This window comes from Lentzea xinjiangensis (genome assembly GCF_900110955.1).
GTDB lineage: Bacteria > Actinomycetota > Actinomycetes > Mycobacteriales > Pseudonocardiaceae > Lentzea > Lentzea xinjiangensis.
The window spans coordinates 287,039-342,944 of the sequence record NZ_FOFR01000004.1; the positions used below are offsets into that span (position 1 = coordinate 287,039).

Consider the following 55,906-nt stretch of genomic DNA (forward strand, 5'->3'; position numbering starts at 1 on the left):
CCGCTCGACGTCGACCGCCAGCGCCTTCAACGGCGACACGTAGAGCACCCGGCACCGGTGCTTCGGCTCCGGCGGCACGGGGGAGGACGCGAGCCGGTCCAGCGCCCACAGGAAGGCGGCCAGCGTCTTGCCCGAGCCCGTCGGGGCGATGACCAGCGCGTGCTCGCCCGCGGCCGCGGCCGCCCACGCACCCGTCTGAGCCGGGGTCGGCGCGGCGAAGGCCCCGGCGAACCACTGCCTGGTCGCCGGTGAGAATGCCTCCATCACGTCCATGGGGACCATCATGGCGCCGGGGTCCGACAATTTCCGATTACGCAGGTCCGAGCACCTGCCGGAGGCCGCTGTGGCACGATCGTCCCGTACGTCTGCGAGGGGAGCACGGTGCGCGTCCTGTCCGTCGACCTGGGCACCGCCAACACTGTTGCGGTGCTGTCCGGCCATGGTGTGGTGGACGTGGACGGCGGGCCGACCATGCCCTCGTCCGTCTACCTCGAAGAGGACGGCACCCTGCGCGTCGGCCGGGAGGCGGAGCGGCGCTCCCGGCAGGACCCGTCGCGCTACGAGGCGAACCCCAAGCGCCTCATCGACAAGGCGACGCTCAAGCTCGGCGAGCAGAACCTGCCGGTCACCGACGCGCTCGCGGCCATCTACGCGCGCGTGCTCGAAGCGGTGACGCCGTTGCTGATGGGCGCGCAGCTCGACGAGATCCGCCTCACCCACCCGGCCGAGTGGGGACCGAGCAGGCGCAACAGGCTGCTGTCCTCCGCCCGGCTCGCGGGCATGACCGGCGAGCTCGTCCCCGTGCCGGAGGCCGTCGCGGTGGCCGCGCTCGGCGGCGGCCGCCCGCTCGCGGTCTACGACTTCGGCGCCGACACGTTCGACGTCTCCGTGCTCGACGCCGAGCACCGCATCCTCGCCGACGGCAGCCTGGGCGACGTCGGCGGTCTCGACGTGGACCAGGCGCTGCTCGAGCACATCGGCCGCGCGGTCTCGCACAAGGACCCGGCCGGCTGGCAGCGGCTGCTGCGCCCGACCACGGTGGACGACCACCGCGCCCGCCTCGGCCTGCGCGAGGAGCTGCGCCTCGCCAAGGAGGACCTCTCCGAGCTGCCCCAGGTCGAGGTGCTGATGCCGGAGCCGTTCGAGAAGGTCGTCGTCACGCGCGCCGAGCTCGAGGCGCTGATCCGGCCGAGCCTGATCCGCAGCACCGAGCTGCTCGTCTCCACCGTGCACAAGGCGGGCGTCACGCCCGAGCACGTCTACCTCGTCGGCGGCTCCTGCCGGATGCCGCTGGTCGCGCAGATCATCGCCGAGAAGGTCGGTATCGTCCCGACCAACCCCGACCACCCGGAGACGATCGTCGCGTCCGGCGCGCAGGTCGTCGACAAGTCGGCGATCACGCTCAAGCGCGAGGACGACAAGCCCCGCTACGTCGAGCCGCCCACGGTGGTGACCGCGCCGGTCAGCCCCGCCGTGACGGGCCCGCACCCGGTGAACCCGAACGTCAGCGGCCCGAACCCGGTGATCAGCGGGCCCAACCCGGTGATCAGCGGCTCGTACCCGAACCCCGCCGTGAGCGGCGCCTACTCGGCCAGCGGCAGCTACCCGGTGACCGGGCCGTACGCGGTGAACCCGGCGGTCAGCGGCAACTACCCGATGAACTTCCCGCAGCAGCCGCCGAAGAAGGACAACAAGAAGCTCCTGCTCGGCATCGGCGGCGCGGTCGTGGCGGTCGCGGCCGTCCTCGGCGCGGTGTTCGCGTTCTCCGGCCCCGACCTGCCCAGCGCGGACGAGTGCAAGGACGACACGTCCCAGGACGGCCAGGGCTTCACCAGGTGCCTGCGCCAGCTCGCGGGCACCGTGCCGGACGGGGGCGGCTGCGAGAAGGCCGACTCCGCGCAGATCACCGGCATGGAGGAGATCGAGGGCACGGTCGTGAGCTGCACGATCCGCGACGGCTACGCGGTCCAGTACATCCTCACCGACAGCGTCACCGGCGCCGAGAACAACGCCGACGCCATCGCGAAGTCCTTCCAGACCGACCGCGTCGAGGCCGACTGGACCGGCAACGGCCTGGAGGGCAACTACCGCGCGGCCACCTCCAGCGGCACCGGCGTGCTCGTGTTCACCGCCAAGGGCCGCCCCATGTTCGGCATCCTCACCAAGAACGCCGAGGAGAACGCCGACGAGCTCAAGCCGGACGAAATGGCCGACTTCTTCGAGAAGTCCGTTCAACCGGGTGAGTAACCGCCCCTGATGGACCTGTCGGCGCGGCTTCGCGCCGTGCCACCATCGCGATCATGGTGACCGTCGCGCCGCAGGTCGAACGCGTGCAGCGCAAGGTCGTTCGCGTGCTGACCGGCACCCAGGTCCTCGGGTCCGCGTCGGTGACGATCGGCCTCGCGTTCAGCACGCTGATCGCCGCGTCGCTGTCCGGCTCCGACGCCGTCGGAGGGCTCGCGCAGACCGCCGCCGTCGCCGGTGCCGCGGTGCTCGCCCTGCCCGGCGCCCGTCTCGCGCAGCGGCACGGGCGCCGTCCCGCGCTCGTCCTCGGCTACGGCACGGGCGCTCTCGGCGCGCTGGTCGCCGCCGTCGCCGTGGGCCTCGGTTCGTGGCAGGTGATGCTGGTGGGCCTCCTCCTGTTCGGAGGGGCTTCCAGCGCGAACTACGCGGCTCGCTATGCCGCAACGGACCTGGCGCACCCACACCGCCGTGCGCGGGAACTCTCCCGTGTGGTGTGGGCGGCCATGATCGGCGCGATCATCGGCCCGAACCTCGCCGATCCCGCCGGACGGGTGGCCGCGTGGCTCGGCCTGCCGGTCGGCGTGGGGCCCTTCCTGCTGGCGGCACTGGTGCTCGGTGCCGCCGTGCTGGTGATCCAGCTCGGGCTGCGGCCGGACCCGCTGGCGGTCGTGAGGAGCACCCGGCCGGTCGACCCCCCGCACTGCTCCGGCGGCTCCGGCAGCCCCGGTGGCCTGCGCGTCTGGGGAACGCTCGGGCCGATGGCACGACTTGCACTCGTTGGGGTGATGTTGTGCCACACCGCGATGGTCGGCCTGATGTCGATGACGCCGGTGCACATGAACCACGCCGGGTCGTCGTTGCGCGTGGTCGGCGTCGTGATCAGCCTGCACGTCGCCGCCATGTACGCCGCGAGCCCCCTGTTCGGGTGGATGGCGGACCGGCTGGGGCGCGTGCCGGTGCTCGCGATCGGCGCGTCGCTGGTGGTGGCGGCGGCCGGGGTCGCGGGGATGGCGCCGTCGCACGACGCCCCGCAGCTCGCCGCGGGCCTGGCGCTGCTCGGGTTCGGCTGGTCCGCCGGGCTGGTGTCGGGGTCCGCGCTGCTGACGGAGTCGGTGCGGGTGGAGGACCGCCCGGCCGCACAAGGCCTGTCGGACCTGGTGATGAACGTCGGTGCCGCCATCGGTGGCGCCGTGTCCGGGATCGTCGTGACGGCGTGGTCGTACGCGGCGCTCGGCCTGATCGTGGGCTTCACCGCGCTGCCGCTGCTGGTGGTGTGCCTCCTCGCTTCGCTGCGCAGGCCCGTTCGTTAGGGTCCTCCGGTGCGCATCACCGTGTTCCGCAAGCTCATGGCGGGGGAGTTCGGCCAGGTCAGGGCCGAGATGATCGCCCGCGACCACGTCCTGTCGTCGCTGGGGGGACGCACCGCCGACGAGGCGCTGGAGGCCGGGATCGGTGCCAAGGAGGTCTGGCTCGCGGTCTGCGACGCGTTCGAAGTCCCCGAGAACCGGCGCTGAGCCGCGGCCCGGAGTGTCACGTGTGCTCGAACACGTGTTCGGCTACAGTGGCTCCGACCCCCGGCTTCGCAGAATTGTCAGACCCCGCCAGTAGCGTCAGGTCCAACATGACGAAGCAACGGCAGACGACAAAAGGTGGACCCAAGATGGCACCCGCAGCACCCGACCGGGACAAAGCGCTCGAGCTGGCCCTGGCGCAGATCGACAAGCAGTTCGGCAAGGGCTCCGTGATGCGCCTCGGCGAGGAGGGCCGCGCCCCGATCGAGGTCATCCCGACCGGCGCGATCGCGCTGGACGTGGCGCTCGGCATCGGTGGTCTGCCGAGGGGACGGGTCGTCGAGATCTACGGTCCGGAGTCCTCCGGTAAGACGACCGTGGCGCTGCACGCCGTCGCGAACGCCCAGAAGGCCGGCGGCATCGCGGCGTTCATCGACGCCGAGCACGCGCTCGACCCCGAGTACGCGAAGAAGCTGGGCGTCGACACCGACGCGCTGCTGGTGTCGCAGCCCGACACCGGTGAGCAGGCGCTCGAGATCGCGGACATGCTGGTCCGCTCCGGCGCGCTCGACATCCTGGTCATCGACTCGGTCGCCGCCCTCGTGCCGCGCGCCGAGATCGAGGGCGAGATGGGCGACAACCACGTGGGTCTGCAGGCCCGCCTGATGAGCCAGGCGCTGCGCAAGATCACCGGTGCGCTCAGCTCGTCCGGCACGACCGCGATCTTCATCAACCAGCTGCGCGAGAAGATCGGCGTGATGTTCGGCTCCCCGGAGACCACGACCGGTGGTAAGGCGCTGAAGTTCTACGCCTCCGTGCGCTTGGACGTGCGCCGCATCGAGACCCTGAAGGACGGCGGCGAGCCCGTCGGCAACCGCACCAGGGTCAAGGTCGTGAAGAACAAGGTCGCGCCGCCGTTCAAGCAGGCCGAGTTCGACATCCTCTACGGCAAGGGCGTCAGCCGCGAGGGCTCGCTCATCGACATGGGCGTCGACCAGGGCATCCTGCGCAAGTCCGGCGCCTGGTACACCTACGAGGGCGACCAGCTGGGCCAGGGCAAGGAGAACGCCCGCAAGTTCCTGCTGGACAACCCGGACATCGCGAACGAGATCGAGAAGCGCATCAAGGACAAGCTCGGCATCGGCGCCACCCTCGACGCCGACGAGTCGGCTCCCGCCGCGCCTGTCGAGTTCTAGAGGTAACGAGTGGACGAGGTTGAGGAGCAGCGCAAAGCGAGGGACATCTGCTACGCGCTGCTCACCGCCCGAGCCCGCTCCCGGCAAGAGCTGCACGACGCGCTGCTGCGCAAGGGAATCAGCGCCGGCGTCGCCGAGGTGGTCCTCGGCAAGTTCGACCGCGCCGGCCTGATCGACGACACCGAGTTCGCCGAGATGTGGGTGCGTTCCCGCCACACCCACAACGGCCTGGGTCGCCGAGCCCTGGCCATGGAGCTGCGCCGCAAAGGCGTGGCCGACGAGGTGGTCGCCGAAGCCGTGGCCGCCGTCGACAGCGAAGCCGAGGAAGACCGGGCCCGCGAACTGGTCCGCAAACGCCTGCGCACCCTCTCCGGAGTGGACGAGACGACGAAGATCCGCCGCCTCGTGGGCGCGCTGGCCCGCAAGGGATACGCGGAAGGCCTCGCGTACCGCGTGGTGCGCGACGAGCTGCGCAACGCGGGCGACGAGGCCGCGGCCCTGGACGAGCCCTGGTAGCCGAGCCGTTCCACCGGGGTTTGACCACCCCGGTGGCCACCAAGGGCGCTTGACCGGCAGGCCACGCGAGCCACGTCGCAGGCACCGACGCGAGCGCGTCGCAGCCAGGCCATGCGAGCGCGTCGCAGGCAGGCCATGCGAACGCGTCACAGGCAGCTACGCGCGCTGTAGGCACGAACCTCGTCGCGTGCCCGGCCGTGCCAAAACGCCGACAGTGGCTCGCTCTCATTCGGGCGGTGCCCCGGATCCGGCCCGTCTCCGCCGGGCCCCGCCTTTCGGGCACGGCTCCCGTCCTCCGCGCTAACCCGAGTTCCCCGGCCGACTTCCGCCTGGCCGGCTTCCACGGGGCCGACCTCCGGCGTTCGATGGCCGGTCTCGTGGCGTGACCGGTCAGCCGCAAGTGACGCGCGCACCATTCCCGCCGCACTGTCCGTTGCCCGACTCGGCTGACAGCGTTGAGCCGCGCCTCGTCCTCCGCTCAGCCCGGATCCCGATACGCGGCCCGCGCTACCTGCGCCGCGCCGGCTCGCGCCCCCGGCGCAGCTTCCGCACGACCGCTTCCCAATCCTGCCGCCGACTCCACGGCTCTGCTCCACCGCACCCGGCCGACGTCCCGGCCGGTCCCCCAGGGGCAGAATTCGGTGCCCCGTAACCGACCTCACGGCTTGACCGGTTGGCCGCGAGTAGCCTGAACCAGGTGAGCACCACTCCCGACGCGCCGTCCACCGCGACCCCCACGGTCTCGGAACTGCTCTGCTTCGACCTCTACACGACGTCGCGAGCGGTCACCGGCTTCTACCGCCCGATCCTGGACAAGGCGGGGATCACCTACCCGCAGTTCCTGGTGATGCTGCTGCTGTGGGAGCGGGACTCCAGGCCGATCCGGGAGCTGGTCAACGAGCTGGACCTCGAGTACAGCACCCTGTCGCCGCTGATCAAGCGGCTGGAGAAGAGCGGGCTGCTGGTGCGCGTCACGCACCCCGATGACGAGCGCTCGGTCCTCGTGCAGCTCACCGACAAGGGCCGTGACCTGCAGTGGATCGGCGCCGAGATGACCAACCGGCTCGGTCAGGCGCTCGGCATGACCGACGACGAGATCAACGTTCTCCGCAAGGCGCTGCACCGCGTGAAGCACGGCGCCGAGCGCTAGTGACCTGAAACACATCGCGTACGAGGTGCCTCGTCGGGTAACTTACATCGTGCACGACCTAATCGAGCACGATGAAGCACCGGATCGGTGCCTGGCGAGAGTGAGAGAACGATGCGAGTTCGCAAGGTGTTCACGGTTCTTGGAGCGCTGCTGACGATGGCTGCCGTTGTTCCGTCCAGCGCCGGTGCCGGGGAGGACGCCGAGAAGACCGGGGCCAAGAAGCCGACGGTCGTGCTCGTGCACGGCGCGTTCGCGGACGGGTCGAGCTGGAACGGTGTCGTGGAACGCCTGCAGCGCAAGGGCTTCCCGGTCGTCGCGGTGGCGAACCCGCTGCGCTCCCTCACCGGTGACGCGAACTACCTGCGCAAGGTGCTCGCCACGATCGACGGGCCGGTCGTCATCGCCGGCCACTCCTACGGCGGCATGGTCCAGTCGCAGGCGGCGCTCGGCAACCCGAACGTGAAGTCGCTCGTCTACGTCGCGGCGTTCGCGCCGGAGAACGGTGAGAGCGCGCTCGAACTGTCCAACAAGTTCCCCGGCAGCACGCTCGGCGACACGCTGTCGACCGTCGACATCGGTGACGGCAGCAAGGACCTCGTGATCCAGCAGGACAAGTACTGGCAGCAGTTCGCGGCCGACGTGTCCCGCAGGGACGCGACGATCGCGGCGGCGACGCAGCGGCCGGTCAACGACACCGCGCTGACCGAGAAGGCCGGGGATCCCGCGTGGCGCACGATCCCGTCGTACTTCGTGGTCGCCGGCAAGGACAAGAACATCCCGATCGCCTCGCAGAAGTGGATGGCCGAGCGCGCCAACGCGCGTGCGCTCGTCGAGGTCCGCGGCGCTTCGCACTCGGTGGCGGTGTCCCAGCCGGAGATCGTGGCCGACCTGATCGTGCGCGCCGCGCGCTGACGGGGGAATCGGGGGAGCGGAAAGCCGGGACGCGGGCGTCCCGGCTTTCGCCCTGTCATATCAGGGTTTCGCGACCTTGCAGTCCGGCAGCGACAGGTCCAGCGTCGTGCCGGGCCCGAAGCAGGGGACGAGGCCGGACGTCTGCTGGCCGTAGCTGATGCCCTTGCGGACGGTGACCTTGCCGGCGGCGTCGACCTCGCACGGGTTGTTCATCGTGCAGCGGCCGCCGCTGTCGTTGCCGGTGTTGTTGACGCCGACGACCTTGCCGCTCGCGTTGTCGATGATCGGCGAACCCGAGGTGCCGCCGATGGTGTTGCACGACGGCGTGTACCGCATCGAGTCGTGCCAGGTCCACTCGGCTTCCTTGAGCCGGTGCACCAGGTCGTCGATCTGGCAGGAGTAGATCCGCTTCCAGTAGCCCGAGGCGATGCGGATCTCCGTCTTGGCCGCGGGGGGCGTGGCCGACAGTTCCAGCGCACGGCTTCCGTAGCGCTGCTGGATCTCGTCGTAGGTCTTGTTGACCCGGTAGAGCGCGACGTCGGTGCCGGTCATCGTCGCGTAGACCAACCTGGTGCCCCGCAGGGTCGTGATCTTCTCGCCGGAGCCGTCGAGCAGGCCGAAGCCGCGCGACGCCGCCTCGTCGACGATCACCTCGCCGGGCTTCATCAGCTCGACGCAGTGCCCGTTCGTGAGCACGAGCGCCTCGTCCGCGGGCGCCGAGCCGGGAAGGCGGACCAGCGAGCCGGAGCAGTTGTCGAGCGAGACGATGCCGGTGAAGTCGACGGCGGCCTGGGCGGGTGCCGTCGTCACGGCGAAAGCGGCGATCGCCGCGAGGAGGGTTCCGACGAGTCGTCGTGCCATGTGCGGATCGTAAGTACCCCGCTCCACTCGGCTGTGGACGGACGCGCCACAACCGACCCGATCGGGTGAGGATTCTGCGCCGAGCTAACGGGTGGAGCGAACCGGTCGACGTCGTGGTCACACATCGCAACCGCCTGGAGCCGCAATGACCTACCCGACGCCGCCCGCCTACGCCCCGCCTCCGGCCGCACCGCAGAAGCCCGCGAGGTTCGGCGCGCTCGCGTGGGCCGCGTTGATCCTCGGGATCGTCGGTGTGGTCAGCTCGCCGATCATCATCCTGAACAACCTCACCGCGATCGCGGCGGTCGTCGGGCTCGTGCTCGGGGTCATCGCGTTGTTCGGCACGCGCAAGGCCTTGGCGGTCATCGGCGTCGTCCTCTGCGTCGCGGCGATCGCCTTCACGGTGATCGCGCAGCAGTCCGCGGTGGAGGAGCTCGACAAGATCCTCGACGGCACCACCGGCGAGAGCGGGACCGGCGTCGCGAGCGGGACCCCGCCGAAGCAGGACGCGCTCGTCACGCCGCCGACGTGGGGCAAGCGGCACACGTGGGAGAACGGCCTCTCGGTCGACGTCGCGGCGCCGGTCGCCTGCAAGCCGGGCCAGTACTCGTCGCCCCCGAACATCGTCCGCGCGGTGAAGTTCAAGGTCACCATCACCAACGGGACCACCGCCGCGTTCGAGACCGCGCTGATGTCGATGGGGGACGACGTGCAGTTCAACGGGCAGAAGGCCGAGCGGGTGTTCGACACCGGCGGCGAATGCGGTGGCGGGTTCGACACGGCGACCGTGTTGCCCGGCAAGACCTACACCTACGAGGTGGCGTACTCGGTCGGCGCGCAGCCCGGTGAGATGCAGCTCGTGTTCGAGCCGACCTTCAACGCCGACAAGGCGGCGTTCGTCGGCCGCGCGTAAACCGTTCGCGGTCGCACGCCTGGACGGGTTACAAATCCGGGCATGTTGCGCAAGTACCCGCGAACGCCCCACCTGGAGGGCTCGCGCCGGCAACCGGGCGACGAGGACCTCGACCAGGTGCCGTTCCGCGCGATCGCGGGACGGCACCTCGTCGTCGAGGAGAAGCTCGACGGTGCCAACGCGGGCATCAGCTTCGACTCCGCCGGTGCGCTGAAGTTGCAGTCGCGCGGCCATTTCCTGTCCGGTGGACCTCGTGAGCGGCAGTTCGCGCCGTTGAAGGCGTGGGCCGCGACGCACCAGGGCGTGCTCTGGGAGAGGCTCGGCGCGCGGTACGTGCTCTACGGCGAGTGGTTGTACGCCAAGCACACGGTGTTCTACGACGCGCTGCCGCACCACTTCTGCGAGTTCGACGTGCTCGACCGCGAGACCGATGAGTTCCTGTCCACACCGGAACGCCGGCGGCTGCTCGCGCACACGCCGGTGGTGTCCGTGCCGGTGTTGCACGAAGGACCGTTGCGCACGGTGAAGGACCTGATCGCGCTGATCGGCCCGTCCACGTGCCGCACGCCAAGGTGGCGCGATGCGCTGGTGGAGGCGGCGCGTGCCGCGGGTCAGGACCCGGATGTCGTTGCCGCGGAGACGGATTCGGACGACGACATGGAAGGCCTCTACATCAAAGTGGAGGAGGACGGTCGCACCATCGAGCGGTACAAGTGGGTGCGACCGACGTTCCTCACGGCCGTGCTCGACTCGGGAAGCCACTGGCAGGACCGACCGATCCTGCCGAACCGGGTGGTGTCACGTGTTTGAGTCCCTCTGCCCTTCCGGTCCTCAGTGGACTGTCGACTGGGACGCCGTCCGCGCGGCGTTCGAGTGGGTCCGCGCGATGGAGGGTGTGCCACAGGATCCGGTGCACCACGCCGAGGGCGATGTCTCCGTGCACACGCGCATGGCGTGCGAAGCGCTTGTCTCGCTGCCGGAGTGGCGGGCTCGCCAGGAGGCCGACCGGGTGCGGCTGTTCGCGACGGTGCTGCTGCACGACGTCGCGAAGCCCTTCCGCACGCAGGTCGACGGCGACCGCGTCACCGCGCACGGCCACTCGCGCGCGGGAGACCTGCTCGCGCGCAAAGTGCTGTGGGAGATGGGCCGCCCGATCGCGTGGCGCGAGCACGTCGCCGCGCTGGTGCGGCACCACCAGGTGCCGTTCTGGGCGCTGGAACGACCGGACCTCGACCGCATCGCCTTCCGGGTGAGCCTGCTCGCGCGCAACGACGACCTCGCGACCCTCGCCCGCGCCGACATCCTCGGCCGGATCTGCGACGACGCCGAGCCGGTGCTGGAGAACATCGCGCTGTTCGAGGAGTACTGCCGCGAACGCGACTGCCTCGACCGGCCGCGCGAGTTCCCGTCCGACCACGCCCGCTTCCAGTACTTCCGCACCCCCGGCCGCGATCCCGGCTACGCGGCCTACGACGACACGCGCGTCGAGGTGACGGTGCTGTCCGGCCTGCCCGGCGTCGGCAAGGACCACTGGATCGCGACCCACCGGCCCGGCTGGCCGGTGGTGAGCCTCGACTCGGTGCGCTCCCGGCTCGGCATCGCCCCCGGTGGCGACCAGCGCGCCGTGGCGGCCGCGGCGTTCGAGCAGGCGCGGACGTTGCTCAGGGCGGGGGAGAGGTTCGTCTGGAACGCGACCAACATCTCCCGGCAACTGCGTGACCGCTGCATCGGGCTCGCCGCGGACTACCGCGCTCGCATCACCCTGGTCGGCCTCGAAGCACCGAAGAACGTGATCCGCGCGCGCAACCGCGCCCGTCCGGAACCGGTGCCGGCCGCGGTCATCGACCGGCTCGTCGACAAGTGGGAGGCGGTCGATCCCACCGAGGCGCATGTCGTCGAGCGCGTCGACACAGCCTGACCGGCCTCGGCACCCGCTGGCCAAGTTCGCGGGCGACGAGGTCCACGACGAGGGCGACCAGGTGCAGGGCTGGACCGAGCAGGGGAGAACCGCGTCGCGCGGACGGCGGCGCAGGGCCTGACGAGCCGGCAGATCGCCGAGACCCTGCACCTCACCCGCCGCACGGTGGAACTGCACCTGTCAGGCGCCTACCGCAAGCTCGGCATCACCGGACGGGCAGAGCTCGTCGCAGCCCTGTGGTCGTGACGGCTGAGCCGGGACGACGTGGTCACCCGAGCCGCGCGGCCTCACGGGCGAGCGTCTCGACGCGGTTCCAGTCGCCGGCCTGGAGCGCGTCCTTGGGAGCCAGCCACGAACCGCCGACGCAGCCGACGTTCGGCAGCGCGAGGTAGCTCGGCGCGGTCTGCGGCGTGATGCCGCCGGTCGGGCAGAACCGGATGTGCGGGATCGGGCCGCCGATCGACTTCAGGTAGTCGACCCCGCCCGCCGCCTCCGCGGGGAAGAACTTGAGCGCGGTCAGCCCGCGCTCGGCCAGCCGCATCACCTCGGACACCGTCGCCGCTCCCGGCAGATACGGCAGCCCGGTCGCGTCGGCCGCGTCGAGCACCCGGTCGGTGGTGCCGGGCGTGACGAGGAACGCCGCCCCGGCCTTCGCCGCCTGCTCGGCGTGCTCCGGGGCCGTGACGGTGCCCGCGCCGATCACGATCTCCGGCACCTCGCGCGCCACGTTCTCGATCGCGGCGAGCGCGGCCGGGGTGCGCAGCGTGAGCTCGATGACGCGGACGCCACCGCGCAGTAGCGCCCTGGCGAGCGGCACCGCGTGGTCGGCGTCGTCGACCACGACGACGGGGATGACGGGCGAGAGCGCGAGCAGGTCGGCTCCGGTGGTCGCGCCGTTGGTCACGGTGTCACTCCTTGCGAGATCTGGTGATCGAAAACCGGTGTGCCGCGCACCGCCGACATGCCCGCCGTCCGCCTCGCCGACCCACCCCGGATGCAAAAAACGTTTGCGGACGTCCGCAAACCACTCATTGCAAAGGCGGTCGAGCGGTCCGGCAAGGCGGGCCAGCCGGGCGTCACCGGCCCTTTGCAATGGGTCTTTTGCGGACGAAGTCCAAAGAACCATTGCTAAGGGCCAGGTCAGCGGTGGTGCTACAACCAATGTATTGGTGGGTGGGCTAGTGGTGCGTGACCGGGGCGAAGTGGTCGGCGGTGATGGGGCCGAACACCGTCGCGCCGCGGTCGGCGGGCCCGACGGTGCGGCGCAGGGCGGCGAACAGCTCGCGGCCCGTGCCGACCCACTCGTGGGCGGTCGGCGGGAAGTCCACGAGCGGGCGCGCCGCCAGTTCCTCCGCAGGCACCCGGACCTCCAGCGTTCCGGCGGTGGCGTCCAGCCTGAGGACGTCGCCGTCGCGGACCCGGCCGAGCGGGCCGCCCACGGCGGCTTCCGGGGTCAGCTGGATGGCGGCGGGGATCTTGCCGGAGGCACCGGACATGCGGCCGTCGGTCACCAGGGCCACCTTGTGGCCCCGGTCCATCAGCACGCCGAGCGGCGGCGTCAGCTTGTGCAGCTCGGGCATGCCGTTGGCCTGGGGGCCCTGCTGGCGGACGACGACGACCACGTCGCGGTCGAGCTCGCCTGCCTGGAAGGCCTCCTGGAACGCCTCCTGCGTGGTGAACACGCGGGCGGGGGCCTCGACGACGTGGTTCTCCGGAGCCACCGCCGAGACCTTGATGACCGCGCGGCCGAGGTTGCCGGAGAGCATGCGCAGGCCGCCGTCGGAGGCGAACGGGTCCGACGCCGGGCGCAGGACCTCGAGGTCGAGCGAGTGGCCGGGGCCGTCCACCCAGACCAGCTCGCCGTCGGCCAGCACCGGCTCCTGGCGGTAGCGGTCCAGCCCGAACCCGGCGACCGTGGTGACGTCGCCGTGCAGCAGGCCCGCGTCCAGCAGGGTGCCGACGACGAACTGGACGCCGCCCGCCGCCTGGAAGTGGTTGATGTCGGCGCTGCCGTTCGGGTAGACCCGCGCGATCAGCGGCACGATCGCGGACAGGTCGGAGAAGTCGTCCCAGCTCAGCTCGATGCCCGCGGCGGCGGCGATGGCGACCAGGTGCATCGTGTGGTTCGTGGAGCCGCCGGTGGCCAGCAGCGCCACGACGCCGTTCACGACGGCCTTCTCGTCGACGATGTGCGCGATCGGGGTGTAGCCCTCGCCCTTGGCCATCTCCACGGCGCGGCGGCCGGCGTGCTCGGTCAGCGCGCGGCGCAGGCCCGTGCCCGGCGGCACGAACGAGGCGCCCGGCAGGTGCAGGCCCATGACCTCGACGACCATCTGGTTCGAGTTCGCGGTGCCGTAGAAGGTGCAGGTGCCCGGCGAGTGGTACGAGGCGGCCTCGGCGTCCAGCAGTTCGTCGCGGGTCGCCTTGCCCTCCGCGTAGAGCTGCCGGACGCGGGCCTTCTCCTTGTTCGACAGGCCCGACGACATCGGGCCCGCGGGCACCAGGATCGACGGCAGGTGGCCGAACGACAGCGCGCCGATCAGCAGGCCCGGCACGATCTTGTCGCACACGCCGAGCAGCACGGCCGCGTCGAACATCTCGTGCGACAGGGCCACGCCCGTCGACATGGCGATGACGTCGCGGCTGAACAGCGACAGCTCCATGCCCTCGCGGCCCTGGGTGATGCCGTCGCACATCGCGGGCACGCCGCCCGCGAACTGCGACACGCCGCCGGCGGCGCGGACCGAGTCCTTGATCCAGGCCGGGTACTCCTGCAACGGCTGGTGGGCCGACAGCATGTCGTTGTACGACGACACGATCGCGACGTTGGACTTGCGCAGCGCGCGCAGCGCCGCCTTGTCGCCGCCGGTGATCCCGGCGAAGCCGTGCGCCAGGTTGCTGCACGCGAAGCCGGACCTGGACGTGCCGTCCTGCGCGGCTGCGGCCACACGTTCGAGGTACACGCGGCGGGAATCGGCGCTTCGGGCGGCGATCCGGCGTGTCACCTCAGTCAGTACGGGATGCAGTTCGCTCATGGTGGGTCTCCGGGTCATCACGGGCCGTGGTGGGGCCCTTCCGAGACGACAACGGTGGCGTCCCACGGACGGGCGTGACGCCACACACAGTAAGTCATTGCAGGTCGCCGACACAAAAACGATTCAGTTGCTGGGACGACGCCAGTTTCGAATCTTGGCGTGTGGTGCTTGTCACATGGCTTGAGATTGGGCAGAGTGCGGGGCACGACCTTGGATCGGAGGTGTCCCATGAACTCCACGGAGATCGTCGAGCTGCGCCGGGTCATCGGGCAGATGCGGCACGCCGTCAGCGCGCTGCGTGCCCGGTACGGCGACGTGACGGCCGTTCAGCGCCTTGCCAACGACGTAGAACGCATGGACATCGATGCCACCGAGCTCGTCGACCTCGCCACCCCGAGGCAGCGGGAAGCGCCACGGGTGGAGCGCGAGGTCGTGGTCGTGCCCGACACGCCTTACGACGAGTCGTTGTGGAAGGACGCGGACGACGAAGGCCTCGGTGGGTACCGCCACCGGACCTGACCGGAGCTGATCACACGGCCCCCGCCTGGCGCGGGGGCCGTGCCCATTTCTCTTGGCCTGCGTTCCCCCACAACGACGTGGACCCCCAGAAAGGTGACTGATGGCGAGGGCAGAGATCGCCGCCAGGACGCTGCGGACGGACCGATGGTGGCTGCCGCCGCTGACGACGTTCGCCGGCCTGCTGCTCATCTCGATCTACGCGGCGTTCCGCACGTTCCAGGGGGACTACTACTGGGTCGACCAGTACCACTACCTCACACCGATGTACTCGCCGTGCCTCACGGAGGAGTGCGTCCCGGCGGCATCGCACTTCGGCCAGTGGTTCCCGGCGCTGCCCGGCTTCCTCACCCCGCCGGTGATCATCATCCCGTTCCTGCTCGGCTTCCGGATCACCTGCTACTACTACCGCAAGGCCTACTACCGGGCCGCCTGGGCGTCCCCGCCGGCGTGCGCGGTGGCCGAGCCGCACAACAAGTACACCGGCGAGACCCGGTTCCCGCTGATCGCGCAGAACCTGCACCGCTACTTCTTCTACGCGGCCTCGGTCCTGCTGCTGATCAACATCTACGACGCGGTCCTCGCGTTCGGCACCGGCCTGGGCCTGGGCAACATCATCCTGCTGGTGAACGTCGGCCTGCTCGGCGCCTACACGCTGTCGTGCCACTCGTGCCGCCACATCGCGGGCGGGCGGCTCAAGCACTTCTCCAAGCACCCGGTCCGGTACTGGGCGTGGACGCAGATCTCCAAGCTGAACAACCGCCACATGCAGCTCGCGTGGGCTTCGCTGATCTTCGTCTGCCTCACCGACCTGTACGTCGCGCTGGTCGCCTCGGGAACGATCTCCGACCTCCGCTTCATCGACTAAGGAGTGGTTTTGCCCGAGCTGGAAAGGCATTCGTTCGACGTTCTCGTGATCGGCGCCGGTGGGGCGGGGTTGCGTGCCGCGATCGAGGCCCGTGAGCACGGTCTGCGCACCGCCGTTCTCTGCAAGTCGTTGTTCGGCAAGGCCCACACCGTGATGGCCGAGGGCGGCATCGCCGCCGCGATGGGCAACGCGAACGAGAGCGACAACTGGCAGGTGCACTTCCGCGACACCATGCGCGGCGGCAAGTTCCTCAACAACTGGCGGATGGCCGAGCTGCACGCCCAGGAAGCGCCGCAACGGGTCTGGGAGCTGGAGACGTACGGCGCGCTGTTCGACCGCACCAAGGACGGCCGCATCTCGCAGCGCAACTTCGGCGGCCACGAGTACCCGCGCCTCGCCCACGTCGGCGACCGCACCGGCCTGGAACTGATCCGCACGCTGCAGCAGAAGATCGTGTCGTTGCAGCAGGACGACTTCAAGGAGCTCGGCGACTACGAGGCACGGCTGCGGGTGTTCCAGGAGTTCACCGTCACCGAGCTGGCCAAGGACGGGGACAGGATCGCCGGCGCGTTCGGCTACTGGCGCGAGTCCGGCCGGTTCGTGCTGTTCGAGGCGCCGGCGGTGATCCTCGCGACCGGCGGCATCGGCAAGTCGTTCAAGGTCACCTCGAACTCCTGGGAGTACACCGGCGACGGCCACGCCCTGGCCCTGCGCGCGGGCGCCTCGCTGATCAACATGGAGTTCATCCAGTTCCACCCCACCGGGATGGTCTGGCCGCCGTCGGTCAAGGGCATCCTCGTCACCGAGTCCGTGCGCGGCGACGGCGGCGTGCTGCGCAACTCCGACGGCAAGCGGTTCATGTTCGACTACATCCCCGAGGTGTTCAAGGACAAGTACGCCGACAACGAGGAAGAAGCCGACCGCTGGTACACCGACCAGGCCGGCAACCGGCGCCCGCCGGAGCTGCTGCCGCGCGACGAGGTTGCCCGTGCGATCAACTCCGAGGTCAAGGCCGGGCGCGGATCACCGCACGGCGGCGTCTTCCTCGACGTGTCCACGCGCCTGCCCGCCGAGGAGATCCGCCGCCGGCTGCCGTCCATGCACCACCAGTTCAAGGAACTGGCCGATGTGGACATCACCGCGCAGCCGATGGAGGTCGGACCGACCTGCCACTACGTGATGGGCGGCGTCGAGGTCGACCCCGACACCGGGTCCTCGTCCGTACCGGGGCTCTTCGCCGCGGGCGAGGTGTCCGGCGGCATGCACGGCTCGAACCGGCTGGGCGGCAACTCGCTGTCGGACCTGCTGGTGTTCGGCCGGCGCGCGGGCGCGGGCGCCGCGGAGTACGTGCGCGCCATGGGCGAACGCCCGGTGGTGCCGGAGGACACCGTCACCGAGGCGCGTGCCACGGCGCTCAGGCCGTTCCAGCGGGAGGGAGGCGAGAACCCGTACACGCTGCACATGGAGCTGCAGCAGGCGATGAACGACCTCGTCGGCATCATCCGCCGCGCCGGTGAGATGGAGGAGGCGTTGCGGCGGCTGGAGAAGCTCAAGCAGCGCGCCGGGTCGCTGACGGTCGAGGGGCACCAGCAGTTCAACCCCGGCTGGCACCTCGCCCTCGACCTGCGCAACATGCTGCTGGTGTCGGAGTGCGTGGCGAAGGCGGCGTTGCTGCGCACGGAGTCCCGCGGCGGCCACACCCGCGACGACCACCCGTCGATGGAGGCCGAGTGGCGGCGGAAGCTGCTGGTGTGCACCGTGGCCGGTGACGTCGTCTCCGTCGAGGAGAAACCGCAGATCCCGATCCGCCGCGACCTGCTGGACCTGTTCGACCGCACCGAGCTGGAGAAGTACCTCACCGCCGAGGAGTTGTCATGACCTACCAGGGCAGGTTCCGGGTGTGGCGCGGCGACGACGCCGGCGGCGCGCTGGAGGACTTCACCGTCGAGGTCAACGAGGGTGAGGTCGTGCTCGACATCATCCACCGGCTGCAGGCCACGCAGGCCCCCGACCTCGCGGTCCGGTGGAACTGCAAGGCGGGCAAGTGCGGCTCCTGCTCGGCCGAGATCAACGGACGGCCGCGCCTGCTGTGCATGACCAGGATGTCGATCTTCGAGGAGTCGGAGACGATCACGGTCACGCCGATGCGGACGTTCCCGATCATCCGCGACCTGGTGACCGACGTGTCCTTCAACTACACCAAGGCGCGCGAGGTCCCCTCGTTCGCGCCGCCGGCGGACCTCGCGCCGGGCGAGTACCGCATGCAGCAGGTCGACGTCGAGCGCTCGCAGGAGTTCCGCAAGTGCATCGAGTGCTTCCTGTGCCAGAACACCTGCCACGTGGTGCGCGACCACGAGGAGAACAAGGAGGCGTTCGCCGGGCCGCGGTTCCTCATGCGGGTCGCCGAGCTGGAGATGCACCCGCTCGACACCGCGGACCGCGTCGACCAGGCGCAGGACGAGCACGGCCTCGGCTACTGCAACATCACCAAGTGCTGCAGCGAGGTGTGCCCGGAGCACATCCACATCACCGACAACGCGCTCATCCCCATGAAGGAGCGCGTGGCCGACCGCAAGTACGACCCGATCGTCTGGCTCGGCAACAAGCTGTTCAAGCGTTCTTAGCGGCGGAAGAGGAACGGGGCGTGTCCGATGTGGACACGCCCCGTTCCGCGGACCGCCGGTCAGAGGGTGCTGCCGGAGCCCAGGACGGCCGAGGACTCGGCGAGCTGGACCTGGTTCGGCCGGTCCCCGTCGAGCTTGACGACCTTCTTGTTGCGCCGGTTGCGCTTCTCGAGGTAGTTCGCGAGCCACGTCAGCAGCAGGCACAGTCCGATGTAGATCGCGGCGACCACGATCATCACCGAGATCATCGGCCGGCCGAAGCTGACCGCGTCACCGCCGATGCGGGTGCCCCACCGCAGCAGCTCCTCGAACGTGATGAGGAAGCCGAGCGCGGTGTCCTTGAGCAGCACGACGAGCTGGCTGATGATGGTCGGCATCATCGCCCGCAACGCCTGCGGCAGCAGCACGAGCGTCATCACCTGCGTCTTGCGCATGCCCAGCGCGTACGCGGCCTCGCTCTGCCCCTTGGGCAGCGAGTTGATGCCCGCGCGGAAGATCTCCGCGAGCACCGAGCCGTTGTAGAGCATCAGGCTCAGCACGACCGCCGTGAACGCGCTCAGCTTCACCCCGGCCACCGGCAGGCCGTAGTAGAAGAAGAACATCATGATGACGAGCGGGATCGCGCGGAAGACCTCGACGACCACGGCCGCGGGAGCGCGCACCCACGCGTGGTCGGACAGCCGGGCCGCCGCGAAGATCGCGCCGAACACGAGCGCCAGCACCGCGCCCACGGCGAACGCGCTGAGCGTGTTGCCGATCGCCTCCACCAGGGAGATCTGGATCTGCTTGTAGTTGATCCAGTCGAGCCGGCGGGTGGAGAACTGGTCGGTCGCGATGAACCGCATGATCACGTACGCCACGGCGGCGAGCACGGCCGCGATGCCGATGACCGCCATGACCTTGTGACGCGCGCGTGCCTTCGGGCCCGGGACGTCGAACAGCACCATGCTCATCGGGCCACGCTCCACCGCTTCTCGAAGACCTGCTGGACGTACGTCAGCGGCATCACCAGGACCACGAAGCCGATCGCCACCCACAGGAGTCCGAGCAGGACGTTCTCACCCTGCTCCGACAGCGAGTCGCGGATCGTGCCCGCCTGGAACACCGCGAAGCCCGAGGCCACCGTCGTGTTCTTGAGCAACGCGATCATGGTGCTCGTCATCGGCGGCACCACCGAGCGCAACGCCTGCGGCAGCACGACGTTGCCCAGCATCTGCACGAACGTGAGGCCGAGCGCGCGCGACGCCTCGGCCTGGCCGACCGGCACCGTGTTGATGCCCGACCGCACGACCTCGCAGACGAACGCCGCCGTGTAGAGCGACAACGACACCACGGCCGCGGTGTAGGGCTCGATCTTCACGATCTCCAGCAACGGGTACGCGAAGAGGAAGAACACGAAGACCAGCGTCAACGGCGTGTTGCGCAGCACCGTCACGTACAGCGTGCCGATGCCGCGGAACACCGGCACCGGGCTGACGCGCAGTGCCGCGAGGAACGTGCCCAGCACCAGCGACAGGACCGCGGAGATCGCGAAGAGCTGCAGCGTCTGGGCGAATGCGCGCAGGAACAGATCTAGGTTGTTGGTGAGGACGCTCATCGGTTTCCTTGCCGTCGTCCGCCTTGAATGGAACGGCCGGTGGACCCACGTGGGATCCACCGGCCACGTGAGAAGACCGTCAGTACCGGTCGATCTTCGGCTTCTCCGCGGACGAGCCGGACTTGCCCAGCGTGCCGTCGTAGATCTTCTGCCAGGAGCCGTCGTCCAGCGAGGCCTGCAGGATGTCGTTCATCTTGGTGCGCAGGGCCGTGTCCTCCTTGGGCACGCCGATGCCGTACGGCTCGCTGGAGAACGTCTTGCCGACGACCTTCAGCTTGCCCTCCTCGGCGGCCGCGTAGCCCTTGAGGATCGCGTCGTCGGTGGTGACCGCGTCGACCTCACCGTCGAGCAGCTTGGTGACGCACTGCGAGTAGCCCTGGAACTCGAGGATGTTGCCGGGCTCGGTCAGGTTCTCGTCGCGGATGCGCTTGACCGGCGTCGAACCGGTCGCCGAGCAGACCTTCTTGCCCTTGAGGGTGTCCTTGCCGGTGATGTCGGTGTTGTCCTTCTTCACCAGCAGGTCCTGACCGGCGACGAAGTACGGGCCGGCGAAGCCGACCTTCTCCTTGCGGCCGGCGTTGATCGTGTAGGTGCCGACGTAGTAGTCGACGTCACCGTTGATCAGCGCCTGCTCGCGCGCGGCGGACTGGATCGTCTTGAACTGGATCTTCTCCGGGTCGAAGCCCAGCTTCGCGGAGATCAGGCGCGCGATGTCGATGTCGAAGCCGCTGTACTTGTTCGTCGTCGGGTCCTTGTAGCCCAGACCCGGCTGGTCCTCCTTGACGCCGACGACGAGCGAGCCGCGCGTCTTGGCCTTCTCGAACGTGGGCGAGCCGTCGACCTTGACGTCCTTGGCGACCTCGAACAGGCCGGCGGGCGCGCCCTGCTCGGTCGGGCTGCCCTCCTTGCCACACGCGGTCAGGGCCAGTGCGCCCGTCAGCAGCACCGCCGCAAGGGTGCGAACCCTCATCGTCCTTCTCCTGCCATTCGTTCGAAAGTGGGCTGACTACTAGTGCGTCAGGATCTTGCCAAGGAAGTCCTTCGCGCGGTTGGACTTCGGGGCCGAGAAGAACTCCTCCGGGGTGGAGTCCTCGACGACCTCGCCGTCGGACATGAAGATCACCCGGTCCGCGGCCTTGCGGGCGAAGCCCATCTCGTGCGTGACGACCAGCATGGTCATGCCGTCCTTCGCGAGGCCCGTCATGACGTCGAGGACCTCCTGCACCATCTCCGGGTCGAGCGCGGAGGTGGGCTCGTCGAACAGCATCACCTTGGGCTTCATCGCGAGCGCGCGGGCGATCGCCGCGCGCTGCTGCTGCCCACCCGAGAGCTGAGCCGGGAACTTGTCCGCCTGGTTGGCGATCCCGACGCGCTCCAGCAGCTCCATCGCGGTCTTGCGGGCCTCGGCCGCCGGCGTCTTGCGCACCTTCGTCGGAGCGAGCATCACGTTCTCGACGATGGTTTTGTGCGCGAAAAGGTTGAAGGACTGGAACACCATGCCGACATCGGCGCGCAGGCGTGCCAGCTCCTTTCCTTCCGCCGGAAGGGGCTGTCCGTCGACCTCGATGACTCCGGAATCAATCGGCTCGAGGCGGTTGATGGTCCGGCACAGGGTCGACTTACCGGAACCCGACGGCCCCAGCACGACCACGACCTGCCCCTTCGGCACCTCCAGCTGCACGTTCTTGAGCACGTGCAGCGGGCCGAAGAACTTGTCCACACCCGCCACACGAATCATCGGCGGGGCAGAGGCGGCAGTCATCCAGTCCTCCATTTTGGGGTCGTCGGCGTTGGCGGAAACCTAGGTGTCGGCCACCACACCAGTCCAGGACATTGAGCAAGACTTAGGGTCTCAACTCTGTCACAGGCAGACATCGGTTGCCCGGGAGGTAGCGAAAGTGCGCGTGCTGCTCGTCGAGGACGACGACAGGGTCGCGGAGGCCCTGGTCCCCGCCCTGACCAGACGGGGTTTCCACGTCGACCGGCAGGCCACCGGGCGCGGCACGCTCGACCGCCTCGCCGGCGTCGACGTGGTGCTGCTCGACCTGGGCCTGCCCGACATGGACGGGGTCACGCTGTGCCGGGCGATCAGGGCCGCCTCGGACGTCGCGATCATCGTGGTGTCGGCGCGGGGGGAGATCGACGACCGCATCCTCGGCCTGCACGCCGGTGCGGACGACTACCTGGTCAAACCCTACGACGTGGGTGAGCTCGTCGCCCGCGTGCACGCCGTCCGCCGTCGCCGCGGCTCCGACCCGGTCGGGGTGGGCTCGGTGTCGACGGAGGTGTTCGAGACCGGTGACGTGCGGGTCGACCTGGGCCGGCACGAGGTCACCGTGGCGGGGGAGCCGGTGGCTCTGTCGCGAAAGGAGTTCCAGGTGCTCGCGCTGGTGATGGCGGCGGGTGGCGCGGTGTGCACGCGGGAGCGGATCCTCGCGGAGGTGTGGGGGCGGACCTGGTCGGGCGCGAACCGGACGCTGGACGTGCACGTGGCGACGCTGCGCACGAAGCTCGGCCGGCCCTCGCTGCTGGAGACGGTGCGGGGCGTCGGTTACCGGCTCGGACAGGTGTGATCTCGAATGGGTGGTCTTCGGCTGGATGTCGTGGCTCGAAGGGGTGACGCGCGGTGAGGTCCCGGCTGCTGGGCGTGGTGCTCGCCCTGGTCGTGCTGGTGCTCGTCGGCCTCGGCGTGCCGCTGGGCCGCGGCGTCGCGACCGGTGAGCAGCAGGAGATGTTCCTCGACCGCCTCACCGACACCAGCCGGTTCGCCTCGCTGGCGGCCCGGCCGCTGATCGACGACAAGCCGGACCTGCTGCGCCCCGAGCTCGAGCGCTACGACCAGGTCTACGGCATCGGCGTGGCCGTGGTCGCCCGCGACGCCCCGACCGTGCCGCTGGTGGCGTCGCGCAGCGACCTCGCGCTCGGCGACAGCGCAGTGCAGGACCTGGTCGGCAAGGCGCTGGCCGGTCGCCTGCCGGTCGCACCGCCGCTGCTCATGCCCTGGGACGAAACCAGGCTGGTGCTCGCCGAACCCGTCCTGGTCGACGGCGAGGTGCGCGGCGCGGTGGTCACGTTCTCGCCCACGTCCAAGACCCGGTTCGAGGTCCTGGCGTGGTGGGGGCTGCTGCTCGCGGCGAGCCTGCTGGTGCTGGCCCTCGCGGTGCTGCTGGCGCTGCCGGTGGTGCGCTGGACGTTGCGCCCGGTGCAGGCGCTGGACGACGCCACGGGCAAGCTCCTCGGCGCCGTGGTGGCGGGCCGCCCGGTGCCGCCCGTGGGCGCGGAGAGCGGGCCGCCGGAGCTGCGGCAGCTCTCGCGGTCGTTCGACCAGATGGCCGCGAACGTGAGCGATGTCCTCGCCGCGCAACGGGCGTTCGTCGCGGACGCGTCACACCAGCTGCGCAACCCGTTGACGGCCCTGAAACTGCGTCTGTCCAACCTGGAGGGCCACGTCGACGCCGAGGCCGAGGTGCACCAGGTCGAGGCGCTCAGCGAGACAGACCGCCTCAACCGGATCCTCGACGAGCTGCTCGCCATGGCGCGCGCCGAGTCGAGCTCCGTCGACCCGGTACCCGTGGACGTCGACAGGTCCGTGGCGGCACGGCTGTCGGCGTGGCAGGCGGCCGCGGCGGCCAAGGAGGTGCACCTCGTGCTCGACGGGCAACGCGTCGGCATGGCGCTCGCCCCGCCGCGCGGCGTCGAGACGATCCTGGACGCGCTGCTCGACAACGCGGTCAAGTTCACCCCGGAGGGCACCCTGATCGTGGTCGACGTCCGCAAGGACGACGGCGTCGTCCGGCTCTCCGTCGCCGACCACGGGCCCGGTCTGCAACCCGACGAGCTCGAACGGGCGACCGACCGGTTCTGGCGCAGCCCGGCGCACCAGAACGTGCCCGGCTCCGGCCTCGGCCTGTCGATCGTGCGCCTCGTCGTCGAACGCGTCGGCGGCACCGTGCGGCTCGAGTCGCCGCCGGACGGCGGCCTGAAGGTCGTGGTCGAGCTGCCGGCGGCCTGACCCCGGGGATCAGACCTTGGCCTCCCGGTAGTAGCGCAGCGCGCCGTCGTGCAGCGGCACCGGTGAGGTCTCGATCGCGGACCGCTGCTCGATCGTGCGGGCCGCCGAATGCGCCTTCACCAGCTCCGGCTGGCCCTCGAAGAGCTGCCGCACCAGCGCCTCGGCCACGTCGTCGGGCATCTTCTCGTTGACGAGCAGGAAGTTGCGCACCACGAGCGTGATGACCGGCCCCACCGGCCCGGACTGGAGGTTGTAGGTGGACGCGGGCAGCGTCGCCGACCCGTAGACCGTGTGCTGCTGGCGGAAGGCCGACAGCACGTCCTGCAGGTCGAGCAGCCGCACGCCGAGCTCCTTGGTGAGCTGCGTGATGCGTGACGTCGGCAGCCCGCCCGACCAGAAGAACGCGTCGAGCCTGCCCTCCCGCATCGCCTGCGCGGAGTCGTCGAGGCCGAGGTTGACCTCCTGCGGCGTGACGCCGGCCGACTGCAGCAGCCGCCGCGCGATGATCTCGACCCCCGACTCCTTGCCGCCGACCGACACGCGCAGCCCGGACAGCTCGCGCAGCGTCGTCACGGGCAGATCGGCGCGCACGATCACCTGCAGGTAGTCGTCGTGCATCCGGGCCAGCGCCCGCAGCTTCCCCGCGCCGGGCACCCCCTCGACGGCGTCGGCCTGCGAGAAGCCGACCTGCGCCTGGTCGTTCACCAGCCGGACCAGGTTGTCCTTCGAGCCGGCCGTCGCCACGACCTGCGGCCGGGTGATGCCCAGGCGCCCGCTCCAGATGTCCGCGAGGCCCTTGCCGAGGGAGTAGTAGACGCCACCCTCGTTGCCCGTGGCCATGGTGATCTTGACGTCCTCGAGCGTGCTGCCACACCCGGTCAGGACCGTCGCGGCGGTCAGCAGGCTCACGGCGGCATGCACTCGTCCCAGCACCTGCGCATCGTGCCACGGGGGCGTTCTACGCTTGCACCCGACGAAAGGTTGGTTGCAGTGACCCGCAGTTACCAGATCCGCACGTTCGGTTGCCAGATGAACGTGCACGACTCCGAGCGGCTCGCCGGTCTACTGGAGGACGCTGGCTACGCGCGGGCCGCCGAGGACGAGCAGGCCGACGTCGTCGTCTTCAACACCTGTGCGGTCCGCGAGAACGCCGACAACAAGCTCTACGGCACGCTCGGCCACCTCGCCCCGCGGAAGGCGGCGAAGCCCGGCATGCAGATCGCCGTCGGCGGCTGCCTCGCGCAGAAGGACCGCAGCGAGATCGTCCGGCGGGCCCCGTGGGTGGACGTCGTGTTCGGCACGCACAACATCGGCTCGCTGCCGGTGCTGCTCGAACGCGCCCGCCACAACTCCGAGGCGCAGGTCGAGATCCTCGACGCGCTGGAGACGTTCCCGTCGTCGCTGCCGGCCGCCCGCGACTCCGCCTACTCCGGCTGGGTGTCGATCTCGGTGGGCTGCAACAACACGTGCACGTTCTGCATCGTGCCGTCCCTGCGCGGCAAGGAGAAGGACCGCCGCCCCGGTGACGTGCTCGCCGAGGTCCAGGCGCTCGTCGACGAGGGCGTGCTGGAGGTGACGCTGCTGGGGCAGAACGTCAACTCCTACGGCGTCGAGTTCGGCGACAGGTACGCGTTCGGCAAGCTGCTGCGCGCCTGCGGTGACATCGACGGGCTGGAGCGCGTGCGGTTCACCTCGCCGCACCCCAAGGACTTCACCGACGACGTCATCGCCGCCATGGCCGAGACGCCGAACGTGGTGCACAACCTGCACATGCCGCTGCAGTCCGGTTCGGACCGGGTGCTCAAGGCCATGCGCCGCTCGTACCGCACCGAGAAGTACCTGGGCATCATCGACAAGGTCCGCGCCGCCATGCCGGACGCCGCGATCACCACGGACATCATCGTCGGCTTCCCCGGCGAGACCGAGGAGGACTTCCAGGGCACGCTCGACGTCGTGCGCCAGGCCCGGTTCTCCTCGGCGTTCACGTTCCAGTACTCGAAGCGCCCCGGCACCCCGGCCGCGGACCTGCCGGACCAGCTCCCCAAGGCCGTCGTGCAGGAGCGGTTCGACCGGCTCGTGGCGTTGCAGAACGAGATGACCCACTCGCTCAACCTCGAGCAGGTCGGCCGCACCGTCGAGGTCCTCGTGGCCACCGGTGAGGGCAAGCGCGACGCCGAGACGCACCGCATGAGCGGCCGGGCCCGCGACGGACGCCTCGTGCACTTCACGCCCGGCGCGACCGCTCCCCGTCCCGGTGACGTCGTCGAGACGGTCGTCACCTACGGGGCCCCGCACTACCTCGTCGCGGACGGCGAACCGCTGACGTGGCGCCGCACCAAGGCGGGCGACAGGTCGGAGGCGGGCATCAAGCCCAAGACGGCGGGCGTCGGCCTCGGCCTGCCCTCGTTCGGCGCGCCCGCACCGCTCCCGGCGGTCTCGGGATGTGCCGCCCAGTGAGCGACGAGGAGTTCCTGCGCAAGGAGATCGACGCGGTGGAGCACCAGGCGGCCAAGCGCATCGACCCCGGCACCGGCGCGTTGACGATCTCCATCGCCGTGCTGGCGCTGCTGGTGTCGCTGATGCTGCCGTGGGTCGGGCAGCACTCGGGGCTGCGGGTCGTGCTCGGCGAGTCGGCGATGTTCCTGCCGCGGCTGTTCTCGTTCTTCGCGCTCGGCGTCGGCGTGCTCGGTTCCGGCGTCACGCTCGCGGTGCGGCGCTGGGGCCTCGCCTGGGTGTGCTCGCTGGGGCTGTTCGCGGGCTCGATCATCGGCGTGCTGTCGATCTGGACGCAGCAGACGACCACGAGCAACAAGACGATCGGGCCCGGCCCCGGCATCGGCCTGATCATCGCGGTGATCGCGGTGGTCGTCCTGCTGGTGAAGTGGGTGAAGATCGCGGCCTCGCGGCCGCCGCAGCTCTGACAGCCCGAAGGCCCCTCCCCGCACCGGGGGAGGGGCCTTCGGCCTGTCCGGACTAGCGGGTCGCGAGCGCCTGCTCGGCGGCGGCGAGCCACTCGCGCCACTGCGCCGCCTGCGCCTCGGCCTGCTCGGTGCGGCGCTTGTCGCCCGCGGCGCGGGCCTTCGCGGCCTGCGCCTCGAACTGCTCCACGCGCTCGCGGAACTGCGCCACGCGGGCCTCGGCCTCGGGGTCGGAGCGACGCCACTGCGCGTCGACCGCGCCGCGGACCCTCTCCTCGATCGTGCGCAGCCTGCCCTCGAGCTCGCGGATGCGCTCCCGCGGCACCTTGCCGATCGCGTCCCAGCGCTCCTGGATCTTGTAGAGCTGCTGGCGCGCGGTCTCCAGGTCGCCCGACGGGTCGATGGCCTCGGCCTCGGCGAGCAGCTCCTCCTTCAGCTTCGCGTTCGCCGTGAACTCGGCGTCACGCTCGCTGAACGCCTCGGAGCGCTTCTGGAAGAACGCGTCCTGCGCGGCGCGGAACCGCTGCCAGAGCGCGTCGTCGGCCTCCTTGGGCGCACGCCCGGCGGCCTTCCACTCGACCATCAGCTCCTTGTAGCGACCGGCCGTGGCGCCCCAGTCGTCGGAGTCGACGAGCTTCTCGGCCTCCTCGACGAGCGCCTGCTTGGAGGCCTTCGCCACCGAGCGCTGCCGGTCGAGGTCCGCGAAGTGCGAGCCGCGGCGGCGGTTGAACGCGTCCCTGGCCTTCGAGAACCGGCGCCACAGCTGCTCGTCGGTCTTGCGGTCGACGCCGCGGATGGTCTTCCACTCGTCGAGGATCGCGCGCAGCCGGTCGCCCGCGACCTTCCACTGGGTCGACTCGTTCGCGATCGACTCGGCCTCCTCGACCAGCGCCTGCTTGCGCGCCACGGACTGGGCGCGGGCGGCCTCCTTGGCCTCCTTCGCCTTCTCCATGCCGGCCTCTGCCTGCTCCAGCACGTGCTCGACGCGGGCGGCCAGCGCCTTGAGGTCGCCGACCACGGCGGCCTCGGCCAGCTGCTCCTTGACGTGCTTCGCGCTGGTCAGGGCGTGCTTCGGGTCGCCGGCGCCGGACTGCAGCCGCGACACCAGCAACTCGACCTCGGTGCGGAGGTCGTCGAAGCGCCGCGCGAAGTGCGCGAGGCCCTCGACGGGCTCGCCCGCCTGCCACGACCCGACCGCGCGTTCGCCGTCCTCGGTCTTCACGTACACCGTGCCGTCGGCGTCCACGCGCCCCCAGCGCTCAGGGTGGTCCGACGCCACGGGGACGGCCGGAGGCGTCGCCTGCGCCGCGGTCTCCTTCGGCGTTTCCTCGACCCCGCCCTCGGCTGCACTCTCGACCGGGGCGGTCTCCGCCACGGCCTGCGGTGTGCTGTCCTGCTCCGACATCGCCGGTTCCTCCCATCTGACGCCCGTGCCTGCCACGGGCGCCCCGCCAGCGGCGGGGCCGATGCAATACGGGCGCTGGAGGGTCTCCCGTCCCCAGTTCCCCGCGCGCATTCAAACAGGTCAGAGCTCGACTCGGTACTGGGAGTCCACGATAGGTAGCCTCGTTCGTCGTGATCACCCGTGCCGCAGTGGTGCCGCACCCGCCTCTCCTGGTGCCAGAACTCGTCGCGGGAGCCGTCGCCGAGACCGCGCCCGTGCGCGCCGCAACCCTTGCCGCGGCAGGGAAACTGCCTGGTCCGTGGGTGGCGGTGGCCGTGGACGGCAGTGGCCCGGCGACGTTCGTGCCACCGCTTTCTGGAACTTTTCTCGGGTTCGGCGTCGACGTGCCGGCGTCACTCGGGGGTGACCCGCCACCGCAGCCCCGCCTCCCGCTGCCCGTGCTGATCACCGCCTGGCTGCGCGAACACTGCGCGACGGAGGTGTCACGCGTCGAACTCGTCCCGCCCGACCTGACCCCCGCCGACTGCGTCTCGTTTGGACGACAGCTCGCCGCCGAGGACGCCGGCCTGCTGGTCCTCGGCGACGGCTCCACGCGCCACGGCCCGCGCTCGCCCGGCTCGAACGACGACCGTTCGGGTCCGTTCGACTCCCGCGTCCACGCCCTGCTGGCCGCCGCCGACGCCGGCGGCCTGCTCGACCTCGACCCCGAACTCGCCCGTGAGCTGGGCGCGCAGGGCCGTGCGGCGTGGCAGGTCCTCGCCGGCGTGCCCGGTCCGTGGCGCTGCTCGGGCGCCGAGTTCTTCGCACCGTTCGGCGTGGGTTACCACGTCGCAGTCTGGGAGCGCCCGTGAACACCCCCCGCATCGCCCCGATCGCCGTGGTCGGACCCACCGCGACCGGCAAGTCCGACCTGGCCGTCGCCCTCGCGGAGCGGTTCGGGGGAGAGGTCGTCAACGCCGACGCCATGCAGCTCTACCGCGGCATGGACATCGGCACGGCGAAGATGCCCCTCGCCGAGCGCCGCGGTGTCCCGCACCACCTGTTCGACGTCCTCGACGTCACCGAGACCGCGTCCGTGGCGGCCTACCAGCGCGAGGCGCGGGCCGTCGTCGAACGCCTGCTCGCCGCCGGGCGCCCGCCGGTCCTCGTCGGCGGCTCCGGCCTCTACGTGCAGGCCGTGCTCGACGACCTGAAGTTCCCCGGCACCGACGACGCGGTGCGGGCCCGGTTCGAGGCCGAGCTCGCGTCGGCCGGGCCCGAGGCGCTGCACCGGCGGCTGCGCGAGCTCGACCCGGCCGCCGCCATCGCGATCCTGCCGTCCAACGGCCGCCGCATCGTGCGCGCGCTGGAGGTCATCGAGCTGACCGGCGAACCGTTCTCCGCGAACCTCCCCAAGCCCGGTCCTGCCCGCTACGGCACGGTCCAGATCGGCGTCGACCGCGAGGTGTCCGAACTGGACGCCCGCGTCGACTCGCGGGTGGACGCGATGTTCGCCGCCGGCCTGGAGGACGAGGTGCGCGCCCTGGTGCGGCTCGGTCTGCGCGAGGGCAGGACCGCGTCCCGCGCGCTCGGCTACCAGCAGGTGCTGTCCGCAATGGACGGCGCCTGCACGATCGACTTCGCCGCCGAGGAGACCAAGCGCGCCACCCGCCGGTTCGTGCGCAGGCAGCGGTCGTGGTTCCGGCGTGACCGGCGCATCACCTGGCTCGACGGCGCGCGGCCGGACCTCGTGGACGCCGCCGGTAGCCTGGTGCCGTGGAGTTCGTGAAGGGGCACGGCACGGAGAACGACTTCGTCGTCCTGCCCGACCTCGATGACCAGCTGGACCTGACCGTCGCGCGCGTCCAGGCGCTGTGCGACCGGCAGCGCGGCCTCGGCGCGGACGGCGTGCTGCGCGTCGTGCGGACGGACGGCAAGTGGTTCATGGACTACCGCAACGCCGACGGCTCCATCGCCGAGATGTGCGGCAACGGCCTGCGCGTCTTCGCCCGCTACCTCGTCGACGCCGGCCACCAGCGGCAGGGCGAGTTCGTCGTCGGCACGCGCGCGGGGGACAGGACGGTCGTCACCCACCCGGACGGCTCGGTCACCAACGACATGGGCCCCGCGCGGGTCATGGGCACGTCCATCGCGGCGGTCGACGGCCAGGGCATCGGCGGGTTCGCGGTCGACGTCGGCAACCCGCACCTGGCGTGCGTCACCGAGGACCCGGTCGAGGGCTTCAGCCTCACCGCGCCACCCGGCTTCGACCCGGTGATGTTCCCGCACGGCGTCAACGTCGAGCTGATCAACGTCATCGGGCAGGACGCCCTGCGCATGCGCGTGTACGAACGCGGCGTCGGCGAGACCCGCTCGTGCGGCACCGGCACCGTCGCGTCCGTCGCCTCCTGGCTCGCCGGCCAGGGCCGCACGACCGGCTCCGCGACCGTCGACGTCCTCGGCGGCCAGGTCTTCGTGACCATCGAGCCGACGACGTCGACGCTCACCGGACCCGCCGTGCTCGTCGCGCGCGGCGAGCTCGACAAGTCCTGGTGGGACGCGCTCGCGTAACCGGTGGGCCGGCCGTCAGCCCAGGTCGTAGACCTCGATCTTGCCGAGCCGCTCCGGCTTGACCACGGCCGGGTGCGAGTCGGGCGCCGTCAGGCACACGAGGTGGTCGTCGACGACCGCGACGGCGAAGCACGGCTGCGTCGTCTCCACCCGGTGCGTGACCGTGCCGCCCTCGGTCACCCGGAACGCCGCCGCCTGCAACGCCGGCGCCACCCACACCCCGTCGCCGTGCGCCGCGATGCCGTCCGGCACGATCCCGAACTCCCGCACATCGGCCCACACCCTGCGGTTTTGCAACGATCCGTTGCGGTCGACCGAAAACGAACTGAGCCGGAATGCAACGGTCTCGGCGACGACGAGGACGTTCCCGCTCGCCGACTCGCCCGTCGGATCGGGCAGCAGCGCCATGCCGTTCGGGAACTTGAGGTCCTCGGCCGCGACGCTGACGGACCCGTCGGGCCGGACGAGCGCGAGCGAGGCGCCCACCGGTTCGAACCCCGGTTCCATCAGCCGTGCGACACCGACCTCCTCGATGAGCCCGTGCAGGTCGAAGCCGAAGTTGCCGACGTACGCGCGGCCCTCGGCGTCGACGAGCATGTCGTTGGCGTGGAACGTCGCGATGTGCGATATGTCGGCGTGGACGACGAGGTCGTCCCCTTCGAGCCGGCGCACCGTGCGGTCGAGCATCGACACGACGAGCAGACGCCCGTCCGGCAGCCAGCCGAGACCGGAGGGCTGGCCGTCGAAGGCGACGACGACCTCGTCGTCGCCCGTGGTCAGGTCGAGGGCGTGCACCTCGCCCGCGTAGAAGTCGGAGTAGTGCAGGCGGCCGTCGGGACCGTGCCTTGGTCCTTCGCCGAAGTGGAGACCGTCCCGCAGCACCGTCGTACGTGCTTGTTGTGCCTCAGCCATGGGCCTCGACGCTAGTGGCGGCCGGCAGGTCCCGCATAGACCGCAACGGCGAGAGCAGCAACCACACCATCCCGCCCACGGAGCCGACGACCGACACCCACAGCGTCGGCACGATCCCGGACCAGGAGCCGAGCCCGCCGCCCAGCAGCGCGCCCAGCGGCGTCGCTCCCCACACGACCCAGCGGATCGAGGCGTTCATCCGCCCGAGCAGGTGGTCGGGGCAGATCGCCTGCCGGTAGCTCACCTGGCCGACGTTGTAGACGACGATCCCGAACGTGCTCACCGCCAGGCACGCCATCGGCAGCACCAGGCCCCAGCCGCCGGACACGAACGGCAGCGCGAGGGTGAACGGCCAGGTCAGCACCGGGATGAGCCAGATCATCCTGGCCTGCCCGACGAGCAGGCCGATCCGGTGCGCGAACGCCGCGCCCAGCACCCCGCCCACGCCGCCCGCGCTGAGCACCAGGCCCGCGGTGCCCTCGCTCAGCCCGGCGACGTCGAGCAGGAAGAGGACCAGCACGGCGTTCTGGATGCCGTGGAAGAAGTTCGACGTGCCGGTGCAGGCCACGATCATGCGCAGGGTGACGTTGCCGAAGACGAACCGCAGCCCCTCCACGACCTCGCGGCGCAGGTGCGGGTCGGGGTGCCGGTCGGGCGCCGGCTCGGCCTTCTTGATCCGGACCAGGAAGAACGCCGAGGTCAGATAACCGATCCCGGTCGCGAGTACGCCGTTGGCCGCGCCGAGGAGCTGGGCCGCGTAGCCGCCGATCGCCGGCCCGGACACCTCCGCCACCGAGAGGCTCGCCTGCAGCTTGGAGTTGCCCTCGACGAGCTGGTCACGACCGACCAGCGAGGGCAGGTACGACTGGTAGGCGACGTCGAAGAAGACGGTGCACACACCGACCGCCAGGCTCACGACGACGAGCTGCGGCAGCCCCAGCGCGCCCAGCCACCACGCGATCGGCACGCTCAGCACCAGCGCGGCGCGGGCGACGTCCATCGCGATCATCAGCGGCTTGCGGCGCACCCGGTCCACCCACACGCCCGCGGGCAGGCCGATCAGGAGGAACGCGATCGTGCTCGCCGCCGCCAGCAGGCCCATCTCGAACGGTGTCGCGTTCAGCACACCGGCCGCGAGCAGCGGGATGACCGTCACACCGACGCTCGCGCCGAACTGGCTGATCGTGTCGCCGGCCCAGAGCCTGCGGAAGTCGGGATGCCCCCGGAGCGCCATGCCGGCGAGTCTGCGCCGAGTGATTGGAAACTGTCAATCACTTACGCTGGGCCCCGTGGCACTCTCCAGGAAACGACGGCCGGCGACCCGGGAAGAAGCCGCGGCCCTCAGCTCTGACCTGCGGCTGCGGCTGATCCGGATGACGTTCGACCGCCCGCTCACCAACAAGGAGCTGGCGCGGCGGCTCGGCAAGGACCCGGCCACGACGCTGCACCACGTGCGAAAGCTCGTCGCCGCCGGTTTCCTCGAAGCGCTGCCCCCGCGCGCGGGAAACCGGGGCGCGAAAGAAATCCCCTATCGGTCGACAGGGCTGTCGTGGCAGCTCGACAACAGCGAAAATGTGGTCGCCGTCGGTGAGGCGATGTTGCACGCTTTCCTCGGCGAGGTTGCCGACATCGGGCTCGAGAACGTGGAGCAGAGCCGTCTGGTCGTCACCGTCGACCCCGAGGAACTAAAGCAGCGGCTCGCGTCGTTGATGGAAGAGCTGGCCGCGCAACCGGTCAGACCCGAAGTTCCCCGTGTGGCGATCTACCTCGCGGTGTATCCAGGGGACTGACGGTCCATGGGACGATGAAGGGCAAATGACGGAAAACATCCAGAGCACAGAGTTCGACACCGACTGGGAAGACGACGACTTCTCGACCGGTGACTTCGAGCTCGCGGAACGCGCCGCACTGCGCCGTGTCGCCGGGTTGTCCACCGAGCTCGAGGACGTCACCGAGGTTGAGTACCGGCAGCTTCGCCTGGAGCGGGTCGTGCTCGTCGGGGTGTGGACCGAGGGCACGGCAGCCGACTCCGACGCCTCGATGGCCGAGCTCGCGCGCCTCGCCGAAACCGCGGGCTCCGAGGTGCTGGAGGGCGTCGTGCAGCGGCGCGACAAGCCGGACGCGGCGACGTACATCGGCTCGGGCAAGGTCTCCGAGCTGCGCGACGTGGTGCAGTCGACCGGCGCGGACACCGTGATCTGCGACGGCGAGCTCTCGCCTGGCCAGCTGCGCCAGCTCGAGGAGAAGCTCAAGGTCAAGGTCATCGACCGCACCGCGCTCATCCTGGACATCTTCGCGCAGCACGCGCGGAGCAAGGAGGGCAAGGCGCAGGTCGAGCTGGCCCAGCTGCAGTACCTCATGCCGCGGCTGCGCGGCTGGGGTGAGACGTTGTCGCGGCAGGCCGGTGGTCGGGCCGGCGGCGGCAACGGCGGTGTGGGTCTGCGCGGTCCCGGTGAGACGAAGATCGAGACGGACCGCCGCCGGATCCGCGCGCGCATCGCCAAGCTGCGCCGCGAGATCGCCGCGATCGGCGTCATCCGCGAGACCAAGCGGGGCCGCCGCACGGCGAACGAGATCCCGAGCGTCGCCATCGCGGGCTACACCAACGCGGGCAAGTCCTCGCTGCTCAACGCGCTGACCGGCGCCGGCGTCCTGGTCGAGGACGCGCTGTTCGCCACCCTCGACCCGACGACGCGCCGCGCGCTGACGCCGGAAGGCCTGCCGTACACGCTGACGGACACGGTCGGCTTCGTCCGGCACCTGCCGCACCAGCTGGTCGAGGCGTTCCGCTCCACGCTGGAGGAGGTCGGCCAGTCCGACCTGCTCGTGCACGTGGTCGACGGCTCCGACGCCATGCCGGAGAAGCAGGTCAGCGCCGTGCGCGAGGTCATCTCGGAGATCAACGAGGAGACCGGCACGCCGATGCCGCGCGAGCTGCTCGTCGTGAACAAGATCGACGCGGTCGGCGAGATCGGTCTCGCCCGGCTGCGGCACCTGTTCCCGGACGCGTCGTTCGTGTCGGCGCACTCCGGCCTCGGCATCGAGGAGCTGCGCGCCCGCATCGCCGAGCTGATGCCCCGTCCCGAGGTCGTGGTCGAGGCTCTCGTGCCGTACGCGCGCGGCGAGGTCGTCGCCCGCGTGCACCGCGACGGCGAGGTGCTGTCCGAGAAGCACACGGAGTCGGGCACGCTGCTCAGCGCCCGCGTGCGCCCGGACCTCGCCGGTGTCCTGGAGCCGTTCGCGACGAACGGGACGCTTGCTTGATCCCGCCTCCACCCGTGGACGTGTGCCCGGTAGCCATGCAGGAGCTCTCCGGGCTCACGTCCGACGGCAAACAGCTCTACGCCGTCAGCGACAGCGACAACGGCACGCTGCGCATCCAGGTCCTCGGGCGCGACTGCGTCGTGAAGCGCACGATCACCGCGCCCGTGGACCCGTACGACGTCGAAGACCTGGCGATGACGCCGGACGGCACCCTCTGGGCCTCCGATACCGGCGACAACAACAAGTCCCGCTCCACGGTCGCCCTGCACAAGGTTTCGCCTTCAGGCGCCGTGGAGCGGTTCCGCGTCACGTACCCGGACGGCAAGCACGACGCCGAGGCACTGCTCGTCGACAAGTCCGGCACGCCGTTCATCATCACCAAGGAGCCCCTCGGCTCCGCACTCGTGTACCGCCCGGCAGCTCCGCTTCGAACCGACGTGTCGGTTCCGCTGGAGCAGGTCGCCCGCGTGTCGCTGTCATCGACGGACACCCCGGGCGGTCCCCTGGACGGCACCCTCGACTCGCGCCTGGTGACCGGGGCCGCCGCCAAGGCCGACGGCTCCGTCATCGCCCTGCGCACCTACACCGACGCGTACCTGTACCCGGTCCCCGACGGCGACGTCGTCAAGGCGCTGTCCGGCGACCCGGTCCGCGTCCCGCTGCCGGACGAACCCCAGGGCGAGGCCATCGCCTTCGACCCGGACGGCACCCTGCTCTCCGCCTCCGAAGGCGCCGGCACCCCGATCCGCGCCGTCGAGGGCGCCGCGGCCCTGGCCAAGCCCGCCGCGCCGCCCGCCGCGCCGCCGACCACGACCGAGGCACTCCCACCCGCCGCGGACCAGCCGCAGGCAGCCCCGCCGTCGAGCTCCTCGTGGCAGAACTGGCCGCTGGCCCTGACCGTCGGCGGCATCGTCCTGGCTGTCGCACTGGTCATCGGCCTGCGCTTCCGCCGCCGGGCCTGAGCACCGGCCAGCCGGCGCGTGGAGCGGCGAAGGCCTGCTCGACCTTGGCCGCCGCGATCCTCGCCGCACCGCGCCGGCTCGCGCAGGGATCACGATCGACACGGCGAGCAGGCACCCTCGCACCTCTCGATCCTCCTGTACCGCTGAACTAGTCCCAGGCGACGGGCATCCGCTCCAGGCCGCCGATCACGAGACTCGCCCGGCGCGGCAGCTCCTCCTCCGGCACGGCCAGCCGCAACGCCGGGAACCGGGTGAAGAGGCCGGGGAAGGCGATCTTCAGCTCGATCCTGGCGAGGTGCTGACCGATGCACTGGTGGATGCCGTGCCCGAACGCGAGGTGCCCCGTCGCGCCGCGAGCCAGGTCCAGAACGTCGGGACGCGCGTAGCGCGCCGGATCGTGGTTGGCGGACCCGAGCTCGACCAGCACGGTGTCGCCCTTGCGCACGAAGACGCCGTCGATCTCGACGTCCTCCAAAGCGGTGCGCGCCGTCGCGGGCGTCAGACTGATGTGGCGCAGCAGCTCCTCGACGGCGGCTTCCGGATCGTCGAGCATCGCTTTCACCTGATCGGGGTGGCGGAGCAGCTCCAGCGTGCCGAGCGACAGCATGTTCGTCGTCGTGTCGAGACCGCCCCCGAGCAACGCCATGCCCATCGCCGCCATCTCGTCGTCGGTGAGAGCACCGTCGGCCCCGGCGGGTTCGCCGGCGACGAGGCCGCTGAGCACGTCATCGGTCGGACGCGCCCGCTTCTCCTCGACCATCTCCACCATGAACCGCTCAAGCCGTTCGAACGCGGCGTACATCGCCGCGCCCCCGTCGGCCTCCGCGCCGCTGGCGCCGGTCAGCAGCATCGCGTCCTGCTGGAACTCCGCCCGGCGCTCGTACGGGACACCGAGCAGCTCGCAGATCATCAACCCCGGTACCGGCACCGCGAAGTGCTCCACCAGATCGGCCGGCGACCCCTGAGCCGCGAGCACGTCCAGGTGCTCGGCCGTGATCACCTCCAGCCGCTCGGCGAGCAGCCGCATTCGCCGCACGGTGAACTGGCCGGTCAACCTGCTGCGGTACCGGGTGTGGTCCGGTGGGTCGTGATCGGTGAACGCGCCGGGCGGCGACGGCGGCGCGTCACCGGGACTGCCCGGCCCGAACGGGTTGTGCATCAGATCCGGCCGGATGCTGAACCGGTCGCTCGCCAGCACGGCTCGCACAGTCGCGTGGTCGTGCGCTCTCCAGCCGACGTGCCCGTCCGGATACGTCATCGGGCTGAGTGGCATTGCCTCCCCCTTGCAACGAGTTCGTTTCCCCTCCCTGCAAGCTAAAAACGTTTGCGGACGAAGTCAAAAGACTCATTGCAATGGCCTGAGGTGCAAGGCACCATGATGTTGTGCCTGGTAAGCGGCTAGACGAGGAAGAGCGGCAGCTCATCGCCCAGTGGTTGTGGGACGGGCTGGGGTACTCCGAAATCGGGAGGCGGTTGCAAAGGCCCGCCTCGACGATCCAGCGCGAGGTGGTCCGCAACGGCGGTCACAACAACTACCGGCCGGGTGCCGCGCACCGGGCGGCGAGCGATCGGGCGATGCGCCGCATGCCCGCGGTCGACGACCTCGACGTCGACGAGGAGGTCTACGCGTTCGACCGCCGTCCGGGGGAGGTGCAGGAGTTCCACCTGCAACTGGTCGCGGTGTTCGTGCAGACCGGACTGACGCGCACGGCGGCGCGGATCCTCGCTGAGATCTTCATGACCGACAAGGGCAGCCTGACGGCGACCGAGCTCGTGCTGCGGTTGTCGATCAGCCCCGGCACGGTCTCGCGGTCGACGGCCTACCTGCAGCAGCTCGACCTGCTGCGCGCCGAACGCGACGGCAAGCGCATGCGCTACTACCTGGACGACGACGTCTGGTACCGGGCGTGGCTGTCCAGCGCCGAGCGCAACTCCACCTGGGCGCACACCGCACTGAACGGTGCCGAGATCTTCGGTCTCGACACGCCAGTGGGTGCGCGCCTCAAGGACATGGGGCAGTTCTTCGCGTTCGTCGTGGTGGACATGGAGTCCACCCAGCGGAAGTGGCTCGACTTCTTCGAGAAGAAGAAACGAGCTAGGGCAGACGCCGCAGCACGGTGACGACCTTGCCGAGGATGGTGGCCTGGTCGCCGTTGATCGGCTGGTAGGCCGGGTTGTGCGGCATCAGCCACACGTGGCCGTCCTTGCGCTTGAACGTCTTCACGGTCGCCTCGCCGTCGATCATGGCGGCGACGATCTCGCCCTGGTCGGCGGTCGGCTGCTTGCGGATCACGACCCAGTCGCCGTCGGTGATCGCGGCGTCGATCATCGAGTCACCGACGACGCGCAGCAGGAACAGCTCACCCTCGCCGACGATCTCGCGCGGCAGCGGGAACACGTCCTCGATCGACTCCTCCGCGAGGATCGGGCCACCGGCCGCGATGCGACCGACCATCGGCACGTACGCCGGGGTCGGCTTGGACATCGGGTCGAGACCGGGGTCGATCTCGGAGGGCAGCATGCCGACCGCGCGCGGGCGGTTCGGGTCGCGGCGCAGGAAGCCCTTGCGCTCCAGCGCGCGCAGTTGGTACGCGACCGACGAGGTCGACGTCAGGCCGACGGCCTCGCCGATCTCGCGCACGCTCGGCGGGTAGCCGAAGCGGTCGACCCAGTCGCGGATCACGTCGAGCACCTTGCGCTGACGCAGGGTCAGGCCGGCGTTGCCCGCGATCTCGCTCACCTGTGCTTCCACAAGAGCAGGGTCCGGATCGATCGTCTTGCCTGCCACGGTGCTGTCCTCCTCGCCGCCCCCAGTTCGAATGGGATTCCGGCCTCCGTCGATCTTCGTGGTCGACGGTAGTCGTGTTTGCTGCGCAGATCAAACACCTGTTCGAGGTATTTGGCCGCGTGTTGTGGCGTCCGGTCGGCCACCGTGGTAGAAATTCGCACGGACGTTCGATCGAACCTGTGTTCGATCATGGTGGTTGACCTGCGATGGAGGTCGTCGTGGCGGTGCTCGTCGAAAAGCGGTTGCGCGTTGCCGAGGACGCGGACGTCGCAGCGGGACGCCCACTCCGTTCGGGGCCGCGGGTCATGCCCCGCCGTCCGGCGACCAGGCCTCGTCCGGTCGCGGTGGCGGCCAGGCGCGAGTCCAGTTCCTGCGAGGCGCGGCCGAAGCGCGAGTCGATGCTCGAGCTCGTCGCCGTCGGTGTCCTGAGCGCGCTCACGATCATCGCGCTCGGCGTGCTCTACCTCCAGCAGGTGGGGGTCACCCTGTAGCTCTGCCCCCACATCTTGTGCTCGCGTGCCCGCGATGACGTGAACTCTGCGTCATGCGCGGGCATCGTTGTGTAATCGCCCCTGATCGTCGACGGTTCCTCCAACAGGGTGACACGCGACGCGCCGTGTCGAGTTGCGTCGGACGTCCGTTGCGATCTAGGTTCTACCCCTACATCTAGTGGTTACATCGTCGTAAGTAGTCCACAGGTTGTGGGTAACCCGACCAGTGTGGCTGCTGCGGTGAGTGCTGCGCTGGGAAGGGGTGAGGTGGCGTGCGGTGTCCGTTCTGCCGTCATTCGGACTCGCGGGTCGTCGACTCCCGTGAGGTCGACGAAGGACAGGTGATCCGTCGTCGCCGCTCCTGCAACAGCTGCAGCCGCAGGTTCACCACGGTCGAAGAAGCGGTTCTCGCCGTGGTCAAGCGCTCCGGGGTGACGGAGCCGTTCAGCCGCGACAAGGTCGTCGTCGGCGTGCGCAGGGCGTGCCAGGGCCGCCCGGTCGACGAGGACGCGTTCCAGCAGCTCGCCCAGCGAGTGGAAGAGTCGATCCGGTCGACGGGATGTGCGGAAATCCCGAGCCACGAGGTGGGCCTGGCCATTCTGGGTCCCCTGCGCGAACTCGACGAGGTCGCTTATCTGCGCTTCGCGAGCGTTTACCGGTCCTTCTCGTCCGTCGAGGACTTCGAGAAGGAAATCCTCGATCTTCGCACTGCACGGGCCGAAGCGGCCCGGGAGCAGTGATCCGCGCGCACTCGAGCGCGCGCAAACACCATCTTTTTCTAAGCACCAGCACGAGGGAGATCCACCGTGACCGAGACCGTCGGCGGCTCAGCCAAGAAGACAGCCGCGCGTGCGGCTGCCAAGCCTGCCGCGTTGAAGGTCCAGCGCGTCTACACCACCGAGGGCCGTCACCCCTACGACGAGGTCACCTGGGAGCGCCGCGACGTCGTCATGACGAACTGGCGCGACGGCTCGGTGAACTTCGAGCAGCGCGGTGTCGAGTTCCCCGAGTTCTGGTCGGTGAACGCCACCAACATCGTCACCAGCAAGTACTTCCGCGGCGCCGTCGGCAGCGAGAAGCGCGAGCAGTCGCTGCGCCAGCTGATCGACCGGGTCGTGAAGACCTACGTGGGCGCCGGCAAGGAGCACGGCTACTTCGCGGGCGAGCAGGACGCCGAGATCTTCGAGCACGAGCTCACCTACATGCTGTTGCACCAGGTGTTCAGCTTCAACTCGCCGGTGTGGTTCAACGTGGGCACCAGCTCGCCGCAGCAGGTCAGCGCGTGCTTCATCCTCGCGGTCGACGACACGATGGAGTCGATCCTGAACTGGTACCGCGAGGAGGGCTTGATCTTCAAGGGCGGCTCCGGTGCCGGCCTGAACCTCTCGCGCATCCGCTCCTCCAAGGAGCTGCTGTCCTCCGGCGGCACCGCGTCCGGCCCGGTGTCGTTCATGCGCGGCGCCGACGCGTCCGCGGGCACCATCAAGTCCGGTGGCGCCACCCGCCGCGCCGCGAAGATGGTCGTCCTCGACGTCGACCACCCCGACGTCGTCGAGTTCATCGAGACGAAGGCCCGCGAAGAGGACAAGATCCGCGCGCTGCGCGACGCCGGGTTCGACATGGACCTGGGCGGCACGGACATCGTGTCGGTGCAGTACCAGAACGCCAACAACTCGATCCGCGTGTCGGACGAGTTCATGCACGCCTACGAGAGCGGCGGCGACTTCGGCCTGCGCGCCCGCCAGACCGGTGAGGTCATCGAGCGCGTCGACGCCAAGGAGCTGTTCGGCAAGCTCGCCAAGGCGGCGTGGGAGTGCGCCGACCCCGGCATCCAGTACGACGACACGATCAACGACTGGCACACCTGCCCCGAGTCGGGCCGCATCACCGCGTCCAACCCGTGCTCGGAGTACATGCACCTCGACAACTCGAGCTGCAACCTCGCGTCGCTGAACCTGATGAAGTTCCTCGGTGACGACGGCCGCTTCGACGCCGTCACGTTCGCCAAGGCCGTCGAGCTGATCATCACCGCGATGGACATCTCGATCTGCTTCGCGGACTTCCCGACCGAGCCGATCGCGGACACCACCCGCAAGTTCCGCCAGCTCGGCATCGGCTACGCCAACCTCGGCGCGCTGCTGATGGCGACCGGCCACGCGTACGACTCCGAGGGCGGCCGCGCCCTCGCCGCGACCATCACCTCGCTGATGACCGGTGTCTCGTACCGCCGTTCCGCGGAGCTCGCGGGCATCGTCGGCGCCTACGACGGCTACAAGCGCAACGCCACGGCGCACCAGCGCGTCATGCGCAAGCACGCCGCCGCCAACGACCTGATCCGCACCTACCACGCGAACGACTCGTCGGTGCACAAGGTCGCGACCGAGGCGTGGCAGCAGGCGCTGGAGATCGGCGCGAAGAACGGCTGGCGCAACGCCCAGGCCTCCGTGCTGGCCCCGACCGGCACCATCGGCCTGATGATGGACTGCGACACCACCGGTATCGAGCCGGACCTGGCCCTGGTCAAGTTCAAGAAGCTCGTCGGCGGCGGCTCGATGCAGATCGTCAACCAGACGGTGCCGCGCGCGCTGAAGTCGCTGGGCTACCAGGACGAGCAGATCGAGGCGATCGTCGAGTTCATCGCCGAGCACGGCCACGTCGTCGACGCGCCGGGCCTGCGCCGCGAGCACTACGAGGTCTTCGACTGCGCGATGGGCGAGCGGTCCATCGCCCCCATGGGCCACGTGCGGATGATGGCGGCCACCCAGCCGTTCCTGTCCGGCGCGATCTCCAAGACGGTCAACATGCCGGAGACGGCGACCGTCGAGGAGGTCGAGGAGATCTACTACCAGGGCTGGAAGCTCGGCCTGAAGGCGCTCGCGATCTACCGCGACAACTGCAAGGTCGGCCAGCCGCTGTCCGCGGGCAAGGGCGCGAACAAGGGTGCCGAGGCCAAGACCGAGACGGTCGTCGAGTACCGCCCGGTCCGCAAGCGCCTGCCGAAGAAGCGCCCGTCGCAGACCGTGTCGTTCACGGTCGGTGGCGCGGAGGGCTACCTGCACGCCGGTTCCTACCCGGACAACGGCCTCGGCGAGATCTTCGTCAAGCTGGGCAAGCAGGGCTCGACGCTGGCCGGCGTGATGGACGCGTTCTCGATGTCCATCTCGGTGGGTCTGCAGTACGGCATCCCGCTCGAGTTCTACGTCTCGAAGTTCCAGAACCTGCGCTTCGAGCCGGCGGGCATGACCGACGACCCGGACGTGCGCATCGCGACGTCGGTGCTCGACTACCTGTTCCGCCGGCTGGCGCTCGACTACCTGCCGTACGACAAGCGCGCGCAGCTCGGCATCTTCACCGCCGACGAGCGTTCCGCGCAGGTGGCCGGCGAGTACGGCAGCGCGCCTTCGTCCGATGTGGACCTCGAAGGCCTGCGCGGCTCGGTCGAGGCGGCCCCCGCGGTGGAGGCGGCGGTCGAGACCACCGCCCCGAAGCAGGTCGGCAGCTCGACCGAGCTGCTGGAGCTGCACCTGGGCAAGGCCGCCGACGCGCCGCTGTGCATGACCTGCGGCACGAAGATGCGCCCCGCCGGCTCGTGCTACCTGTGCGAGGGCTGCGGCAGCACCTCCGGTTGCAGCTGACCGGGAGCAGTTTGACGCGATCGTGAGCGAGCTGCGCTCACGCTGATGGCGCGCACCAGAGCGGGTGTCCGGATTCGACCGGCACCCGCTCTGGCGTGCCCGGCAGGCATGGGGGGAGTTCTGATGGACACCGAGCAACTGCTGGCGGGCTACCTGGTGGTCGCGAGAGATGTCCGGGCGGACTGGCAGGACGTGGGGCTGCGAGGCGCTGACGTGATCTCGATGAGCGAGTGCGTCGTGGACCTGGTGCCGGCGAACCGCGATGGCTGGGACGACTGGTTCGATGACCCGGTTTCGGCTGAACGGTCACGCGCTCATGCGGACCGATCTGGGCTGCACGTGCTCGCTGTCGGCATCGCCGCGACCGACGCTCCCGCCTTGCTCCGGGAGATGGCCGATGCGGGTTACGGCCCGGACGCGGGTGGCGTGGCAGGCCGGCTGGCTCGGCGCGAGGCCTTTCCCGACGTCCGCTCCGGTCGAGTGCTGGGTTTCGAGCCGGTCGGTTTCGACACCGGGGGATGGCACACGTGGACCTGCCTCGGCGGGCTCGTCGCCGAGGTCCGGCAGGCGACGGGCGTCCGGCCGGGGAGCTGGGGGTTGATCCAGGACGAGCAGGAGGCCCGCCGGGCCGCGGAGTGGCTCACGGCTTCCGGGCTCGGCGATCCGAAGGTCTTCTCGTGGGTTCCGGCCCTCCTGGTCGACGTCACCGGCCGCGGGAGCAGTGCGCGGCCGGAATGACCGCATCCCACCGGCGGGCCATCACGGCAGCGTGATGCCGTGGCGGTCCGCCAGCTTCTTCTCGATCTCCGCGATCACGCAGGCGATGGTGGACGGGTTGAGCCGGCCCTCGCCGAAGTGGATGACGGTCTTCGCGAACTCGTCCGCCGCCAGCGCCCGGCACTCGGCGTTGAGGGAGCGGTGGTCGACCTCGGCCTCCTTGAAGCACTCGAGCGGCTTGCGGCCGAAGATGACCTCGAACTCCTCCCAGCCGCGCAGCGTCCAGTACGTGTCGTGCGACGAGACGGACGTCGCCCGCAGCCACCGCCACAGGTACCCGGGGTCCTGGTGGACCGGCGCCTCGCGGCCGCACCGGCCGCACAACAGGACCAGGTTGTCCACGGTGTCCGTGCCGCCCAGCGACTCGGGCACGATGGGGCACTTCTCCAGTTCCGCCCGGTAGCCGCAGCGCCAGCACCGCTCGTGGGCCTGGTCCCAGTCGACCGCCACGCCGGAGGCGTGCTGGGCCCAGTGGTCGACGATCTGCCGGTTGCTGACGCTCATGTGCCCTCCCCAGTTGTTGACCTTCCTGTCGGTGGCGGCGGCGGATTCGTTTCGCTTCCGGGCGACCGTGATAGAAAAACGTTCACGTTGCTGCAGGGAGAGAGATGCGCTCGTTCGACGACCTACGCGGTCACCTGCTCGGCCAGCTCAACGCCGCTGTCCGGCGGCCGGGCATGTACGGCGGCGAGCCGGTGATCCTCACCCTGCTCGACGCGCTGGCGTTCGCGGACGACCGCACGGACCGGTGGCAGGCGGAGCTCGACGCGCTGGTGAAGCGGGGAGCGGCCAACGCGGCGATGGTCAGCGGTGCGGTGCACGAGGTGCTCGGCCACCGCAGCGAGGACGTGATGGCGTCGGTGTACGCGGACCTCGCGCACCGACAGGGGTGGCTGTCGCTCGACGCGGACAGCCGGATCCCCGGCGTGCTGGGCGATCGGGACCGCCTGCTGGACGACGTGATCGCGGAGTACGGTGAGCCGCCGCTGTGGCTGGGCGGTACCAACCCGAAGTACTCGAAGACGCTCGGCTACCCGGACCGGTCGGGTTCGCTCGTGTTCTTCCACTTCATGCCGGAGCTGCGGCTGATGGCGACGAGGCGCGGCGATGGCGGCTTCCGCGACAGCTTCGTCTTCACGCCGGCCGGACTGGCCCGGTGAAGCCGGTGCCCGGTGCCTTGATCGACTGAAATCCGTTGCCGTGCAGGGTAAAATGATGGGCGATGCGCATCGTTCTGCATGCTCGTGCGCGCCTGGACCTCGCATACGACTCGCTTGACGGGCTCTCCGTCGGCGACGCTCTGGGCGCACAGTTCTTCATGGTCGGCCGCTCGCTTCCCGACCTCGTGGCCGGCAAGCCGCCACGAGGGCCCTGGGAGTGGACCGACGACACCGAAATGGCCTGCAACCTCGTCGCCGAGCTCCGCGATCACGGCGAAGTCGACCGGGACCGGCTCGCGATGACGTTCGCCGACCGTTGTGAGCCCTACCGCGGGTACGGCGCGGGGGCGTTCACCATCCTGCGCAAGATCCGCCAAGGCACGCCGTGGAAGGAAGCGGCCGCGAGCGCATTCGGCGGTCAGGGCTCGTGCGGCAACGGCGCGGCGATGCGGATCGCCCCGCTCGGCGCCTACTTCGCCGAGGACCCGAAAACCGTGACAGCGCAGGCGATCAAGGCGAGCGAGGTCACCCACCAGCACCCGGAGGGCATCGCGGGCGGCGTCGCGGTGGCGCACGCGGCGGCCATCGCGGCGAAGGCCCGGCTCGCCGGATCGCCACCACAGGACCTCCTCGGCGGTGTGCTCGACCACCTCGAAGACTCCGTCGTGCGCAGGGGCGTCGAGAAGGCGCGCCGGATCGGAACCGCCGAGGAGGCCGCGTACGTGCTCGGCAACGGCTCCAGGGTGACGGCGCAGGACACCGTGCCGTTCGCCCTGTGGGTCGCCGCCCACCACCTCGACGACTACCGCGTCGCCATCGCGACGTGCGTCCGGGCGGGCGGTGACGTCGACACGACCGGAGCGATCGTCGGCGGCATCGTCGCGACGCCGCCGGAGGAGTGGCGGAGTGATCGAGAACCGCTCCCCGGCTGGGTGAGTCGCTAGCGCACTTTACTCATCGTGTGTTGAGTTTCGGGTCGAACGCTCGTAACCTCACCTCCAGGCGGAACCTGGCGGCCACCATGGCGCTCGTCATCGACCTCAGCTCCATCGACGGCGCAATGCGGGCGGTCGTCGGAGGCGCGACCGCGAACTCGGCGACGACGCGGCAGCCACGGTGCGATCCAGCGCGACTGCCGAAAACCTGCCGTTCGCGAGCTTCGCCGGCCAGCAGGACACGGTCCTCAACGTCGTGGGTGAGAACGCCGTGGTCGAAGCGGTGCACCGGTGCTGGGCCTCGCTGTGGACCGACCGCGCGGTCAGCTACCGCGAGACGAACGGCATCGACCACACCACGGCTCACCTCGCCGTGGTGGTGCAACGGATGGTGCAGTCCGAGGTGTCCGCGTGATGTTCACGGCCAACCCGGTCACCGGCAAGCGCGACCAGATCGTCATCGATGCGAGCCCCGGCCTGGGTGAAGCCGTCGTGTCCGGCGGCGGCACCGAGGACGTCGCGGTGGGCGACAACACCGATCCGTGCATCACCGACAGGTCCACGCGCTCGCCGCCCTCGGCCACAAGGTGCGGCAGCACTACGGCGCGCCGCCGGACATCGAGTGGGCGATCGACCCCGGCGGTGAGCCGCACCTGATCCAGGCGCGGCCCATCACCACGCTGTTCCCGTTGCCGGACAACCGGGACGGCGACGACCACGCCTACTTCTGCTTCAGCCTCGCCCAAGGTCTCGAACGCCCGATCACGCCGATGGGACGTGCGGTGTTCCGCGAGATCTCCAAGCCGGCCTTCGAAATCGTGATCGACGACCCGCCAGGAAGTCCTTTGTGGACATGGAAGAACGAATCTTCTTCGACGCCACCAAGGTGCTGCGCAGCGGTGTCGGCCGCAAGTTCATCACGCGACTGCTCGCCGTGATGGAGGCACGCTCGTCGGAGGTGCTCCGCGGCCTGTTCGACGATCCGCGGTTCGCGGTGACGAGCTCGTCGCCGGTGTCCGTCATCAGGCGCGTGCTGAGGCTCGCCCGCCGGTTCCGCGCACCGGCGACGGTGGCCAAGGCGCTGGTGAACCCGGAGAAGGCCGTGCGCGACGCGATGCTGATGGAGCGCGAGATCCTGGAGAGGTCCGCGTCCCTCTCGATCGAGCAGGCGCTGCGGCAGTGCGTCGTGCCGGTGCTGCCCCGGCTCGCTCCCACCGCGCTGGTCGGGTTCGCGGTGCTCGGCCTCGTCGGCGAGGTCGTGCGGGTCCGGCCGGGCGAGCTGCAGGCGGTGCCGCGCGGTCTGCCCAACAACGTCACCACCGAGATGGACATGGCGATGTGGGACGTGGCGCGGCAGATCCGCCGCGATCCCGTCGCGCTGCGGCAGTTCCAGGACGGCGGACGCACGGTCACCGGCATCGCGCGAGCCGTGGTGGACCCGAACGGCGCGCACCTGGAGCCCGGCGAGATCCTCGTGGCCCCGTCGACGGATCCCGGGTGGACGCCGTTGTTCCTGACCGCGAGCGCTCTGGTCATGGAGATGGGCGGCGCGAGCTCGCACGGCGCGGTCGTGGCGCGGGAGTACGGCATCCCGGCGGTGGTCGGTGTGCGCGGGGCGGTGACGCGGATCAGGACCGGTGAGCGGATCACCGTGGACGGCGGCACGGGCGTGATCACCACGCCGGAGATCGGGTCCTGACCCCACGGCGGCCGCTGTTCCCGCTGGCACAGGCCGTTGAGGCGTCATCGCGCCGGTCGGACGCGTAATCTCGGGGTCGTGGCTGAGTCCAAGGGTGAGCTGAACAAGGTCCAGCAGGGCATCGCCGACTACCTGCTGCGCGCGGGCGTGGACGGGTTCGGCCCGTTCAAGAGTGCGCGCGAGTCCGCGTCCGACGCGTTGGCCAAGAAGAACAACGACCAGAACGACGCGATCAAGCACCTCATCCGCAAGCACGTGGCCCTCGCCGGCGCGCAGGGCTTCGTCACCAACCTCGGTGGCCTGATCACCCTGCCCGTCTCGCTGCCGTCCAACGTCGCGGCCACGTACGTCATCCAGACGCACCTCATCGCGTCCATCGCGACGGTGCGCGGCCATGACGTGGACAGCGAAGAGGTGCAAACGGCGATTCTGCTGTGCCTGCTCGGCAACGCCGGTACCGAACTGTTCAAAAAAGTCGGCATCAAGCAGTTCACGAAGAAGGCCGCGTCCGCCCTCATCACGAAATACGGCACGAAGAAGCTCGGTTCGATCGCGGTGAAGGGCGTCCCGGTGCTGGGCGGCGTCATCGGCGGTGGCGTCGACGCCGCCTCGACCAGGGCGGTCGGCGCATTCGCGAACCGCTACTTCACCAGCGCGGACCCGTTGCCGAAGGTCATCGACGGCGAGGTGCTGTCCGTGGAGATCGAAGAAGCGGACGGAACGACCGACTCGCGCTAGCTCAACCGGTCCAAAGCCGCGCTGTACGCGTCCGGCGGGATTTCCACGCCGCCGCTGAACGGGTTCTGCATCTGGTAGATCGCGAAGAGCAGCAACACCAGCGTGGAGCTCAGCGTCACGGTGATCAGCAGTTGCGAGACCAGCGTCGGACCGCCGAACAGGTACGGGAACAGCAGCGACAGAACGGTGCCGATCAGCAGCGCGAGCCACACGACCGGGTTGACGCCGTTGCCCGCCGCGTCCAGTCGCTCCTGCCGGGCCTGGTAGACGTCCCAGAGCTGGTTCGCCGCCTCGGCCTTGCGGTCCTCCTGCCAGTCACCCGCGGGCGCCGCGGTCGCGATCGTCTCCTTGAGCTCGTTCAACGTGTTCCAGCCCGTGTTGTCGACGTTCTCGCCCTCGCGCATGCGAGGCCACTCGTCGTCCACGACGGTCGAGACGTAGTCGCGGATCAGCCGGTCCACCTCCGACTTCGCCGGCTCCGGCAGCGAGCCCGCCGACCAGTTGACGGCGACGAGCGCGTTGGCCTCCTTCTGCACCTGCTCCTCGGCGCCGTTGGACGCGTCGAACAGCGAGATCAGGATGAACGCGACCAGCACGGCGTGCAGGCCGGCCACGATGCTGAACACCGAGCCGCCCGCGCCGAGGTTCTTCTCGCCCACTTCCTCCGAGCCGAACCGGCGGGTGACGACGACGAGAACGGCGGAGATGACGGCGGCTCCCAGAACCCAGAGCGCGCCGGTGAGGTAAATGCTCAATTCGGCTCCTTTCTGGTGTGGGATTAGACCACGGTCTACTGTGACCGGTACAGCACGGTCTGGTTGACGAGTAATGGTCAGGTGGAAATGCGCGGCAACAGCAGCGATACCCGGTTGTCGTATTGGGTTGCTCCATCCCGGTGGCGGCGCGATTCGCTGGTGTTGGGCGCCGTGTCGGCCCTGATGGTGCTTTCCGCGCCGTTCACCAGCGCCGTTGCTCAAGCCGCACCGCAAAGCTGTGACGCATTTCAAGTTCGTTCACTCCATCGGGGAGCACTGTCGAGTTTTGCGACGCTCGACGTGTCATCCGGTGGAGTGGAAGAAATAGCTCGTTTGGGCTACGCGGTGAACGCACTGGGATACTCGTCGACGCTGGGACGTTTGGTCGGCCTCACCTCCCGAGGCCACCGGTGGTGGAAAAACCCCTCCCACGTCGTGCTGATCGACGTGAAGGGCACGGTCAACGACCTCGGACCCGTTGACGCGCACTGGTTCCGCACGGACGACGTGTCCGCGGGCGCGGTCGTCGGCACCACGTTCTACGTGCGCGACAACGCCCGGATCCACGCCATCGACATCGACCCGAAGAGCCCGTCGTACCTCAAGATCGTGCGAACCGTCGTGCTCGACTGGCCCGCGCTGACGCTCGACGACTTCGCCACCGGCCCGAACGGGAAGCTGACCGGAGTCTCGGCGGCGGGCCACGGGCCGGGGGAGCTCGTGTCGTTCGACCCGGCCTCCGGGCGGGTGCTGAGCCGCAAGGAGATCACCGGCCTGCCCGGCAAGTCCACCTACGGCGCCGTGGTGATCGACGCGGCCGGCACCGTCCACGCCGTCAACAACGGGTACAAGGGCCGCAGCCACGTCTACCGGATCGACGGCGCGACCGCCGTGGAGCTGTCGTCCGGGCCGCAGCTGGGCATGGTCGACGCGGCGGGCTGCCTGCCGTCGCCGATGCCACCGCGCGTCGAACCTCCCGCGCCACGCCCGGAGGTCCCGTCGCCGCCACCACCGTCCCCGGCCCCGTCCCCCGCGCCCGTTCCAGCGCCCGCACCCGCACCCGTCCCGGTCGTGCCACCGCCTCCCGCCGCGACGCCTGCGTCTCCTCCTTCCGTTGCGCCACAACCGGTTCCGGTGCGGGCGGCACGGCAGAAAACCCAGCCGCGCGCCGACCTGCCGCTGGAGACCGAGACCACGCCGCTGACGAAGTCCCGCAAGTGGGCGATGGTGACGATCGTCCTCGTGATGCTGGGCGCCGGAGCGGCTGCCGCACGAGCCCGCGGTTAATTCGGTTGGCAGGAGACGGCGGCGTCGCTAGCGTTGCGGACATGTTCCTCAGCTGATGAACCTCCGCAGCGCTCTCGCCGCTGCCCTGCGACCTGATGTCGCCTCGGTGACCCTTCCGCGGGTCCTCTCTCACGGCTCTTCTTCCGCCGTGTTCTTTGCACGCCCTCTTCGTGAGGAGGCTTTCGCATGCCTGCCACCACCCCGCCCGAGCCGAGCAACCGCGCCGCACGCCGTGCGCAGAAGCGAGGCAAGCACGACCAGATCGCGCACGTCCAGCTGCCACAGCAGCGCGTGCCGGTGGTCCAGCCGCGCCAGTTCGCAGCCCGTCGCCGCGGAGGATCCGCGTAGCCGACGCCGAACCAGGCGCGACACCGCAGGGGACGCGTTCGTCCGAACGCGTTCCCTGCTCCCTTCGTGAACCGATCTCCCGTTCCGCCTGGATCCGATCTAGCCTGAGGTGCTACCGGACCGACAGGATCGGAGGCGCCAGGTGAGGATCGTTGACGTGTTGCGCACCAAGGGATCGGCGGTAGCGACGATCGACCCGGACGCACCGGTGTCCGAACTGCTCAGAGCACTGGCCGAGCACAACGTCGGCGCGATCGTCGTCGTGGGCGCTTCCGGAGTGGCGGGAATCGTCTCCGAACGCGACGTCGTCCGCCGGCTGCACGAGTCCGGACCCGCCCTGCTCTCGTCGCCTGTGTCGGCGATCATGACGACCGACGTGTTCACCTGCTCGCCGTCGGACACGGTGGACAGCCTCACCGTCATGATGACCGAACGGCGCTTCCGCCACGTGCCCGTGCTGTCCGACGGGCAGCTGGTCGGGATCGTCAGCATCGGCGACGTCGTGAAGAGCCGCATCGGACAGCTCGAACAGTCCCAGGACCAGCTGCAGGCCTACATCTCCCAAGGCTGAGCCCGGCACTACGCTTGATCGGGTGAATCCTTCCGTTGGCCAGCCCGAACTCGTCGAGGTCGCAGCCGGCGTCCACGCCTACATCCAGCCCGACGGGTCCTGGATGATCAACAACACCGGCGTCGTCACCGGCTCCGACGACACGCTGCTGCTCGTCGACACCACGTCCACCGAGGCACGCAACCGCGCGTTGTTCGCCTCGGTGGCGACGGTGTCCGACGCCGACCCCCGCTACGTGATCAACACCCATCACCACGGCGACCACACCTACGGCAACTGGCTCGTGCCGGCGTCGACCACGATCATCGGCCACGACGCGTGCCGCGAAGAGGTGCTCACGGCCGGTCTGCTCGCCTCGCAGGTGCTGGCAGGCCCCGACTACGGCCACATCGAGGTCCGCCCGCCGTCGCTCACCTACACCTCGTCCCTGACGCTGCACCTCGGCACGCGCGTCGTCGAACTGCACCACCCCGGCCCGGCCCACACCCGCGGCGACACCGTCGTGTGGCTCCCCGCCGAACGAGTCCTGTTCACCGGCGACCTGGTCTTCGCGGGCGGCCAGCCCTTCCTCGCCGAGGGCAGCATCAACGGCTACCTCTCGTCGCTGGAGTTCCTGCGCTCGTTCGGCGCCTCGGTGGTCGTCCCCGGCCACGGCCCGCTCCTGCGCGGTGAGGAGATCACCCGCGTCCTCGACGACCTGGTCGCCTACACGACCTACCTCACCGACCTGGCCACCTCCGGCCATGCCGCGGGCAAGACCCCGATGGAGGTCGTCCGGGAAGCCGGCGAGTCGCGCTTCTCGGCTTGGCAGGAGTCCGAGCGCCTGGTGGGCAACCTCCACCGCGCCTACCACGAACTCGACGGCAAGCCCCTCTCCGAACGCCTGGAGCTGCCCAAGGTCTGGATGGACATGATGGAGCTGCACGGCGGCCCCATCGCCTGCCACGCCTGACCCCACCGGCACATCGCCAACCACCCACCTGACCTGCCGCTTAGCAATGGCTCTTTTGCCGACAACGTCAAAAGAGCCATTGCCAAAACAGCTTTCACGTTCTGGTCAGTCGCTTCGCCGTACGGACTGTGTGAAGTTCATCGACACGTACGCCGGTCACAAGTCGAGACCACGCCTCGTCCGTACGGGTGTGAACACCCTTCGCGCAGGCCTCGCGTTCCTCGCCTTCGTCCAAGCGGTCCTCGGCAGCTGGTCACTGATCGCCCCACGACACTTCTACGACAACTTCCCGCTGCCGACGAACCAGTGGGTGGCCTTCTTTCCGCCGTTCAACGAACACCTGCTGCGTGACTTCGGCTCACTCAACCTCGCGCTGGGCACGGTCCTGGTTTTCGCGGCGATCACGATGGAGCGCAGGCTGGTCCAGGCCGCGCTGGCCGGCTACCTGGTGTTCGCCGTCCCACACCTGGTCTTCCACCTCAACCACCTGTCACACATGCCGTTGGCCGATCAGATCGGCAACGTCGTCTCCCTGGTCACCGTCGTGTTGATCCCGTTGGCGCTCCTGCCGTTGAGCCTCAAACCCGGCGCACGCGTCAACCACTGATGCGATCGTGGCGTCGGCACGCCGTAGAACTGCTACCTGCTGCTGAGCAACCGCGAGGCCTATAAGTTCGGAAGATGCTGCACGACGTCGCCGACGCCACGCGCCGATACCTCAACCTGCTCGACGGTGACCAGCGCGAACGCGGGCTCCGCGCGGTCACCGACAACGACCTGAGGCATAGCTGGTCGTACACGCCCGGTGCGCGACCCGGCCTCGTACTCGGCGATCTCCGACGCGACCAGCGCAAGGCCGTGCACGGCATGCTGGCGACCGTTCTCAGCCCGCACGCCTATGCGCAGGCCGCAGCCGTGATGGCACTGGAAGACGTACTCGACCACCGCGAAGCCGGACACCGCGACCGGCACAGCGGCGACTTCTGGACGCTGCTCTTCGGCACTCCCGGCGGCGACGAGCCGTGGGGATGGCGCGTGGAAGGCCACCACTTGTCGGTGAACGTCGTCGTCGCCAACGGCCGCGTCTCGGCCACCCCGTTCTTCCTGGGCGCGAACCCGGCCCGCGTCACCTACCGCGGCCGCGCCGTGGCTCAACCGCTCCGCCTCGAAGAGGAACTCGCCCGAGAGCTCCTCGACCGCATGGGCCCGACCGCGCGCCGCCTCGCCGTCGTCTCCGACACCGCGCCACATGACATCCGCAGCGGCAACTCTCCGCGCACCAGCCCGTCGGAACCAGTCGGGGTGACGCCGGCGCAGCTCGGCAAGCCCGCGGGCGAGTTGCTCGTCGACATCGTCCGCTTCTACTTCGACCGGCTCGCGTACGAGCTCGCCGACGAAGAGTTCGCGCAGCTCGACCCGGAGCGCCTGCACTTCTCGTGGGAAGGCTCGCTGCGCCGAGGCGAAGGCCACTACTACCGCGTCCAAGGCCCCGAACTGCTCATCGAGTACGACAACACGGCCAACGAGGCCAACCACGTCCACACCGTGTGGCGTCGTCATTCGGGTGACTTCGGCGACGACCTCCTTGCCGCCCACTACGAGACGTCACGGCACACTGGCGCGCGTGGAGTGGCCCAGAACGGTTGACGACGCGATCGCCATGCAAGAGCGCCTGCGCACTCAAGTGATCACCAGCAGTCCCCCTGACCTGCACATAGACACCGTCGCAGGCCTGGACGTCGGCTACCGTAGCAACGACACAGTTGCGGGCGTCTGCGTGGTGTTCGATGCAAAGACGCTGGTAGTCCTCGACGAGGTGGTCGTCGACGACAGGACGGACTTCCCGTACATCGCGGGGCTCTTCGCGTTCCGCGAGATGCCAGTCCTGCTACGCGCTCTCGATCGGGTGACCGTCGCTCCGGACCTGCTGGTCGCGGACGGTCAAGGCCTCGCACATCCGCGGCGGTTCGGCCTGGCATGTCATCTCGGTGTGCACACCGGCATCCCGAGCATCGGCGTGGCGAAGAACGCAATGGGCACGTTCGACCCGCCAGGCAGCACACGCGGGTCGATGAGCGACCTCGTCATGGACGGCGACAACGGCGACGAGGTCGTCGGCAGAGCGCTGCGGACGCAGGACGGCGTGAAGCCGGTCTTCGTGTCGGTCGGCCACAAGATCGACCTGGACCGGGCGTGCGCCGAGGTGTTGCGCCTGGCACCGCGCTACCGGCTGCCCGAGACGACCCGCCGCGCCGACACGCTCACTCGGAAGGCTGCCTCACCGGCTGAAAGCTGAGCAGCACGAGCAGGATCGCGCCGCAGACGAGCGCGATGTCCGCGACGTTGCCGACGAACCAGCCGTTGTAGTCGAGGAAGTCGACGACGTGTCCGCGCGCGAAACCCGGCGGCCGGAACAACCGGTCGAGCAGGTGCGTCGTCGCGCCACCCAGCATCAACGCGAGCGCGACCGCCCGCAGCCTCGTCTGCGGCTGCATGCCGTACCGCGCGAGCAGCACGACGGCGACGGCCGCGATGATGGTGAAAATCCACGTCGACCCCGCGCCGATCGAGAACGCGGCGCCAGGGTTGTAGAGGAGCCTGAGCTGCAGGAACTCCCCGAGCACGGGAATGGGCGCGCGGCCGGTCAGCGCGCTCTCGGCCCAGAACTTCGTAGCCTGGTCCAGCAGCAGCACGAGCACGGCGATGCCGATCACGAGCGGCACGCGGCGAGAGGTGGTGGTGTCCATTTGCGGACGAGCGTAGTTAAAGAGCCCGCCGCGCGGCACTAGACCCTGCTCACGCCCTTGACCGCGTGGGGGCCGGCGTCACGCTGACTTCACCGGGCGTTCGGCGCTCCGAACAAGAGCGGGTGGGTGTCGACGATCTTCCGGGCGACGTTGACGGAGTCGACGAGCGGGTGCAATGCCAGCGCCTTCACCGCATGTGCACGCTCGCCGCTGATGGCGGCCTTGATGGTGGCGCGCTCGACGACCTTCAGCGCGGTCACGAGTCCGACGCCCTCGTCGGGCACCTGGCTGACGGCGATCGGCCGTGCCCCGTTAGCGTCGACCAGGCTCGGCACTTCGACGATGGCGTCGGTGTCCAGGCACGACAGCGTCGTCCGGTTCGGAACGTTGAGGATCAAGGTGGATCGTTCGTCAGACGCGATGGCGTGCATCAGCTTGAGTGCGACCTGTTCGTATCCGCCGCCGTCGAGGTCGTCGGTGTCGCGCTCGTCGTCGCGAGTCTCAGCCATGTACGTCTGTTCTCGTTCGAGACGCGTTCGCTCCCAGGTCTCCAGCGATGGAGCCGCATAGAACCGCTTCTGCTGCTCCAGCAAGAACGCCCCACGCGACGCACCGGCCTCCACGGCCTCGCGCGTGAAGTAGTAGTAGTGCAGGTACTCGTTCGGGATGGCGCCCAACGTCCGCAGCCACTCGGCGCCGAAGAGCTTGCCCTCCTCGAACGACTCGAGCCGTTCGGGGTCGGCCAGCAGGTCCGGCAGCACATCGCGTCCACCTACGTGGACGCCGCGCAGCCAGCCGAGGTGGTTGAGGCCGGCGTAGTCGAGCCATGCGTCATCGAGATCCGCGCCGACGGCGCGTGCGACGCGCCTGCCTAGTCCGACGGGCGAGTCGCAGATGCCAATGACGCGGTCGCCCAGGTGTGCCGACATCGCCTCGGTGACCATGCCGGCGGGATTGGTGAAGTTGATGACCCAAGCCTCCGGCGCGTGCACCGATACACGACGTGCGATGTCGAGTGCGACCGGAACGGTGCGCAGGCCGTATGCGATGCCTCCAGCGCCGACGGTCTCCTGCCCGAGCACACCACAGCTCGCCGCGACGCTCTCGTCCGCGGCACGACCGTCGAGGCCGCCCACCCG

60 protein-coding genes and 1 pseudogene (2 of these 61 cut by a window edge) are annotated in these 55,906 nt (G+C 69.8%); 43 read left to right on the forward strand and 18 right to left on the reverse strand.

Going from position 1 to position 55,906, the window contains the following annotated elements; all coding sequences use genetic code 11:
* A protein-coding gene (locus tag BMW88_RS13195) for an ATP-dependent helicase (protein ID WP_245777743.1) crosses the window boundary here: on the reverse strand, positions 1-273 show its 5' end (the start). It extends 4,296 nt beyond the left edge of the window; only the first 273 of its 4,569 coding nucleotides appear in the window; it begins with the start codon at positions 271-273; its stop codon lies beyond the left edge, outside the window.
* Positions 274-381: 108 nt separating this feature from the next.
* On the opposite strand from BMW88_RS13195, the gene BMW88_RS13200 reads away from it, so the two are divergent.
* From BMW88_RS13200 to BMW88_RS13230, 7 genes are all read left to right on the forward strand, one after another.
* Positions 382-2,247, forward strand: coding sequence for an Hsp70 family protein (locus BMW88_RS13200; protein WP_089950963.1), 1,866 nt, complete (start codon positions 382-384; stop codon positions 2,245-2,247).
* Positions 2,248-2,300: 53 nt separating this feature from the next.
* A complete protein-coding gene (locus BMW88_RS13205) occupies positions 2,301-3,554 on the forward strand; it encodes an MFS transporter (RefSeq protein WP_089950964.1) in 1,254 nt (417 codons plus the stop codon).
* 9 nt (positions 3,555-3,563) lie between these two features.
* On the forward strand, positions 3,564-3,758 hold the full coding sequence (locus BMW88_RS13210) for a DUF3046 domain-containing protein (protein ID WP_089950965.1): 195 nt from the start codon (positions 3,564-3,566) through the stop codon (positions 3,756-3,758).
* Positions 3,759-3,904: 146 nt separating this feature from the next.
* Complete coding sequence (gene recA / locus BMW88_RS13215) at positions 3,905-4,951, forward strand: recombinase RecA (RefSeq protein ID WP_089950966.1); 1,047 nt, start codon at positions 3,905-3,907, stop codon at positions 4,949-4,951.
* 9 nt (positions 4,952-4,960) lie between these two features.
* Positions 4,961-5,467, forward strand: coding sequence for a regulatory protein RecX (locus BMW88_RS13220; protein ID WP_089950967.1), 507 nt, complete (start codon positions 4,961-4,963; stop codon positions 5,465-5,467).
* Positions 5,468-6,164: 697 nt separating this feature from the next.
* Entirely contained in the window at positions 6,165-6,617 is a 453-nt protein-coding gene (locus BMW88_RS13225) for a MarR family winged helix-turn-helix transcriptional regulator (RefSeq protein ID WP_089950968.1), read from the forward strand.
* 111 nt (positions 6,618-6,728) lie between these two features.
* A complete protein-coding gene (locus BMW88_RS13230; protein WP_089950969.1) occupies positions 6,729-7,529 on the forward strand; it encodes an alpha/beta fold hydrolase in 801 nt (266 codons plus the stop codon).
* A 60-nt stretch (positions 7,530-7,589) separates the two neighbouring features.
* Here the strand turns inward: BMW88_RS13230 and BMW88_RS13235 are convergent, their stop codons facing one another.
* A complete protein-coding gene (locus BMW88_RS13235; protein ID WP_089950970.1) occupies positions 7,590-8,390 on the reverse strand; it encodes a S1 family peptidase in 801 nt (266 codons plus the stop codon).
* Between the two features lie 145 nt (positions 8,391-8,535).
* Here BMW88_RS13235 and BMW88_RS13240 point away from each other — a divergent pair, with 145 nt between their 5' ends.
* The 4 genes from BMW88_RS13240 (at position 8,536) to BMW88_RS43225 (ending at position 11,467) form a co-directional block, all read left to right on the forward strand.
* Complete coding sequence (locus BMW88_RS13240) at positions 8,536-9,303, forward strand: DUF4190 domain-containing protein (RefSeq protein WP_089950971.1); 768 nt, start codon at positions 8,536-8,538, stop codon at positions 9,301-9,303.
* 42 nt (positions 9,304-9,345) lie between these two features.
* Positions 9,346-10,113, forward strand: a complete 768-nt coding sequence (locus tag BMW88_RS13245) for an RNA ligase family protein (protein WP_089950972.1) — start codon at positions 9,346-9,348, stop codon at positions 10,111-10,113.
* A complete protein-coding gene (locus BMW88_RS13250) occupies positions 10,106-11,221 on the forward strand; it encodes an AAA family ATPase (protein ID WP_218148049.1) in 1,116 nt (371 codons plus the stop codon). Before BMW88_RS13245 ends, BMW88_RS13250 begins: the two co-directional genes overlap by 8 nt.
* A 144-nt stretch (positions 11,222-11,365) precedes the next feature.
* Entirely contained in the window at positions 11,366-11,467 is a 102-nt protein-coding gene (locus tag BMW88_RS43225; RefSeq protein ID WP_245777767.1) for a LuxR C-terminal-related transcriptional regulator, read from the forward strand.
* Positions 11,468-11,489: 22 nt separating this feature from the next.
* Here the strand turns inward: BMW88_RS43225 and eda are convergent, their stop codons facing one another.
* Together eda and edd are read right to left on the reverse strand one after the other, a co-directional pair.
* Positions 11,490-12,125, reverse strand: coding sequence for a bifunctional 4-hydroxy-2-oxoglutarate aldolase/2-dehydro-3-deoxy-phosphogluconate aldolase (gene eda / locus BMW88_RS13260; protein ID WP_245777744.1), 636 nt, complete (start codon positions 12,123-12,125; stop codon positions 11,490-11,492).
* A 274-nt stretch (positions 12,126-12,399) separates the two neighbouring features.
* Positions 12,400-14,274 (reverse strand): phosphogluconate dehydratase, encoded by a 1,875-nt coding sequence (gene edd / locus BMW88_RS13265; protein WP_177221083.1) that lies wholly within the window; start codon positions 14,272-14,274, stop codon positions 12,400-12,402.
* A 210-nt stretch (positions 14,275-14,484) separates the two neighbouring features.
* Here edd and BMW88_RS13270 point away from each other — a divergent pair, with 210 nt between their 5' ends.
* From BMW88_RS13270 to BMW88_RS13285, 4 genes are all read left to right on the forward strand, one after another.
* A complete protein-coding gene (locus BMW88_RS13270; protein ID WP_089950973.1) occupies positions 14,485-14,775 on the forward strand; it encodes a hypothetical protein in 291 nt (96 codons plus the stop codon).
* A gap of 100 nt (positions 14,776-14,875) precedes the next feature.
* The gene (locus BMW88_RS13275; protein WP_089950974.1) at positions 14,876-15,640 is read left to right on the forward strand and encodes a hypothetical protein; all 765 of its coding nucleotides are present in this window, start codon (positions 14,876-14,878) and stop codon (positions 15,638-15,640) included.
* A gap of 9 nt (positions 15,641-15,649) precedes the next feature.
* A complete protein-coding gene (locus BMW88_RS13280; protein ID WP_089950975.1) occupies positions 15,650-17,518 on the forward strand; it encodes a fumarate reductase/succinate dehydrogenase flavoprotein subunit in 1,869 nt (622 codons plus the stop codon).
* The gene (locus BMW88_RS13285) at positions 17,515-18,264 is read left to right on the forward strand and encodes a succinate dehydrogenase/fumarate reductase iron-sulfur subunit (protein ID WP_089950976.1); all 750 of its coding nucleotides are present in this window, start codon (positions 17,515-17,517) and stop codon (positions 18,262-18,264) included. The genes BMW88_RS13280 and BMW88_RS13285 overlap by 4 nt, the downstream gene beginning before the upstream one ends.
* 59 nt (positions 18,265-18,323) lie before the next feature.
* Here BMW88_RS13285 and BMW88_RS13290 read toward each other — a convergent pair whose 3' ends face one another.
* The 4 genes from BMW88_RS13290 to BMW88_RS13305 form a co-directional block, all read right to left on the reverse strand.
* Positions 18,324-19,217, reverse strand: a complete 894-nt coding sequence (locus tag BMW88_RS13290) for an amino acid ABC transporter permease (RefSeq protein WP_089950977.1) — start codon at positions 19,215-19,217, stop codon at positions 18,324-18,326.
* Positions 19,214-19,861 (reverse strand): amino acid ABC transporter permease, encoded by a 648-nt coding sequence (locus BMW88_RS13295; RefSeq protein ID WP_089950978.1) that lies wholly within the window; start codon positions 19,859-19,861, stop codon positions 19,214-19,216. Before BMW88_RS13295 ends, BMW88_RS13290 begins: the two co-directional genes overlap by 4 nt.
* Positions 19,862-19,940: 79 nt before the next feature.
* Complete coding sequence (locus BMW88_RS13300) at positions 19,941-20,831, reverse strand: glutamate ABC transporter substrate-binding protein (RefSeq protein WP_089950979.1); 891 nt, start codon at positions 20,829-20,831, stop codon at positions 19,941-19,943.
* A gap of 39 nt (positions 20,832-20,870) precedes the next feature.
* On the reverse strand, positions 20,871-21,599 hold the full coding sequence (locus tag BMW88_RS13305) for an amino acid ABC transporter ATP-binding protein (RefSeq protein WP_174517896.1): 729 nt from the start codon (positions 21,597-21,599) through the stop codon (positions 20,871-20,873).
* A gap of 160 nt (positions 21,600-21,759) precedes the next feature.
* Here BMW88_RS13305 and BMW88_RS13310 point away from each other — a divergent pair, with 160 nt between their 5' ends.
* Both BMW88_RS13310 and BMW88_RS13315 read left to right on the forward strand, forming a co-directional pair.
* Complete coding sequence (locus BMW88_RS13310) at positions 21,760-22,434, forward strand: response regulator transcription factor (protein ID WP_089950980.1); 675 nt, start codon at positions 21,760-21,762, stop codon at positions 22,432-22,434.
* 53 nt (positions 22,435-22,487) lie between these two features.
* Positions 22,488-23,873, forward strand: coding sequence for a sensor histidine kinase (locus BMW88_RS13315; protein WP_089950981.1), 1,386 nt, complete (start codon positions 22,488-22,490; stop codon positions 23,871-23,873).
* A gap of 9 nt (positions 23,874-23,882) precedes the next feature.
* Here the strand turns inward: BMW88_RS13315 and BMW88_RS13320 are convergent, their stop codons facing one another.
* On the reverse strand, positions 23,883-24,806 hold the full coding sequence (locus tag BMW88_RS13320) for a TAXI family TRAP transporter solute-binding subunit (RefSeq protein WP_245777745.1): 924 nt from the start codon (positions 24,804-24,806) through the stop codon (positions 23,883-23,885).
* Between the two features lie 57 nt (positions 24,807-24,863).
* Between BMW88_RS13320 and miaB the strand changes: the two genes are divergently transcribed.
* Positions 24,864-26,330 carry a tRNA (N6-isopentenyl adenosine(37)-C2)-methylthiotransferase MiaB gene (gene miaB, locus BMW88_RS13325; RefSeq protein ID WP_089950983.1) on the forward strand — a complete coding sequence of 489 codons (1,467 nt, stop codon included), beginning with the start codon at positions 24,864-24,866 and terminating at the stop codon, positions 26,328-26,330.
* Positions 26,327-26,794, forward strand: coding sequence for an Rv2732c family membrane protein (locus tag BMW88_RS13330; RefSeq protein WP_245777746.1), 468 nt, complete (start codon positions 26,327-26,329; stop codon positions 26,792-26,794). Before miaB ends, BMW88_RS13330 begins: the two co-directional genes overlap by 4 nt.
* A gap of 52 nt (positions 26,795-26,846) precedes the next feature.
* Here the strand turns inward: BMW88_RS13330 and BMW88_RS13335 are convergent, their stop codons facing one another.
* Complete coding sequence (locus BMW88_RS13335) at positions 26,847-28,196, reverse strand: DUF349 domain-containing protein (protein ID WP_089950985.1); 1,350 nt, start codon at positions 28,194-28,196, stop codon at positions 26,847-26,849.
* Positions 28,197-28,366: 170 nt separating this feature from the next.
* Here BMW88_RS13335 and BMW88_RS13340 point away from each other — a divergent pair, with 170 nt between their 5' ends.
* The 3 genes from BMW88_RS13340 to dapF are packed head-to-tail and all read left to right on the forward strand — an operon-like array spanning position 28,367 to position 30,746.
* Positions 28,367-29,047, forward strand: a complete 681-nt coding sequence (locus tag BMW88_RS13340) for a class III extradiol ring-cleavage dioxygenase family protein (protein ID WP_089950986.1) — start codon at positions 28,367-28,369, stop codon at positions 29,045-29,047.
* Positions 29,044-29,964 carry a tRNA (adenosine(37)-N6)-dimethylallyltransferase MiaA gene (gene miaA, locus BMW88_RS13345; RefSeq protein ID WP_245777747.1) on the forward strand — a complete coding sequence of 307 codons (921 nt, stop codon included), beginning with the start codon at positions 29,044-29,046 and terminating at the stop codon, positions 29,962-29,964. Before BMW88_RS13340 ends, miaA begins: the two co-directional genes overlap by 4 nt.
* Complete coding sequence (gene dapF / locus BMW88_RS13350) at positions 29,952-30,746, forward strand: diaminopimelate epimerase (protein ID WP_089950987.1); 795 nt, start codon at positions 29,952-29,954, stop codon at positions 30,744-30,746. The genes miaA and dapF overlap by 13 nt, the downstream gene beginning before the upstream one ends.
* Positions 30,747-30,761: 15 nt before the next feature.
* On the opposite strand, the gene BMW88_RS13355 is transcribed toward dapF, so the two are convergent.
* Both BMW88_RS13355 and BMW88_RS13360 read right to left on the reverse strand, forming a co-directional pair.
* Positions 30,762-31,658: an SMP-30/gluconolactonase/LRE family protein gene (locus tag BMW88_RS13355; RefSeq protein WP_089950988.1), complete on the reverse strand. Its 897-nt coding sequence runs from the start codon at positions 31,656-31,658 to the stop codon at positions 30,762-30,764.
* The gene (locus BMW88_RS13360; protein WP_089950989.1) at positions 31,651-32,892 is read right to left on the reverse strand and encodes an MFS transporter; all 1,242 of its coding nucleotides are present in this window, start codon (positions 32,890-32,892) and stop codon (positions 31,651-31,653) included. Before BMW88_RS13360 ends, BMW88_RS13355 begins: the two co-directional genes overlap by 8 nt.
* A gap of 55 nt (positions 32,893-32,947) precedes the next feature.
* Here BMW88_RS13360 and BMW88_RS13365 point away from each other — a divergent pair, with 55 nt between their 5' ends.
* From BMW88_RS13365 to BMW88_RS13375, 3 genes are read left to right on the forward strand one after another with little or no spacing between them, the layout of a single operon-like run.
* A complete protein-coding gene (locus tag BMW88_RS13365; protein ID WP_281249398.1) occupies positions 32,948-33,448 on the forward strand; it encodes an ArsR/SmtB family transcription factor in 501 nt (166 codons plus the stop codon).
* 25 nt (positions 33,449-33,473) lie between these two features.
* Positions 33,474-34,922, forward strand: coding sequence for a GTPase HflX (gene hflX / locus BMW88_RS13370; protein ID WP_089950990.1), 1,449 nt, complete (start codon positions 33,474-33,476; stop codon positions 34,920-34,922).
* A gap of 35 nt (positions 34,923-34,957) precedes the next feature.
* Complete coding sequence (locus BMW88_RS13375; RefSeq protein ID WP_089950991.1) at positions 34,958-35,884, forward strand: esterase-like activity of phytase family protein; 927 nt, start codon at positions 34,958-34,960, stop codon at positions 35,882-35,884.
* A gap of 148 nt (positions 35,885-36,032) precedes the next feature.
* On the opposite strand, the gene BMW88_RS13380 is transcribed toward BMW88_RS13375, so the two are convergent.
* The gene (locus BMW88_RS13380) at positions 36,033-37,142 is read right to left on the reverse strand and encodes a cytochrome P450 (protein ID WP_089950992.1); all 1,110 of its coding nucleotides are present in this window, start codon (positions 37,140-37,142) and stop codon (positions 36,033-36,035) included.
* 125 nt (positions 37,143-37,267) lie between these two features.
* On the opposite strand from BMW88_RS13380, the gene BMW88_RS13385 reads away from it, so the two are divergent.
* A complete protein-coding gene (locus BMW88_RS13385; RefSeq protein WP_089950993.1) occupies positions 37,268-38,005 on the forward strand; it encodes a GbsR/MarR family transcriptional regulator in 738 nt (245 codons plus the stop codon).
* Here BMW88_RS13385 and lexA read toward each other — a convergent pair.
* Complete coding sequence (lexA, locus tag BMW88_RS13390; RefSeq protein WP_245777768.1) at positions 37,980-38,657, reverse strand: transcriptional repressor LexA; 678 nt, start codon at positions 38,655-38,657, stop codon at positions 37,980-37,982. The genes BMW88_RS13385 and lexA overlap by 26 nt on opposite strands.
* 221 nt (positions 38,658-38,878) lie before the next feature.
* Here lexA and BMW88_RS13395 point away from each other — a divergent pair, with 221 nt between their 5' ends.
* The 4 genes from BMW88_RS13395 to BMW88_RS13410 all read left to right on the forward strand — a co-directional run bounded on the left by BMW88_RS13395 (position 38,879) and on the right by BMW88_RS13410 (position 43,536).
* Positions 38,879-39,163, forward strand: coding sequence for a hypothetical protein (locus BMW88_RS13395; RefSeq protein ID WP_089950995.1), 285 nt, complete (start codon positions 38,879-38,881; stop codon positions 39,161-39,163).
* Between the two features lie 272 nt (positions 39,164-39,435).
* Entirely contained in the window at positions 39,436-39,903 is a 468-nt protein-coding gene (gene nrdR, locus BMW88_RS13400) for a transcriptional regulator NrdR (RefSeq protein WP_089950996.1), read from the forward strand.
* Between the two features lie 66 nt (positions 39,904-39,969).
* Positions 39,970-42,798: a vitamin B12-dependent ribonucleotide reductase gene (locus BMW88_RS13405; protein ID WP_089950997.1), complete on the forward strand. Its 2,829-nt coding sequence runs from the start codon at positions 39,970-39,972 to the stop codon at positions 42,796-42,798.
* Between the two features lie 123 nt (positions 42,799-42,921).
* The gene (locus BMW88_RS13410; RefSeq protein WP_089950998.1) at positions 42,922-43,536 is read left to right on the forward strand and encodes a hypothetical protein; all 615 of its coding nucleotides are present in this window, start codon (positions 42,922-42,924) and stop codon (positions 43,534-43,536) included.
* 21 nt (positions 43,537-43,557) lie between these two features.
* Here the strand turns inward: BMW88_RS13410 and BMW88_RS13415 are convergent, their stop codons facing one another.
* Positions 43,558-44,079: an HNH endonuclease gene (locus BMW88_RS13415; RefSeq protein WP_089950999.1), complete on the reverse strand. Its 522-nt coding sequence runs from the start codon at positions 44,077-44,079 to the stop codon at positions 43,558-43,560.
* Positions 44,080-44,183: 104 nt separating this feature from the next.
* Between BMW88_RS13415 and BMW88_RS13420 the strand changes: the two genes are divergently transcribed.
* From BMW88_RS13420 to BMW88_RS13440, 6 genes and pseudogenes are all read left to right on the forward strand, one after another.
* Positions 44,184-44,735 carry a hypothetical protein gene (locus BMW88_RS13420; protein ID WP_089951000.1) on the forward strand — a complete coding sequence of 184 codons (552 nt, stop codon included), beginning with the start codon at positions 44,184-44,186 and terminating at the stop codon, positions 44,733-44,735.
* Positions 44,736-44,797: 62 nt separating this feature from the next.
* Entirely contained in the window at positions 44,798-45,679 is an 882-nt protein-coding gene (locus BMW88_RS13425; RefSeq protein ID WP_089951001.1) for an ADP-ribosylglycohydrolase family protein, read from the forward strand.
* A 172-nt stretch (positions 45,680-45,851) separates the two neighbouring features.
* The gene (locus tag BMW88_RS43990; RefSeq protein ID WP_143116063.1) at positions 45,852-46,085 is read left to right on the forward strand and encodes a PEP/pyruvate-binding domain-containing protein; all 234 of its coding nucleotides are present in this window, start codon (positions 45,852-45,854) and stop codon (positions 46,083-46,085) included.
* Positions 46,085-46,608, forward strand: a pseudogene (locus tag BMW88_RS43230) (PEP/pyruvate-binding domain-containing protein). Before BMW88_RS43990 ends, BMW88_RS43230 begins: the two are co-directional and overlap by 1 nt.
* Positions 46,524-47,369: a PEP-utilizing enzyme gene (locus BMW88_RS40925; RefSeq protein ID WP_143116065.1), complete on the forward strand. Its 846-nt coding sequence runs from the start codon at positions 46,524-46,526 to the stop codon at positions 47,367-47,369. The pseudogene BMW88_RS43230 and the gene BMW88_RS40925 overlap by 85 nt, the downstream one beginning before the upstream one ends.
* A gap of 78 nt (positions 47,370-47,447) precedes the next feature.
* Positions 47,448-48,107: an EcsC family protein gene (locus BMW88_RS13440; RefSeq protein WP_089951002.1), complete on the forward strand. Its 660-nt coding sequence runs from the start codon at positions 47,448-47,450 to the stop codon at positions 48,105-48,107.
* Here the strand turns inward: BMW88_RS13440 and BMW88_RS13445 are convergent.
* Positions 48,104-48,862, reverse strand: a complete 759-nt coding sequence (locus tag BMW88_RS13445) for a bestrophin-like domain (protein WP_089951003.1) — start codon at positions 48,860-48,862, stop codon at positions 48,104-48,106. The two genes, BMW88_RS13440 and BMW88_RS13445, sit on opposite strands and share 4 nt — an antisense overlap.
* A 183-nt stretch (positions 48,863-49,045) precedes the next feature.
* Between BMW88_RS13445 and BMW88_RS13450 the strand changes: the two genes are divergently transcribed.
* From BMW88_RS13450 to BMW88_RS13475, 7 genes are all read left to right on the forward strand, one after another.
* A complete protein-coding gene (locus BMW88_RS13450; protein WP_425434654.1) occupies positions 49,046-50,149 on the forward strand; it encodes a DUF6923 family protein in 1,104 nt (367 codons plus the stop codon).
* A 186-nt stretch (positions 50,150-50,335) separates the two neighbouring features.
* Positions 50,336-50,497 (forward strand): hypothetical protein, encoded by a 162-nt coding sequence (locus BMW88_RS41820; protein ID WP_177221085.1) that lies wholly within the window; start codon positions 50,336-50,338, stop codon positions 50,495-50,497.
* Positions 50,498-50,639: 142 nt separating this feature from the next.
* Complete coding sequence (locus BMW88_RS13455) at positions 50,640-51,068, forward strand: CBS domain-containing protein (RefSeq protein ID WP_089951005.1); 429 nt, start codon at positions 50,640-50,642, stop codon at positions 51,066-51,068.
* 22 nt (positions 51,069-51,090) lie between these two features.
* Positions 51,091-52,020, forward strand: a complete 930-nt coding sequence (locus BMW88_RS13460) for an MBL fold metallo-hydrolase (RefSeq protein ID WP_245777749.1) — start codon at positions 51,091-51,093, stop codon at positions 52,018-52,020.
* Positions 52,021-52,210: 190 nt separating this feature from the next.
* Positions 52,211-52,627: a hypothetical protein gene (locus BMW88_RS13465; protein WP_143116066.1), complete on the forward strand. Its 417-nt coding sequence runs from the start codon at positions 52,211-52,213 to the stop codon at positions 52,625-52,627.
* A 74-nt stretch (positions 52,628-52,701) separates the two neighbouring features.
* Positions 52,702-53,667: a DUF3500 domain-containing protein gene (locus tag BMW88_RS13470; protein ID WP_089951007.1), complete on the forward strand. Its 966-nt coding sequence runs from the start codon at positions 52,702-52,704 to the stop codon at positions 53,665-53,667.
* A gap of 13 nt (positions 53,668-53,680) precedes the next feature.
* Positions 53,681-54,316, forward strand: coding sequence for an endonuclease V (locus tag BMW88_RS13475; protein ID WP_089951008.1), 636 nt, complete (start codon positions 53,681-53,683; stop codon positions 54,314-54,316).
* On the opposite strand, the gene lspA is transcribed toward BMW88_RS13475, so the two are convergent.
* Together lspA and BMW88_RS13485 are read right to left on the reverse strand one after the other, a co-directional pair.
* Positions 54,282-54,767 (reverse strand): signal peptidase II, encoded by a 486-nt coding sequence (lspA, locus tag BMW88_RS13480; RefSeq protein ID WP_089951009.1) that lies wholly within the window; start codon positions 54,765-54,767, stop codon positions 54,282-54,284. The two genes, BMW88_RS13475 and lspA, sit on opposite strands and share 35 nt — an antisense overlap.
* An 89-nt stretch (positions 54,768-54,856) precedes the next feature.
* Positions 54,857-55,906 carry the 3' portion of a 6-phospho-beta-glucosidase gene (locus tag BMW88_RS13485; protein WP_089951010.1) on the reverse strand. It continues 246 nt past the right edge of the window, so 1,050 of the gene's 1,296 nt are visible here — the last part of the coding sequence; its start codon lies beyond the right edge, outside the window — the gene reads right to left on this strand; the stop codon is at positions 54,857-54,859.

Coding starts and splice junctions, on each gene's coding strand:
- BMW88_RS13205 (WP_089950964.1), top strand. CDS start 2,301: ATGGTGACCGTCGCGCCGCAGGTCGAACGCGTGCAGCGCAAGGTCGTT.
- recA (WP_089950966.1), top strand. CDS start 3,905: ATGGCACCCGCAGCACCCGACCGGGACAAAGCGCTCGAGCTGGCCCTG.
- BMW88_RS13230 (WP_089950969.1), top strand. CDS start 6,729: ATGCGAGTTCGCAAGGTGTTCACGGTTCTTGGAGCGCTGCTGACGATG.
- BMW88_RS13235 (WP_089950970.1), bottom strand. CDS start 8,390: ATGGCACGACGACTCGTCGGAACCCTCCTCGCGGCGATCGCCGCTTTC.
- BMW88_RS13240 (WP_089950971.1), top strand. CDS start 8,536: ATGACCTACCCGACGCCGCCCGCCTACGCCCCGCCTCCGGCCGCACCG.
- BMW88_RS13245 (WP_089950972.1), top strand. CDS start 9,346: ATGTTGCGCAAGTACCCGCGAACGCCCCACCTGGAGGGCTCGCGCCGG.
- edd (WP_177221083.1), bottom strand. CDS start 14,274: ATGACCCGGAGACCCACCATGAGCGAACTGCATCCCGTACTGACTGAG.
- BMW88_RS13270 (WP_089950973.1), top strand. CDS start 14,485: ATGAACTCCACGGAGATCGTCGAGCTGCGCCGGGTCATCGGGCAGATG.
- BMW88_RS13275 (WP_089950974.1), top strand. CDS start 14,876: ATGGCGAGGGCAGAGATCGCCGCCAGGACGCTGCGGACGGACCGATGG.
- BMW88_RS13285 (WP_089950976.1), top strand. CDS start 17,515: ATGACCTACCAGGGCAGGTTCCGGGTGTGGCGCGGCGACGACGCCGGC.
- BMW88_RS13290 (WP_089950977.1), bottom strand. CDS start 19,217: ATGAGCATGGTGCTGTTCGACGTCCCGGGCCCGAAGGCACGCGCGCGT.
- BMW88_RS13295 (WP_089950978.1), bottom strand. CDS start 19,861: ATGAGCGTCCTCACCAACAACCTAGATCTGTTCCTGCGCGCATTCGCC.
- BMW88_RS13300 (WP_089950979.1), bottom strand. CDS start 20,831: ATGAGGGTTCGCACCCTTGCGGCGGTGCTGCTGACGGGCGCACTGGCC.
- BMW88_RS13305 (WP_174517896.1), bottom strand. CDS start 21,599: ATGATTCGTGTGGCGGGTGTGGACAAGTTCTTCGGCCCGCTGCACGTG.
- BMW88_RS13335 (WP_089950985.1), bottom strand. CDS start 28,196: ATGTCGGAGCAGGACAGCACACCGCAGGCCGTGGCGGAGACCGCCCCG.
- BMW88_RS13355 (WP_089950988.1), bottom strand. CDS start 31,658: ATGGCTGAGGCACAACAAGCACGTACGACGGTGCTGCGGGACGGTCTC.
- BMW88_RS13360 (WP_089950989.1), bottom strand. CDS start 32,892: ATGGCGCTCCGGGGGCATCCCGACTTCCGCAGGCTCTGGGCCGGCGAC.
- hflX (WP_089950990.1), top strand. CDS start 33,474: ATGACGGAAAACATCCAGAGCACAGAGTTCGACACCGACTGGGAAGAC.
- BMW88_RS13375 (WP_089950991.1), top strand. CDS start 34,958: ATGCAGGAGCTCTCCGGGCTCACGTCCGACGGCAAACAGCTCTACGCC.
- BMW88_RS13380 (WP_089950992.1), bottom strand. CDS start 37,142: ATGACGTATCCGGACGGGCACGTCGGCTGGAGAGCGCACGACCACGCG.
- BMW88_RS13395 (WP_089950995.1), top strand. CDS start 38,879: ATGGAGGTCGTCGTGGCGGTGCTCGTCGAAAAGCGGTTGCGCGTTGCC.
- BMW88_RS13410 (WP_089950998.1), top strand. CDS start 42,922: ATGGACACCGAGCAACTGCTGGCGGGCTACCTGGTGGTCGCGAGAGAT.
- BMW88_RS13415 (WP_089950999.1), bottom strand. CDS start 44,079: ATGAGCGTCAGCAACCGGCAGATCGTCGACCACTGGGCCCAGCACGCC.
- BMW88_RS13420 (WP_089951000.1), top strand. CDS start 44,184: ATGCGCTCGTTCGACGACCTACGCGGTCACCTGCTCGGCCAGCTCAAC.
- BMW88_RS13425 (WP_089951001.1), top strand. CDS start 44,798: ATGCGCATCGTTCTGCATGCTCGTGCGCGCCTGGACCTCGCATACGAC.
- BMW88_RS40925 (WP_143116065.1), top strand. CDS start 46,524: ATGGAAGAACGAATCTTCTTCGACGCCACCAAGGTGCTGCGCAGCGGT.
- BMW88_RS13450 (WP_425434654.1), top strand. CDS start 49,046: ATGGTGCTTTCCGCGCCGTTCACCAGCGCCGTTGCTCAAGCCGCACCG.
- BMW88_RS41820 (WP_177221085.1), top strand. CDS start 50,336: ATGCCTGCCACCACCCCGCCCGAGCCGAGCAACCGCGCCGCACGCCGT.
- BMW88_RS13470 (WP_089951007.1), top strand. CDS start 52,702: ATGCTGCACGACGTCGCCGACGCCACGCGCCGATACCTCAACCTGCTC.
- BMW88_RS13475 (WP_089951008.1), top strand. CDS start 53,681: ATGCAAGAGCGCCTGCGCACTCAAGTGATCACCAGCAGTCCCCCTGAC.
- lspA (WP_089951009.1), bottom strand. CDS start 54,767: ATGGACACCACCACCTCTCGCCGCGTGCCGCTCGTGATCGGCATCGCC.